Annotated in this window: 41 protein-coding genes (1 of these 41 running past the window's edge); 16 read left to right on the top strand and 25 right to left on the bottom strand. The window is 71.4% G+C overall.

The features are described 5' to 3' along the window. From pglZ to ACFQE5_RS02595, 7 genes are all read right to left on the bottom strand, one after another. A protein-coding gene (gene pglZ / locus ACFQE5_RS02625; protein WP_379582327.1) for a BREX-2 system phosphatase PglZ crosses the window boundary here: on the bottom strand, nt 1-2,264 show its 5' portion. It extends 421 nt beyond the left edge of the window; the window shows 2,264 of its 2,685 coding nt (coding positions 1-2,264); the start codon lies at nt 2,262-2,264; the stop codon falls past the left edge of the window. Between the two features lie 3 nt (nt 2,265-2,267). Beyond that, nucleotides 2,268-6,056, bottom strand: coding sequence for a PglY protein (locus ACFQE5_RS02620; protein WP_379582325.1), 3,789 nt, complete (start codon nt 6,054-6,056; stop codon nt 2,268-2,270). Further along, nucleotides 6,053-9,670 (bottom strand): BREX-2 system adenine-specific DNA-methyltransferase PglX, encoded by a 3,618-nt coding sequence (gene pglX, locus ACFQE5_RS02615; RefSeq protein ID WP_379582323.1) that lies wholly within the window; start codon nt 9,668-9,670, stop codon nt 6,053-6,055. The genes ACFQE5_RS02620 and pglX overlap by 4 nt, the downstream gene beginning before the upstream one ends. A gap of 494 nt (nt 9,671-10,164) precedes the next feature. Further along, entirely contained in the window at nt 10,165-10,560 is a 396-nt protein-coding gene (locus ACFQE5_RS02610; RefSeq protein ID WP_379582321.1) for a type II toxin-antitoxin system VapC family toxin, read from the bottom strand. Then, entirely contained in the window at nt 10,557-10,820 is a 264-nt protein-coding gene (locus ACFQE5_RS02605) for a hypothetical protein (RefSeq protein ID WP_379582319.1), read from the bottom strand. Before ACFQE5_RS02605 ends, ACFQE5_RS02610 begins: the two co-directional genes overlap by 4 nt. 84 nt (nt 10,821-10,904) lie before the next feature. Further along, entirely contained in the window at nt 10,905-15,197 is a 4,293-nt protein-coding gene (pglW, locus tag ACFQE5_RS02600) for a BREX system serine/threonine kinase PglW (protein ID WP_379582317.1), read from the bottom strand. 732 nt (nt 15,198-15,929) lie between these two features. After that, entirely contained in the window at nt 15,930-16,616 is a 687-nt protein-coding gene (locus ACFQE5_RS02595) for a GntR family transcriptional regulator (protein WP_379582315.1), read from the bottom strand. A 291-nt stretch (nt 16,617-16,907) separates the two neighbouring features. Between ACFQE5_RS02595 and ACFQE5_RS02590 the strand changes: the two genes are divergently transcribed. The 7 genes from ACFQE5_RS02590 (at nt 16,908) to ACFQE5_RS02560 (ending at nt 23,912) form a co-directional block, all read left to right on the top strand. Next, a complete protein-coding gene (locus ACFQE5_RS02590; RefSeq protein WP_379582313.1) occupies nt 16,908-18,182 on the top strand; it encodes an MFS transporter in 1,275 nt (424 codons plus the stop codon). Between the two features lie 42 nt (nt 18,183-18,224). Beyond that, nucleotides 18,225-19,442: an aminotransferase class I/II-fold pyridoxal phosphate-dependent enzyme gene (locus tag ACFQE5_RS02585; protein ID WP_379582311.1), complete on the top strand. Its 1,218-nt coding sequence runs from the start codon at nt 18,225-18,227 to the stop codon at nt 19,440-19,442. Nucleotides 19,443-19,506: 64 nt separating this feature from the next. After that, nucleotides 19,507-19,833, top strand: coding sequence for a hypothetical protein (locus tag ACFQE5_RS02580; RefSeq protein ID WP_379582309.1), 327 nt, complete (start codon nt 19,507-19,509; stop codon nt 19,831-19,833). Further along, on the top strand, nt 19,830-21,008 hold the full coding sequence (locus ACFQE5_RS02575; RefSeq protein ID WP_379582307.1) for a M24 family metallopeptidase: 1,179 nt from the start codon (nt 19,830-19,832) through the stop codon (nt 21,006-21,008). Before ACFQE5_RS02580 ends, ACFQE5_RS02575 begins: the two co-directional genes overlap by 4 nt. Further along, on the top strand, nt 21,005-21,958 hold the full coding sequence (locus ACFQE5_RS02570) for a phosphotriesterase family protein (protein ID WP_379582305.1): 954 nt from the start codon (nt 21,005-21,007) through the stop codon (nt 21,956-21,958). The genes ACFQE5_RS02575 and ACFQE5_RS02570 overlap by 4 nt, the downstream gene beginning before the upstream one ends. Continuing rightward, complete coding sequence (locus ACFQE5_RS02565) at nt 21,959-22,408, top strand: RidA family protein (RefSeq protein WP_379582303.1); 450 nt, start codon at nt 21,959-21,961, stop codon at nt 22,406-22,408. A 511-nt stretch (nt 22,409-22,919) separates the two neighbouring features. Next, nucleotides 22,920-23,912 (top strand): anti-sigma factor RsbA family regulatory protein, encoded by a 993-nt coding sequence (locus tag ACFQE5_RS02560; protein WP_379582301.1) that lies wholly within the window; start codon nt 22,920-22,922, stop codon nt 23,910-23,912. A gap of 133 nt (nt 23,913-24,045) precedes the next feature. Here ACFQE5_RS02560 and uvrA read toward each other — a convergent pair whose 3' ends face one another. Beyond that, complete coding sequence (gene uvrA / locus ACFQE5_RS02555; protein WP_379582299.1) at nt 24,046-26,958, bottom strand: excinuclease ABC subunit UvrA; 2,913 nt, start codon at nt 26,956-26,958, stop codon at nt 24,046-24,048. Nucleotides 26,959-27,260: 302 nt separating this feature from the next. On the opposite strand from uvrA, the gene ACFQE5_RS02550 reads away from it, so the two are divergent. Genes ACFQE5_RS02550 through ACFQE5_RS02540 form a run of 3 tightly spaced genes read left to right on the top strand, consistent with a single transcriptional unit; the run spans nt 27,261 to nt 30,618 of the window. Then, on the top strand, nt 27,261-27,935 hold the full coding sequence (locus tag ACFQE5_RS02550; RefSeq protein ID WP_379582297.1) for an MBL fold metallo-hydrolase: 675 nt from the start codon (nt 27,261-27,263) through the stop codon (nt 27,933-27,935). Nucleotides 27,936-27,988: 53 nt separating this feature from the next. Then, a complete protein-coding gene (rnhA, locus tag ACFQE5_RS02545; protein ID WP_379582294.1) occupies nt 27,989-28,495 on the top strand; it encodes a ribonuclease HI in 507 nt (168 codons plus the stop codon). Between the two features lie 5 nt (nt 28,496-28,500). Then, a complete protein-coding gene (locus tag ACFQE5_RS02540) occupies nt 28,501-30,618 on the top strand; it encodes a S9 family peptidase (protein ID WP_379582291.1) in 2,118 nt (705 codons plus the stop codon). Here the strand turns inward: ACFQE5_RS02540 and ACFQE5_RS02535 are convergent. After that, nucleotides 30,609-32,087, bottom strand: a complete 1,479-nt coding sequence (locus ACFQE5_RS02535; RefSeq protein WP_379582289.1) for an MFS transporter — start codon at nt 32,085-32,087, stop codon at nt 30,609-30,611. The two genes, ACFQE5_RS02540 and ACFQE5_RS02535, sit on opposite strands and share 10 nt — an antisense overlap. A 130-nt stretch (nt 32,088-32,217) precedes the next feature. On the opposite strand from ACFQE5_RS02535, the gene ACFQE5_RS02530 reads away from it, so the two are divergent. After that, complete coding sequence (locus tag ACFQE5_RS02530) at nt 32,218-32,592, top strand: FKBP-type peptidyl-prolyl cis-trans isomerase (protein ID WP_379582287.1); 375 nt, start codon at nt 32,218-32,220, stop codon at nt 32,590-32,592. Between the two features lie 132 nt (nt 32,593-32,724). On the opposite strand, the gene ACFQE5_RS02525 is transcribed toward ACFQE5_RS02530, so the two are convergent. Then, complete coding sequence (locus ACFQE5_RS02525) at nt 32,725-33,735, bottom strand: TerC family protein (RefSeq protein WP_379582285.1); 1,011 nt, start codon at nt 33,733-33,735, stop codon at nt 32,725-32,727. Between the two features lie 292 nt (nt 33,736-34,027). On the opposite strand from ACFQE5_RS02525, the gene ACFQE5_RS02520 reads away from it, so the two are divergent. Then, nucleotides 34,028-36,808, top strand: a complete 2,781-nt coding sequence (locus tag ACFQE5_RS02520) for an alpha/beta fold hydrolase (protein WP_379582283.1) — start codon at nt 34,028-34,030, stop codon at nt 36,806-36,808. Next, nucleotides 36,805-37,698 carry an ABC transporter permease gene (locus ACFQE5_RS02515; RefSeq protein ID WP_379582281.1) on the top strand — a complete coding sequence of 298 codons (894 nt, stop codon included), beginning with the start codon at nt 36,805-36,807 and terminating at the stop codon, nt 37,696-37,698. The genes ACFQE5_RS02520 and ACFQE5_RS02515 overlap by 4 nt, the downstream gene beginning before the upstream one ends. Before the next feature lie 286 nt (nt 37,699-37,984). Here the strand turns inward: ACFQE5_RS02515 and ACFQE5_RS02510 are convergent, their stop codons facing one another. From ACFQE5_RS02510 to ACFQE5_RS02485, 6 genes are all read right to left on the bottom strand, one after another. Further along, nucleotides 37,985-39,076, bottom strand: a complete 1,092-nt coding sequence (locus ACFQE5_RS02510) for an acetoin dehydrogenase dihydrolipoyllysine-residue acetyltransferase subunit (protein ID WP_379582279.1) — start codon at nt 39,074-39,076, stop codon at nt 37,985-37,987. Further along, nucleotides 39,066-40,079: an alpha-ketoacid dehydrogenase subunit beta gene (locus ACFQE5_RS02505; RefSeq protein WP_379582277.1), complete on the bottom strand. Its 1,014-nt coding sequence runs from the start codon at nt 40,077-40,079 to the stop codon at nt 39,066-39,068. Before ACFQE5_RS02505 ends, ACFQE5_RS02510 begins: the two co-directional genes overlap by 11 nt. Nucleotides 40,080-40,091: 12 nt before the next feature. Next, nucleotides 40,092-41,087, bottom strand: coding sequence for a thiamine pyrophosphate-dependent dehydrogenase E1 component subunit alpha (locus ACFQE5_RS02500; RefSeq protein ID WP_379582275.1), 996 nt, complete (start codon nt 41,085-41,087; stop codon nt 40,092-40,094). Between the two features lie 265 nt (nt 41,088-41,352). Next, a complete protein-coding gene (locus ACFQE5_RS02495) occupies nt 41,353-42,456 on the bottom strand; it encodes an ATP-NAD kinase family protein (protein WP_379582273.1) in 1,104 nt (367 codons plus the stop codon). Nucleotides 42,457-42,576: 120 nt separating this feature from the next. After that, the gene (locus tag ACFQE5_RS02490; RefSeq protein WP_379582271.1) at nt 42,577-43,824 is read right to left on the bottom strand and encodes a GAF domain-containing protein; all 1,248 of its coding nucleotides are present in this window, start codon (nt 43,822-43,824) and stop codon (nt 42,577-42,579) included. Between the two features lie 30 nt (nt 43,825-43,854). Then, the gene (locus ACFQE5_RS02485) at nt 43,855-44,784 is read right to left on the bottom strand and encodes an EamA family transporter (protein ID WP_379582269.1); all 930 of its coding nucleotides are present in this window, start codon (nt 44,782-44,784) and stop codon (nt 43,855-43,857) included. Between the two features lie 71 nt (nt 44,785-44,855). On the opposite strand from ACFQE5_RS02485, the gene ACFQE5_RS02480 reads away from it, so the two are divergent. Then, a complete protein-coding gene (locus ACFQE5_RS02480; RefSeq protein ID WP_379582267.1) occupies nt 44,856-45,767 on the top strand; it encodes a LysR family transcriptional regulator in 912 nt (303 codons plus the stop codon). Here the strand turns inward: ACFQE5_RS02480 and ACFQE5_RS02475 are convergent. The 4 genes from ACFQE5_RS02475 to ACFQE5_RS02460 all read right to left on the bottom strand — a co-directional run bounded on the left by ACFQE5_RS02475 (nt 45,764) and on the right by ACFQE5_RS02460 (nt 48,958). After that, nucleotides 45,764-46,270, bottom strand: a complete 507-nt coding sequence (locus ACFQE5_RS02475) for a GAF domain-containing protein (RefSeq protein WP_379582265.1) — start codon at nt 46,268-46,270, stop codon at nt 45,764-45,766. The genes ACFQE5_RS02480 and ACFQE5_RS02475 overlap by 4 nt on opposite strands. A gap of 14 nt (nt 46,271-46,284) precedes the next feature. Then, a complete protein-coding gene (locus tag ACFQE5_RS02470) occupies nt 46,285-47,307 on the bottom strand; it encodes a hypothetical protein (protein ID WP_379582262.1) in 1,023 nt (340 codons plus the stop codon). An 8-nt stretch (nt 47,308-47,315) separates the two neighbouring features. Further along, on the bottom strand, nt 47,316-48,149 hold the full coding sequence (locus tag ACFQE5_RS02465) for a DUF4142 domain-containing protein (RefSeq protein WP_379582260.1): 834 nt from the start codon (nt 48,147-48,149) through the stop codon (nt 47,316-47,318). Nucleotides 48,150-48,361: 212 nt separating this feature from the next. Further along, nucleotides 48,362-48,958 (bottom strand): hypothetical protein, encoded by a 597-nt coding sequence (locus ACFQE5_RS02460; protein WP_379582258.1) that lies wholly within the window; start codon nt 48,956-48,958, stop codon nt 48,362-48,364. A gap of 440 nt (nt 48,959-49,398) precedes the next feature. Between ACFQE5_RS02460 and ACFQE5_RS02455 the strand changes: the two genes are divergently transcribed. After that, complete coding sequence (locus tag ACFQE5_RS02455) at nt 49,399-50,736, top strand: ferredoxin reductase family protein (protein WP_379582256.1); 1,338 nt, start codon at nt 49,399-49,401, stop codon at nt 50,734-50,736. Nucleotides 50,737-50,752: 16 nt separating this feature from the next. Here ACFQE5_RS02455 and ACFQE5_RS02450 read toward each other — a convergent pair whose 3' ends face one another. Further along, nucleotides 50,753-51,988, bottom strand: a complete 1,236-nt coding sequence (locus ACFQE5_RS02450) for a glycosyltransferase 87 family protein (protein WP_379582254.1) — start codon at nt 51,986-51,988, stop codon at nt 50,753-50,755. Nucleotides 51,989-52,194: 206 nt separating this feature from the next. Continuing rightward, the gene (gene uvrB, locus ACFQE5_RS02445) at nt 52,195-54,387 is read right to left on the bottom strand and encodes an excinuclease ABC subunit UvrB (RefSeq protein WP_379582252.1); all 2,193 of its coding nucleotides are present in this window, start codon (nt 54,385-54,387) and stop codon (nt 52,195-52,197) included. 78 nt (nt 54,388-54,465) lie between these two features. Here uvrB and ACFQE5_RS02440 point away from each other — a divergent pair, with 78 nt between their 5' ends. Further along, nucleotides 54,466-55,002: a DUF402 domain-containing protein gene (locus ACFQE5_RS02440; RefSeq protein ID WP_379582367.1), complete on the top strand. Its 537-nt coding sequence runs from the start codon at nt 54,466-54,468 to the stop codon at nt 55,000-55,002. Here ACFQE5_RS02440 and ACFQE5_RS02435 read toward each other — a convergent pair. The 3 genes from ACFQE5_RS02435 to coaE all read right to left on the bottom strand — a co-directional run. Beyond that, the gene (locus ACFQE5_RS02435; RefSeq protein WP_379582250.1) at nt 54,985-55,626 is read right to left on the bottom strand and encodes a hypothetical protein; all 642 of its coding nucleotides are present in this window, start codon (nt 55,624-55,626) and stop codon (nt 54,985-54,987) included. The two genes, ACFQE5_RS02440 and ACFQE5_RS02435, sit on opposite strands and share 18 nt — an antisense overlap. Continuing rightward, on the bottom strand, nt 55,619-56,485 hold the full coding sequence (locus ACFQE5_RS02430) for an RNA polymerase sigma factor (protein ID WP_379582248.1): 867 nt from the start codon (nt 56,483-56,485) through the stop codon (nt 55,619-55,621). Before ACFQE5_RS02430 ends, ACFQE5_RS02435 begins: the two co-directional genes overlap by 8 nt. A gap of 130 nt (nt 56,486-56,615) precedes the next feature. Beyond that, nucleotides 56,616-57,671, bottom strand: a 1,056-nt coding sequence (coaE, locus tag ACFQE5_RS02425; protein WP_379582246.1) for a dephospho-CoA kinase, incomplete at its 5' end; no start/stop codon positions are given.

Here is a 57,671-nt window from a genome sequence, read left to right as displayed (position 1 = left end):
CGACCGTTCCACCAGTCCGGTTCGGTCGCCTCGGGGGCCAGGGGTGTCCACCCGAGCGGCAGGTTGTCCGCCGAGGGCAGCAGCGTAAGCACGGGTGCGGTCATCTCCGCCGGCGACGCGCCGCCGTGGTAGCCGGACCGGCGCTTGGTGTAGCGGATGTCGCTGCGCCAGGGCACGACGACGGCCCCGTCGCCGCAGAGCACGCGCGGACCGCGGAGCGCGACCTCCCCCGGCCCGGGCTCTCCGGTGCGCCACCGGGCCGACTCCACACCGTCGGCCGGGGTCGGCGCGTCGGACCCGGCCGAGCGCTCCAGGACGTGGCCGTGGTCGGCCACCAGGACGACCGGCCGCCCGTAGCTGCGCGCCGCGTCGAGCAGCTCCGGCAGGTAGGTGATGTCCTCGGGCCGCCAGCTGGTGCGGTCGCCCTCCCGGCCGTGGTCGAGCGCGTCGTCGACGGTGTTGAGGACGACGCCCACGACGACGTCACCGGCCAGGGCCTCGACGAGGTCGTCGGCGAGCCGACGTCCGGCCGCGCCGGCGATCCGGGCCTTGTGCACGAGCACCGCGCGCCGCCGGTGCCGCTGCCAGAACGCGCGGAAGCCGTCCGCCTCCCCCTTCTGGTCGGCGGTGCACAGCCGCCCGGTGAGCAGGCTCGCCCGGCTGGCCCGGGTGACCGACGGAATGGTGGCGACGGCCGCCGCGCGGCGCCCGGGTTCGCGCGACACCTCGACCCAGGGCCTGCCGACGAGCTGCTGGCCCAGCTCGACGGCGACCGCGGCGCTCATCCCGTCGACGACCACCACCAGTGGGGGGCCGACCGCCAGCAGCGGCACGGCGATCTCGTCGAGGACCTGCTCGATCAGCAGTGCACCCCCCGGCGCCGCGGCGGTCGCGTGGGCGGCCCAGCTCGCGAGGACCGCCGCGAACTCCTCGTCCTCACGCTGCCGCCGGGCCTGCGCGGCGTCGTACACCTCGGCGTAGCCGCGGGCGACGACGGTGTCGACCTCCGGCTCCCCGGCCCACACCGCGGTCAGGGCACGCTCCACCCATCCGCCGGTGCGCAGGTGCTCGTCCACCCCGCCGGCGACCGAGGTGATCGGCGCGGCCGGGGTCGCGAGCCAGCGCAGCAACCGGACCGCCATCTCGGCGGCCGCGCAGTGCTGCGGATACAGCCGGGCCAGCCGGTGATCGCGCAGCCGCGTCAGCGCGCCGGCCGCGGTGACGATCGCGGTCTCGTCGGGCTCGGCCGACAGGATGGCCGCGACCGCGCGGAGCCGCGCGCGCAGCGACGAGGGCAGGAAGCGGTTGTCCGCCAGCTGCTCGGTCAGCCCCGCGCCGCTCGCCAGGGCATCCGCCCGCTCGACCACGTCGAGCAGCCGTAGCCGAGCCGCGTCGCCGGCCGCGCCGCCGTTCTCGGCGGCCGCGGCCCAGCGTTCGAGCGTTCCCTCGATGGCGGCGACGAAGTCCCGGCGCTGGTCGGGCCGCACCGCGAGGTTCCCGAGCAGACCCCCGACGGCGAGGGCTGCCTCCGCCGGCAGCTGCGGCTGGTCGAGCACCGAGGCGACGAGTCCGACCGCCATCGCCTCCTCCGCCCGGCCCCGCGCGACCAGTGCGAGCAGCACGGCGGCGACCCCGCCGACGGTCTCCTCCAGCCAGCTCCGCAGGCCGTCCTGCTGGTCGGCGGGCAGCTCGGTGAACCGCGCCGGCCCGGTGCGGGTCTGCGACCAGTCCAGCAGCGAGCCGGCGTCCAACGCGTCGCTGTCGATCCCGACGCGTTCGGCCAGCACCGCCCGCACCGCGGCGTCGCGGGTGAGCACGACGCCGGAGCGCGGCCATCCGCCGGCGGGTTCCGCAGCGAGGAGGGCGTCGAGGAGCCAGGGCCGGCGCACCCGTGGATCGAGCTCTCGGGCGCCGAACCGGTGCTTGACGATCTCGTCCGGCTCGACGGTGAGGGTGCGCCGCCCGATCGCGTGGCCCAGCAGGTCCCAGCCCAGCGCGCCGTCCGGTGCGCCGGTGGTGACGACGAGGATGCCGTCGCCGTCCTGGTGCCGATGGGCGTGCCAGGCGTCGACGATGCCGAGCACCGACTGCTCGTCCCGCACCTCGACCGAGCGAGAGACGTCGTCGACCTGGATGGAGAACCTCGCCGGCGCCCACGGGGCGTAGCGGGCGTGCACGAGCGCGAGCCGGCGACCGCGGGCCCGGGGCAGCTCCATGGCCAGGATGTCCTTGACGACGCGGTGGTCGATCTCGGGCGGCGGCACGCCTTAGCGTCCCTCAGCGTCGAGGGTCGGCTCCGCACGCTCCGCCTCCTGCTCGTCGAGCCGACGCCAGACGAGCTCGTAGCGGGCCCGGGGACCGGCGGCGTCCAGCTCGGTCTGCAGCTCCTGCACCACGGCGCGCAGCTCGGCGGCGGTGCCGGTCCGCCGCTGGGACACGGTGGCCGGACGCCAATCCTCGGGGGTCGGCGCCGAAGACGGCTCGGGCCGGGCATCCGGCGGCGTCACCGTGGGCGTCGGCGCGACCGGCCCGGCGACGGCGGCGAGCCGGGCGAGCTCGCTGGTCAGCGCCACGGCGACCGGCCGGATCTCGCCGAGCGCCTCGACGAGGTCCCGCTCCAGCTGGGTCGCCCGCGCCGCGTGGGCCACCCGCTCGGCCAGGCGGGCCGCGCGTTCACCCAGGACCTCGTGGCCGACCAGCCCGCGCACCGACGCCAACAGCGCCCAGTCCACGTCGTCGAGCGCCGCCAGCACATCCGGCGCGGAGGCGATGGCGTTGCCGACCACCGCGTCGGAGGGTTCGGCGGGGGCGGCCACCAGCGCACGGACCAGCGCCGTGGGTTCGCGGGACGCGCCCAGCCGGGCCAGCAGGTCGGCTGCGTGCCGGGCCGCGGTGGAGCGCGGGGTCGGCAGCTCGACGCCGAGGTCGGCGGCGTGCTTGTCCAGCGCCCGCCACACCGCGTTCACGGCCGGCTCGGCGCGGGTCACCGCCGCGCCGACCTCCTCGGCGAGGGCCCGCACGTTCCGGGTGACGAGGATGTCGCGCGCCCTGATGCCGAACAGGTCGGCGACCCGCGCCCGCGCCGTCGCGAACTCCTCGGCGCTCGGCAGCTCTTGGGCCCGCAGCGCGTACCCGACGCCGATCCGATCCAGGTCCGGCGGTTCGACGACGGCGCCGTGGTGCACCCAGGCGCGGTCGGCCAGCAGCGCGTAGGTGGCGATGACGAGGTTGGCGACGGCCCGATCCAGGCCGGTGATGCCCATCTCGGCGATCCAGCCGCGGATGTCGTCCGCGGTGAGATCGCCGGTGATCCCCTGGGCGGCAGCGTGCTGCTCGATCCGCAGCCGCCACTCCGCGTGCAGGTGCAGCGGGCCGTCGCTGACCTCGCCGAGCTGCAGCCCGTGCACGACGCGGCGCACCAGCTGGATCTGCTTGCGGTCGGTGATCTCGACCCGCCGCTCCCCGCCGTCCATCGCCCGGGTGATCCAGCCGAGGACGGTGCGCAGGTCAGCGAGGGTGAGCGCCTTGCCGGTGCGGCCGGGGTCGAAGTCCGGGTGGTTCGGGTGCAGCGTCGCGAACAGGCCGTCGACGAGCTGCTGGGCGTTGTGCTCGAACGTCGCGCCCCCCGCCGGGCGCGGGGTGAACCCGGGCAGCAGGGACAGGACGTTGGTGTCCCCCTCGAGCTCGGCGGTGACCACGCCGGGGTCGCGTCGGGCGATCCCGTAGGCCTGCGCCAAGGCGGCGACGAGCTGGCTGGTCAGGTTGTCCCGCTGCGCCATCAGCTGGTGGCGCACCTTGATCCGGTTGTCGGTGGACAGGTCCGCGGCGTAGTCGTCGAGCCGGTCCCGTTCGAGCAGGTAGGAGATCTTGAGCAGGCGTCCCAGCTGGGCCATCTTCTGCTCGGACAGGAAGTGCGGGACCCAGACGACGGTCGGCGCCTGTAGACCGCGCCGCCGCAGGGCCTCGACCCGGCTGACGTCGTCGGAGGGGAAGTGGCCGGGGACGTCGAACGGGTAATCCAGGACCACCCGCACCCGGCCGTCCACGCTCGGTTCGAAGTGGGCCTCCGGCATGTCGGAGGTGTCCCGGACGTTGGCGAAGACGAACTCGGCCGTGCGGCGGGTGCCGCGCCAGACGAACTCCCGCTCGCACACGAACTCGTCGGAGTCCTGGACGCCGAACGCCTCCCACAGCCGGTCGCGCACCCAGCGCCGGCGGGCGCCGAGGGAGTCCTTCTCCCCCACCGCGTCGAGCAGCGGCTCGACGTCCAGATCGGACAGGTGCAGGGAAAACACCGGGTCCTGGTCGCCCTCGGAGCGCAGCTCGCCGAACTCGGCCTGCAGATCCCGCAACCGGGCGACGACCATTGAGCCCGGCTCAACCGTCCGGGAGCGGATGGAGCCGAGGTTCAACGCGGCGATCCGCGGCCCGGTGAGCCGGGTCAGCGCCGGCAGGTGCGGGGCCAGGAAGGCCAGCAGCAGCGTCTTGACGAACCGGTCGTCGGCGACGAACCGCGCGTCGTTCTCGCTGCCGTACTTCGTCAGCAGGTGCGCGCGCATGCGGGCGTAGAAGCGCTGCGCGGCGGCGGCGTCGCGGCGTAACCGGTCGGTGAACGCCTCGCCGGTACCGTCGGCGAGCACGTCCCACAGGTCGCCCAGCGGGATGAGCTGGCCGAGCGTCATGTCCGCGCGGCGGCGGTGGAGCATCTCCTGCAGCAGCTTCAGCCCGGTGCGCTCGCGCTGCAGGGCGCCGGCGAGCGCGACGAGGACGTTGAGCAGGGCCGGCGAGAGCGGGTAGACGCGCCGGAAGTCGTCCCAGGTGGCCTCCGTGACTCCGGTGGCGTCGAGCAGGACGTCCCGGTCGGTGGCCCGGCTGGACTCGATCGCGGCGAACGCCTCGTCAAGCAGCGCCTCCTTGCCGGGCTTCGGCTTGAGCACGCGCTCCCGCACGATCGCGGGCAGGTTCCCGTCGGCGAGGTTGACCACGTCGAACCGGCCGGCGAGGTACTCGACCTGCGCCTCGAGGTTCTTGACGTCCGCGCCGGTGACGTCCTCGCCGACCAGCTTGGACAGGTCGCGCTGGCGGGAGATGAACGACACGATCGGCACCGCGCGCTCGGCCACCCCGGACTCGATGAGCTTGACGAGCTTGCTGACCTGCGTGTTGACGAACTCCTGGTTGCTCATGTGCGCCTGCAACCACAGGATCAGCTCGTCGAGGAAGAGGATCAGGCCGTCATAGCCGAGGTCGCGGGTGTGCGCGGCGATGACGGACAGCCCATTCTCCAGGGGCAGGAAGGCCTCGGCGTCCCCGGTCGCGCCGCGGACCCGTCCGCGGTACGGGCCGGACAGCAGCGCCGACTCCAGCGCGCGGCGCCGCGGGTCGCCCGGCGGGGCGGCGAGGGCGGTGTCGAGTTCCGCCGTGGTCCAACCGTCCGTCGGCGCGCCGTCGATGAGGTCGAGATCGTCCAGGTCGTCGGGGTCGGCGGCGCGCGGGCCGGCGGCGCCGAGCCAGCGGGCGAACTCGGCGTCGTCGCCGAAGAACGCGCGCTGCGCCCGCGCGTCGTCGAGCATCGCGTCCGAGCGGTAGACCGGGGGCACCGGTGCGTCCGGGTGCAGGCTGCGGACGGTGGCGACGTAGCGGCCGAGGAGGGCGGCGTCGAGGTCGGTCGCGCCGATGAGGTGGTAGGGCACCATCAGGAACTTCTTGCCGCGCAACCAGTCGTCGTGCTCGGCGATCACCGGCTGCAGGCCGCGCTTGCCGCGCGCGGTGGGCTCGTTGTTGAGCACGGCGTGCAGCACGGTCAGGAAGTGGCTCTTGCCGGAGCCGAAGGAGCCGTGCAGGTAGGCGGCGTGAGATCCCTTGTCCCGCAACGCGGAGCGCACGATCGTCAGCGCCTCGCGGAACGCCTGCTGCAGCTGCTCGGTGACGACGTACTCGGCGACCCGTCGCTCGGTGGCCTCCTTGGTGAAGCCGCCGGTCAGCTCGACCTTGTAGTCCCCGGCGTGCACCGCCTCCGGGAGGTCCAGGACGTCGCGCAGATAGATCTCACTCACGCCTCGGTGCCCTTTGCTCGGCGCCCGCGGGGCGCGGGGGCGGGCCGCCAGGCGCGCAGCGCCTCCTCGGTGAGCGCGTGCGTGGCGCGCTGCTCGTCGAGGTAGGCCTGGAACTCCTCGGCCGGGTTGCCGCCCCACTCGTCGTCATACTCGCCGTGCCACTGGTGCACCCAGGGCAGGACCTCGGCGAGCCCGGCCAGCAGCGGTGTGACTCGACCCGTGTCCCACGCGGCCTGCGTGGTGCGATCGTTGACGATGTTGACCAGCGCCTGCGCCTGGTCCTTGTGGTCCCAGCCGGCCCAGCCGAGCAGCAGCGTCGGGTCGGCGTCCGGACTCGCCCCGGGATAGGAGATGAACCGCTCCTTGGGGACGTCGAGCTTGCCGCGCCGCGACCAGTAGCTGGGCCGGCGGAAGTCCCCCGGCTTGTACTTGGGTGGCACCGCGATGCCGAGGTTCGTGCCGGTGCGGTCCTCCTCGCGCTGCAGCTCCCAGGTGCGCTCCCACTCGGCGCGCTTGACCAGCCCGGAGTCCTTGTAGCGCAGGGCGGCGAGGTAGGGGACGTGCTCGTCGGCGATCACCTGCTCGAGGACCTTGACCAGCGGCAGGTCGCGCTTGCCGAGGTGGTCGGCAGCGTAGAGCTGCGCGACGGCGTGGACGTCGGCGTCGAGGCGGTCGGCGAGCTGGCTGACGGTCAGCGTGCGCGGCTGGCGGAACCCGTCACGCAGCCCGAACCACAGGTCCGGGTCCTCGCAGCGGTCGAGCAGCCAGCCGCGCAGCGCCCGCTCCTGCTGACGCTCCCACGGCTCGACCGACCACCGCCGCTTGCACTCCGGGCGCTCGATCAACGCGAGATCGCGGCGGCGCTCGATCAACGCGATCCGCGCCTCGACCCTGCGGCGGTAGCCCTCCGGCCAGTGCGCGGGAAGCTCGGTGATCGGGGTGGAGCCGTGCCGGGCGAACCACTGCGTGTCGGTCCGGCCCGCCGCGACCCTGCGGGCCAGGACGATCTCGAACGCCCGCTCGCCGAGGCTCAGCGGCTCGGCGCAAGCGTCGCCGAGCACCTCCGCCGCCTCGGTGTCGGAGAGCAGTCCGTAGCGGCGGTACACCTCCCAGTCCAACTCCTCCTGCGCCGAGATCATCTCCGCGCGCAGGCGGTCCCACTGGGTGCGGGCGGCATCAAGACGGGCGCGGGACGGGATGGCGGACTCGGCGATCGCGTCGGGGGTGGTGGCGGCGAGCTGCTGAGCCAGGGAGTCCAGCCGGCGGGCGCGGTCGAGGGGGAGGTCGGTGGGGAGCGGGAACTGCTCCAGCTTGGTGCCGGTGAACTCGTAGCGGTCGGACCAAGGTTCTGCGCTAACGCGGGCTCCGTCGGCGCCCATGGGATCACCCCCCTTGGGGTAGCAGACCTGCTTCAGCCAGAAGCACGCCGTCGACGAGTTCAGCACCCCGAGCAGCGCCAGATGATCGTCCTCGCGCGCCCCCGCCGGCAGCTTGATCACCGGCGCGGACCGGTTGAACACCTTCCCACCCCGGTCCAGCACGAAGTGGTTGTGCGTCGCTACGAACGCGAACGCAATCGACAGCGGCGTGGCAAGCTTTTCGCGGTAAAGCTCACCGTACTCGTGCCACTGGAGCCCGGGGATGTTCTCGATGAGCGTCCCGAAGCGCTTGCGTCGTTGCAAGACCCGCCGATGAGGCCAGAGGTGACGCGCCAGGTTGGGAATCGAATCCAGCGGGATCGCTGTAAGTGTGACGTCGTAGGGCCACGCCGTCACGACTTCCGCTGCAGTTGAGTAGTCTCGGACGACGTCACCGGTGACCATTAGGCGATGGTCCTCCCACCGCAGCCGAACAGCGGTCGCGACGTCAGCCACGAAGAATGCGTCGTCCTCCGCCGTGATGGCTACGAACCCAGAATGACTGGTCCGCGCGAGAAGCCGAGCGTTCGCGGCGGCCTCAATCGCCGCCATCGTCTCACCGGCGCCACCGCCGCTGACTGACCAAGGAAAAGAGGAATAGGTGGCGCGATCAGCGTCCTCAACGGTGATCCACTCCGACTCGCTGCCCGGCTTGTCGAACTGCTCGACGATCGCGGCCCACACAACGCCGTTGGCAGGGTCGAGTGGCTGGCCAGGTTCCCCACGGACGCCGAGTACTGCTCGAATAGGATCGTCAAGCCGTCCGATGTGGTTCCGGCCGATAAGGATGACCGTCGGTGTCCCGTGTCCCGGGATGTAGGCACCAGACGTGTCGATCACATGCGTGAGATGAACATTCTGGGCGAAGAATTCGATGAGCTTCCTGCCGAACTCACGCTTCATGAACGAATTGGCCGTGATCTGCCCAACGAACCCCGCCGCCCGATCCGACCCGCCGGTCCGCACCGCGAGCTGGAACAGCCGCTCCGCAAAGGGCACCGACAGCGCATACTTGCCCGAGCACGCGGAGTAGCGGTCGCGGTAGGCCTGGTTCTCCAGCTTGTCCTTCACCGTGATGTACGGCGGGTTTCCGACCACCACGTGGTACGTAGCTCGTCCGAGCAGGTCGCAGGAGCGGACGAAGTCGTTGACGTCCTCGGTGGCGTAGGTGTGCGGCTCCTCGGCCTCGAACAGCTCGTTCTGCTTCCCCGTCACGCCGCGGCCGTGCAGCAGCGAGTCCCCGACCGCCACGTTGATCGGGAACTCCGGTGCCCGGTTCAGCCACTGCTCCCCGCCCGCCCGCAACGCCGCGATCAGCAGCCGGAAGCGGGCGATCGACGTCGCAAACGGGTTCTTGTCGCAGCCATGCACCGACTCCAGCGTGCGGCGAATCAGCACCCAGTCGTCCGTTCCCGGCTCCACCTTGCGCCACTTGGCGAGGATCCGGTGGAACAGCCCCAGCAGGAAGTGCCCCGAGCCCGAGGCCGGGTCGATGGTGCGCAGACCCTCCAGCCCGAACTCCTCGACCGCCGGCTCCAGGGTGAGGTCGAGGATGAACTCCTCGACGAACTCCGGGGTCTGCAGCAGCGCGTAGGTCTTGCGGGCGGTCTCGGAGAGGTCCTGGTAGAGGTCGCCGAGGAAGCGGGTGTCCCAACCGCGGAAGTCGTAGCGGATCGCGCCGGAGTCGTCGCGCCGCCGCCAGAACGCGATCAGCGCCTTGGCCGCCTCGAACGAGGGCGTGATGTCCCACAGCGGGTTGTGCTTCTCGTCGAACAGCCCGGCGGCCGTCGGGTGCGCGTCCGAGAGGTGCCCGATGGCGGCGAGGATCCAGTCCCGGTCGTTGAGCGTCGGGTGCGCGGAGAAGAACTGCTCGTGGCGTTCCTCGGCGTAGGCGAGCCGGTCGCCGGGGCCGGCGAGGAAGGGCCATTCGATCAGCTCGTTGTCCTCGCAGTACCGGACGAACACGGTGCTGAGCACCCACGCCGCCGCGGCCTGGGTGACCCGGCCCTCGCGCCACTCGGTGAAGCCCATCGCGGTGCGCTCGGCCTCGCGGGCCGTGTCGTACTCGGCGCGCAGCCGCTCAGCGGTCTCCTCGACGCCCTCGGCACGCTCCCGCAGGTCCTTCTCCAGCAGCGTCACCTGGGCTCGCAGGTCCTTGACCAGCCGCTGCCGAACCTCCGCGTCCACCACCGTCATGCCACCCAACTTCCGCGTGCCGTCGAGCCCCGACCCGAACCCGCGCCGTCCCGCCCAGGAAGCACGCCGACCCGGAGAGTCGATGTTGCCATGTGGGGCTGCTGTTGCGGGCGTTGCCCCGACCCCAACCTGGTCACGCCTGCCGTGACCGTCTCCACCCGGTCACGGCTCACGTCAGGGAAGTTGACTGCGGGGAGACGGACTCGGCCACGGCAATCGCTGATACGCACTCAACAGACCTCCATCACCCGGGTCCTTGAGTTGCACCGTCGGCTGTCCCTCGAAACCGGCTGTCTGTCGGTGTGGAGATGGTGAAGGGCCACTGGTAGTCGACCGAACTCGAATACTCCCACTCGTTGCCACCTGCCTTGAGGTCTGATCGGCTTTGGTGGTTCCCCGCCCCGGAGGCATGCCGCAGCAGAGGCCTTCCGGGGTCTTCGTACCGAGGTCTCCTGGTGGGGCAGGGGATACCCACCGCGAGCAGTACGAGCTGATCATTCGCGCGGTCGGCCGAGAGTCCTCACATTCCGGTCCTGGGCAGCTCGCAGGAGCCGGTCATCAAAGCTGGCGATCTGCGCGCCTGCGTCTTCGGCCGCAAGCAGTACGCAGCAGTCGGGCATCTTCAGCCTGGTCTGGGCGCGCAGCTGGGCGAGCCTGACAGCTGCGTTCGCGGGAAACAGCAGCTCGCGCACCTCGAGGTCGCGAAACGCCTTGCGGACAACATCAAGACGGCCGTCCCGGGCGGGCGCGACGAGGACCTCGGCCAAGGTGAGCGTGTTCACGGTGAGCTCGTCGTCGATCGCATCAGCGAGCAGCTCCTCGGCTGCCAGATGGTGACTATCAGTGGCGTCGAGGAAAGCGATGAGGACGCTGGCATCCAGGAGGATCACGCTGGCCACTCGTCACGTAGCCGATCCAGGTAATCGGGCCCGTATGCGCCGGAGAGCAGCCCGCTGTATTGATGAATGGCGGCTAGTCGGCGGCGGCGCCGCTCGTCCCGCTCGCGCTGGGCTGCGTGATGACCTTCCAGTGCCAGGCGCACCAGCAGTTGCGGGCGGCTCAGGCCAGGCCAACGGGACGCAGCCGCATCCAGGGCCTGTGCGAGCTCATCAGTCTCGGTCACGAAATGGCGGGGGCGAGTCGTGGGCACGACGAAAGTGTCGCACTCCACCTGCCGGTGCTACACCTCAGACGGGAAGCTGGCAGGCGTATGCCCGGCGGCCGCGGCCGCCTGCTATGCCGCGTCGCTCTCCTCGCCGCGGAGGCTGTCCAGGAAGTCCCCGTCGAGTCTGATCCGCTCGGGCTGTTCCACGACCTCGACCAGCAGCCCGTCGAGATGGGGGCTTCCGCCCGCCGTCTCCCCCGGGCACAGCAGCCACAGGCCGTGGGGCATCCGCTCAGGGCCGCGCGCGGCGGCCTGCAGGGCGACGAGGAGGTCCCGGCCGCCGGCGTCCGCGTAGCGGGCCATCAGCCCGGCGTCGTGCAGGAGCAGCACGCCGCCGTCGGCCGCCTGTTCGTCCAGGCGCGCCCGCACCCGCCGGTAACTCTCCTTCACATACGAGGCGAGGCCGGGGGCGAGCCGACCCGACTCGCCGAACCGGGCGTCGAGGGTGAGCACCTTGCTCCAGTCCTGGCCACGCTCCGCCACCAGTCCGCGGAACTCCGCAAGGAACACCGCACCGATGTCGACGGCGGACACGGCGAAGGCGCGCGCGAGCGCCTCCGCGGCGCCGGGCAAGTTGCGTCCACGCAGGGTGAGAGCCGCGAAGCCGCCCTTCTCGACGGCGCTGGTGAGCTGCCCGCGGGTGACCTCGTGTCGGTCCTGCCCACTCACAAACGGGCGCACCAGGGTCGTGCTGCTCGCCGTCGTCGAGCGCCGGCCGCCGTTCCGGGCGATCGGGCGGAACCGCTGATCCTGCACGTCGAACTCGAGCGGGAAACCGGCCGCCTCGAGCAGCTCGGTTATCCGGACGTGGGTGAGCCCCGGCGGCACGACCACCTCCGGGAAACGGGAACGGACGCGGGTCAGCAGGTCGTCCACGGTCACCCCGACGGCCCGGACGCCCGCCGCCGCCTGCGCGGCGCGCAACGCGGTGACCAGGTCCAGGCCACGCGGGTACAGCTCGAACCGGGGAGACACCAGCGCATCCCGCGACGCGGCCGCGGCGAGCGCGACCAGCCGGGTGTCCGCCAGCGGCGTGAGCCCCGCGGGTGGCGCGATCCGCCGCAGCTCCCGCACGACCGCGCCGCGCGCCGGCATCGGGTCGGCGCTTGCCAGCTCGTCGGCCCGCCGACCGAGGTCCTGGGCGAAGTCGGCCAACTCCGCGGCACTCGGGTCGTCCGTGCCCGGCAACGACTCCAGCGCGAGGAGCACCTGCTCGTTGCGGCGCAGCACTGTCAGCCGCGGACCACGCTCGATGATCTCCGGGGCCTCCGCGTAGTACCCGGCCCAGATCTCCGCCTCCACCGCAGCACGGACGACGGCGGCCGCGCGGGCGGCGGTGATCTCCGGGCCGTCCTCGCCGGCGCCGTGCGCGGCACGCAGGGCGGCAGCCAGCTCGTCGGCCTCCATGATCCGGCCGGCCGACTCGATCTGCGCGACCAGCTCGTCGCGGACCGGCTCGAGCCAGGACATCTCGGCCCACGCCTGCGCCGCCCTCTGCAGGTGCCGGGAGACGGAGGCCTGCGTAATGCCGAGGCCGCGGGCGATCTCGCTCTGCGTCGCCCACGAACCCTGCCGACCGTCGCCCTGCAGGCCGAGCACCATGCGGACGACGTCCGCCTTCTTCGAGCCCTTCCGCGTCGGGGCCGGCAGCAGGAGCTGCGCCATCTCGTCGACGGTGAGCACCGCGTCGGTGCGCACCTCGACCCCGGCCGAACCCAGGCGTGCCGTCCACTGCTTGTGCCGCCGGTTGAGCTCCTTGCGGATCACTGCGCCGGCACCGCGGGCCTTTGCGATCTCGTGCAGGCGGACCTGGAGCAGCTCGCCGACCGTCGTCGCATCGAACGACTGCGCCACCGAGACCGCGCGCGGCGACAGGCCGGCCGCCTCCAGGGGTGTGGCCAGCGTGGCGGCCTGCGCGATCGCCTCCCGCTGCTCCTCGAGCGTCTGCTTGTCCAGCCCGACTGTCTCGGGTGTCGTGGCCGGCGTCGCTGCGTCCGCGGCGGCGAACACGGCCCGCCACGTCTCCTCCATCTCGCGCACCGACTCGAACCGCCGGTCGGTGTCCCGATGCAGGGCGCGCTGGAAGAACGCCGTCAGCTCGTCGCGCAGCGCCGGCTCGAACAGCTCGGCGGCGAGCTCCGGGGTCTCGTCGGTGGTCGTCCGGGGGTCCGTGGTGCCGTCGCCCCAGACCGGGCGTGCGGTCGACGCCATCTCGTGCAGGGTCACCGCGGCTGCGTACCGCTCGGCGTGGTCGTCGAAGACGGGACGCCGCGGCGTCCCGAGGAACGGGTCGAGATACCCGCGGGTGCCGGCGGTGATGTCTCGCTCGGAGGCCGCGGCGAGCGAGAAGTCCAGCAGCATGAGCTGCTTGGAGCGGTCCGCCCGCTGATAGACCGCGAAGTTGTCGGGCTTGAGGTCGCGGTGCGGGATCCCGCGGGCGGCCAGCTGGTCGAGCGCCCGGAACAGGTCCGCGCCGAAGCGCTCGAGCTGGTGGTAGGTCAGCCGGCCGTCGGCGCGGAGCAGGGCGCCGAGCGTGCCGCCGTCGAGGTCCTGGCCGCCGGCGTACTCCAGCTCGAGCACGGTGCGCCCGCCCAGCTGCCGCGGGCCGCCCAGCATGCGGACGATCACGCCGCCACCGACCTCGGCGAGCACGCGCGCCTCCGCGAGCAGGCTCGCCGCCTTGTCCTCGTCGAGCGCGACCTTGAAGACCCGGGCCTCGTGAACGGTGTTGCCGTCGTCGTCCTCGACGAGCCGTTCGACGAGCAGGGCGCGGGCCGTCGCACCGGTGCCGAGCACCCGCCGGACCTGCCAATCGCCGTCGAGCGTCTGGCCGACCGTCGCGACGAGCGGGTCGACTCCGGGCTGCGCCGGCTCCGGCGCCACGACCTCGCGTTCGGTGGTGTCCAGGGCGCGGAGGAACGCGTCCGCGGAGTCCAGGCGGTCGGCCGTGTCGGCGCGCGTGGCGTCGTAGACGAGCTGGTCGAGCATGTCGGCGACGGTGTCGTCGACCGCATAGGGGTGCAGGCCCCCCTCGGTGCGCAACCGCTCGATGAGCGCGCTGCGCGTGGTCGCCGGTGGCAGGCCCGTCAAGATCAGGTACGCGACCGCACCCAGCCCGAAGACATCGAGATCGACTGGGTCGGGGTAGGCGCCGTCGAACTCGGGGGCGAGGTAGAGCTCTGCGGTGTCCGCCACCAGTTCGCCGTTCAGCGAGCTCGCCCGCAGCGACGTGCTGACCGTCGTGTCGAAGTCCCTGGCCGCGGACTGCCAGTCGATCACCCTCAGCACCGGAGGCGTCCTGTCGTTGCCAGGCGTGACGTACACCGAACGCGCCGCCAGGGAACGGTGATAGAGGGAACGGCTGTGGGCGTAGCGGACGGCCTCCGCCAGCTGACGCACCAGGTCCAACCGCAGCTCGGGCGTCAACACGTCCTTGTGCGCCGCGAGGTAGGAGTCCAGCCGCAGGTCCGCCGGGCCGTGCCGGAACAGGATCGCCGGCCCACCCTGGTGCTCGCGGATCTGCACAGCCTGCGCGATTCCGCGGTGGGTGATGCCCTGGAGCACCTGGTACTCGCGCCGGGCGGCCCGCTCGACGGACTGCCGCCGCTCGGGCGTGGCCTGCCGCTCGGTGAGGTAGATGCGGACGCGGCCGGTCTCGTGGACGATGCCGCGGCGCTCGGCGAAGCGGTCCTCCCAGGTCGGGCCGGTGTCCACCGGCCGTGGCGCGAGCTTCCAGTCGTCGCCGAAGCGCAGGTGGGCGGTGGAGGACCGCACACCGATCTTCTTGAGCAGCGCCGGAAGCACCTTCGTGGAGAAGTGGGCATCGATACGCTGGGCGGCCCGCTGCGGCGGACGGGCCAGCAGGTCACGCCAGATCCACGGCAGGCCCTCGGCCGCGTCGTCGCGACCATAAATCCTGACCGCCTGGACGTCGTCGAGCGTGGAGCGCAGCCCCGGGGCGGAAAGGAAGACGACGGGCTCGACGCGGGGCAGTCGCTCCCCGATGCGTAGCACGCGTGCCGCCCACTCCAGCTGGGACTTCAGCTCCTTCGACTTCAGGTCGGTGAGGTGCAACGGGTTGCGCAGCGGGCGCGAACGCGAGGACCCCTGCTCGGTGAACGTCCAGGTATCGCCGTGGTTGGCGACGAGCCCCGGATGGGCCTTCAGCTCGACCAGGTAGAGCCCACCGGGCACGGCGATCAGCAGGTCGCACTCGTTGATCCGCCCGGAGGAGGCCGTGAAGGAGAAAAGTGCCCACGCGCGGAACGGCTCCGCGTCCGGCATGAGCCGCTTGACGTGGTCGAGTCCGTCCTGCTCCCAGGGGTACTCCGACGGTCGCTCCTGGAACCAGCGCTGTGCCACGTCCAGTACTCCCTGTCCCGAGTCGTGCCAGCCGCGGGCAGCGCGACGCCTCCAACACCGTGTCGATCAGGCTACTGAGCCTTTCCCAGTAGCGGCCGGGTGGCCGTGGGCGACACGCCGCTGACGCTGGGATGGTGCGTACGAGGACGAGCCCTCGGTAGAAGCGTCGGTCCGCCTCAAGATCGACTTGAACACCGAGGTCCCGTACGTCTGATCCTGCCACCGACACCGCCGTGGCCCCGATCCGGTCAGGCACGGTGGCGCTTCTGTCGGGCCTTCTCGCCGGTGAACGCGCTCGCCGAGGTACCCTGGAAGCCCGGCGTGCGCTCCGATTGCCACGACCAGGCCGTGCTGAAGCAGCCCTGGTTCACCGACGGCACCCGAGTTGCTCAACTCGCGTTCGACAAACGCAGTCGGGAGTCCACGGTCTACCAGTACCTGCACGAGGCGATCGACGTGCTCACCGAGCGCGCCCCCGGCCTGCACAGTGCCCTGCTCACCGCCCGCGCCGCCAGGCACACCCACGTCCACCTCGCCAGCACCCTGATCCGTACCGATAGCTTCCGCGCGGTCGGCCCGACCGCGGGAGGGTCGATCCGTAGTCGGGTAGGCACGCCATCACGGCGACGCCGTGCAGGTGATCACCGCCCCGGCTGGCTGGCCGCTGGCAGACCTCGCCGGTGCACCCGAGCCGCGAGCACGACACCACCTGCGCCCAGCTGGAGTAGTAGCTCATTCGCTGAGCAGCGGATGGCAGAAGTCGATCGTCCACTGCAGAATGGACCGGATAGCGTGCTCTGCTCGTGCCCCGTCTCGATTCACCGCGGCCGAGAACAAGTCCTTCTGCAGGTCCACATCGGTGGCGAAACCTTGGCACTCGGACCGTAGTGCGAGGCGGACGTACCGTTCCGCCCGTCGGCGATAGACCCTGATGAGGTCAAGGAGCTCCTGTCGACCACTGGCGGCGAAAAGCTCGTCGTGCAGTTGGTACTCGGCGCTCAGAAACGCGTCGACGTGCGTGCCGGTGGAGAGCTTGCGGCTCTTAGACTCGATCCGCTTGAGCACCCGTGCCATTCGCTCCACGATCTCATCGTCGATCTGTGAGACGCCAAGGCGTGCCGCGTAGCCCTCAAGTCCCGAGCGCACTGCCTGGATCTCCTCCAGGTCATTGCGCGTCGCGACGGCGACCGTGCTGCCTCGCCTTGGGGACTGGATGACGAGCCGCTCTGCCTTGAGCCTCGCGAGCGCCGCCCGCACCGGCATGGTGCTGACGCCGAGCTCGTCAGCGATGGGGGCGAGTGCCAGGACCGTTCCCGGCTCCAGCCCCCGGACGATCCTGTCCCTGATGGTCTCGTAGACGACCGTCTCCACGGTGGCGATCTCATCGCCGAGACGCCACGGCCTGTCTGTCGTGGTCACCGCACCTCCTATGGTCGCGTTGCGGGCTGGGGCTGACCGAAGGAGTATCAATCTAACAGCCGCCCGTTCCCCGATGACAGATGACAGATCTGTGATCACAGATTCTTGACGGTGCCATCCTTACCGGTTACGGTCCTGGCACCGAGGCAACCGGACGTCGCTTTCGCGGGTACCCCCGCGCTGCCGCGCGCCACATCGCTGGCGAGTCACTCAGATCCCCGGCGGGGGTCCTCCTGGAGAGAGAAGGTCCATACGTTGTCCAGCCAGTCCGTCGGAGCTCAGCACATAGAGGTGACCAGGCGCGATCGCCGCAAGCTGACGACCGCCGCATCCCTCGGCAACTTCGTTGAGTGGTACGACTACGGAATCTACGGGTACTTTGCGGCAGTCCTCGCCGTGCTCTTCTTCCCGGACTCCGATACTGCACTGCTCAACACCTTCGCCATCTTCGGGGTCGCCTTCCTTTTTCGTCCGCTTGGCGCCCTGGTCGCTGGCTATCTCGGGGACAAGTACGGCCGAAAGCAGATGCTGTACGTGCTGATCCTTTTGATCTCGCTAGCAACAGCCGGCATAGGCACGCTTCCTACTCACACGACGTTGGGTGCCGGGGCCGCCATGCTGCTCGTCGCGCTTCGGATACTTCAAGGGCTGTCAGCAGGAGGGGAGTACAGCGGTGCAGCTTCCTATGTAGCTGAGTTCGCGCCCGATCGGTCTCGCGGATTCTCCTGCTCCTGGGTCGAGATGGGTGGACTCTCCGGGTTCCTCTTCGGGTCGGTTCTCGCGACGACGATGAGTCGGATCCTGACGGAGGAGGTGCTACACGGCTGGGCCTGGAGAATTCCATTCTTCCTAGCGCTGCCGCTGGGCCTGATCGGATACTACATCCGTCGCCGACTCGACGAGTCTCCTCGATACCTGGCACTGGAAGAGAGCGGTCACAAGTCCAGCAGCCCCCTGCGGGACACCGTCCGCGACGCGGGTGCGCGTCGTCAGCTGGGCCGCTTCATGGGCCTCACGGTGGTGCAGTTCACGTCGTACTACGTCTTCCTTACCTACACGCCGAACTACATGATTGCACACCTGGACATCGCACCCACCACGGCGTACACCGCAAGCACGATCGCTTTGGCGATCGCGATTATCCTCCAACCCGTAATGGGAACGCTGTCCGACCGTGTCGGGCGCAAGCCGGTAATGATGGGTTCATGCGTCGCGATCTTCCTGTTCGTTCTGCCCGCGTACATGCTCATGGGCCAGGCCGGCATCATCTCGGCAATTGCCGCTCAGTGCATCCTGATGATCTGTTTGTCGGGCTACCTTGGAGCGCAAAGTGCGACCTTGGCGGAAGTATTTCCCACCCGCCTGCGAGTCACAGGGTTCGCGATCGGCTACTCACTGTCGGCGGCGATCTTCGGCGGATCCGCTTCCTACGTTGCTGAGCTGCTCGTGACCAAGACCGATAATCCCCTCTCGCCCGCGCTCTACGTCATGACGGCAGCCGCGACGTCGTTTTTCTTCTTCGTCAAGTTGCCCGAGACGGCTGGGATTTCCCTGAAGGACGCATGATCTCAGACTATGCAATCAGTCAATAGAACATCAACGAGGAGGATGTCTCTCTTGTATGAGCCGAGGCGTCTGCAGTACCTGGCTATGCCCGACCTGGCGTATGCGGGCAACCGCTCCCTGCGTGATCTCGAAAGGGAACTGGGGCGAATCCAGACTCCCAAACAATCCTGGGACCTCACTGGTGCGGATACCCACGTGTTCCCTCCGCCGGAGTATGCGATCAAGGAGATGACCAGGGCCGCCACGGGCGGTGGGGTGACCTATACGCCCTACCGTGGAGACCCCGGCGTCCGGGAAGCGGTGGCCGCCAACATCACGGCCCATCTGGGAATGGACCTGGACCCGGCCACGGAGCTCATCCTCACACCCGGTACCCAGTCTGGTCTGTTCGCTGCGTTGTCGGCGCTCGTGGATGAGCACGTCACGGTCGTCCTCCCGGACCCGGACTATCTGCTGACCGAGCGCATGGTGCGGTACCTGCGCGCTGATGTTGTCCGCGTTTCGATGGATTTCTCCAACTCGGTCGCTCCCACGCTCGACCTCGATGCCGTCGAGGCTGCGCTCCACGACGGGGCTCGCGTGTTCGTGTTCTCGAATCCGAACAATCCCAGCGGCGGGGTGTATGAGCCGCAGATGCTCGTCGGGCTCGCCCGTCTGCTGGTGCAGTACGACGCCTACGCCATCGCTGACCAGCTGTATTGCCGCCTGCTCTATGACGACACGCGGTATGCGCATCTGCGGGAGATGCCAGGGATGGCCGAGCGGACTATCACCCTTTTGGGTCCGTCCAAGACTGAGTCGCTCAGTGGCTATCGGCTAGGTGTCGCCGTTGCACCGCCGGCGCTCATCGATGCCATGGAGGAGGTCCTCTGTATCAGCGCCATGCGCGCTCCCGCGTATGCCCAGCATGTGCTGACGCGCTGGATGGACCTGGACATCGAGCTGATCAACAAGCGTGTCGGCGAGTATCAGTCGCTGCGCGATCTGGCGGTCGAGAAGCTGCGCTCAAGCTCGGCCTTCGAGGTGTACGTGCCGCAGGGCACGTCCTACGTATTTCCGAAGATCATCGATCCGGAACTGACAGACCAGCAGGTGGCTGCCGCGCTGCGCCGTGCCGGGGTGGTGATCAACCCCGGTTACCAGTTCGGCGCCTGCGGCCGCGGGCATATTCGGATCTGCATCGCGCAAGGCCGTCAGGCTCTCTCCGATGCCCACGACACGATCATCGATGTGGTAGAAGGGTTGAGTAGCCGATCCTGAGGACGCCTGTCCATGTCGGCACTCCGATACGTTTCTCTGTCGGAAATCACCTGAAAGGCCTGATATGATCATTCGTCTTGCCCGCTGGAACGTCCTACCCGAGTACGAGCGTGAAGCCGTGGAGCGTTGGAACCTGGACCTGCTGCCACGCACCTACGCGCGGTGTAATGACCTGATTTCCGCGCACTTTCTCGGTGACCCGCACGGTCCTGAGCGGATCGCGGCGACCGTCTGGCGGTCTGCCGATGCCTATGCGGCTGCGCTCGGGCAAGGCGGTGTTCTGACTCAGATTGCTGACGAGTTCCGTGCCATGTATGTCGAGGGCCAGCGGCCGATCGCCAGCACGTACACCCACCTGGCCGGCCGTCGCTACGCCGAGGATTGCCGATGACGCGCGATCTGAACAGGCAGCGTCGGGCGCGGGCTCAGGCCAAGCTGCAGGACGCCGACTTCGACGCGTTCGTCTCGTCCTCGGCGTCAACCGTGCGCTATCTGACCGACTTCCGCAGTATGGCGGCCGAGTTGTACGAGGACATCTCTGCCGTTGTCGTCGCGGCGGCCGATCGCGTTCGCCTCGTCATCCCGTTCAGCCAGGCCGCTGCGGCACTCGATGTCGGGGTCCCGGAAGAAGAGATCGTCTCCTACGGGGAGTTCTACTTCGACTCCATGCCGCCCAGCCAGCAGCTGCGGAAGCAGCTGCAGCACCACGACGACCAGATTTCGGCGCTGCAGGCGGCGCTGTGCGAATGCGCGGGCACCGGACGGCGGATCGGTGTCGAACTCGTCGGCATGCACCCGGAGCTCACTCGATGGCTCCTCGACGGAGGGCATGGGCTCGAGCTGTGCGACGCCAGCACCTGGTCGACCGGCGTGCGAGCCAGCAAGCTGCCCGGCGAGATAGAGCTGCTCGAACGCTCTGCCCGGATCACCGAGCAGGCCATCCAGGACGCCCTAGCCCAGGCCCGCGCAGGATGGCGGGAAAAGGACATCGCTCGGGTCATGGCGGAGTCGATGCTCGCCCACGGCGCGGAGCCCGAGTTCTTCAGCGTGCAGACCGGGGCGCACAGCGCCCTCGGCGACGCCTTCCCCGGTGACCGTCCCTGGCAACCCGGGGAGGTGCTGAAGATGGACCTGGGCTGCCGCGTAGACGGCTACTGGTCAGATCTGGGGCGCACCGCTGTCCTGGGAGCACCCGATGCCGAGATGGTGAAGACCTACAACGCGCTCCGCGAAGGGCAGCGGGTTGAGCTTGAGATGATCAAACCTGGGATCACCACCAACGAGCTGTTCGACGCCGCGGTCGACGCGGTGCGGGAGGCTGGGCTGCCCAGCTATGCGCGGCAGCACTGCGGTCACGGCATCGGGCTCGCCATCTATGATCCGCCGCTCGTTCGCGCCAAGGCCGGGGTAATGATCGAGGAAGGAATGGTGTTTTGCCTGGAGACCCCGTACTACCGCAGCGGCTGGGGCGGCATGATCGTCGAAGACACCGTGGTAGTGACCTCAACTGGCTGTCGCGAGCTGTCCATCTCCTCCCGTGAACTACTCGTTGTGGAGACCACATGACCAATCAGGGAACCGTCAACACCGTCACAGGCGTCCTCGGCGGTGATCAACTGGGAGTCACGCTGCCCCATGAGCACCTGATCTGCGACTTCACCCGGGAGTACCGCGGGGAAGGGATCTTTCACGACTTTCCCACGATGGCGGCCGAGCTGGACGCCGCGTCGCAGGCCGGGGTGCACACGGTCGTCGACCTGACGAACGAGAGCCTGGGACGGGAACCACGTGCCTTGCGAGATCTCAGCGAACGGACCGGCGTCCAGATCGTCGTCGGCAGTTCGTTCTACCGACATCAGTACGCCGCGGCGCGCTTGTATCGGATGCCGACCAAGGACCTCGCCGACCTGATCGTCCAGGAGATCACCGAAGGCATCGGGGACACCGGCATCCGGGCCGGCATCATCGGGGAGATCGGCAGCGACCAGCACATCGAGCCGGTCGAGGAACGGATCTTCCGGGCGTCGGCGCGAGCGCAGCACCGGACCGGGGTGGCGCTCAACGTCCACGCCGCCCGCTGGCCCATCGCGCACGGGCAACTGGACCTGCTGGAGGAGGAAGGCTGCGACCTTCGCCGCGTCGTCGTCAGTCACTGTGACACCGTCGGCTCGATCGACTGGCGGGAGCCCGACGATGTGCTCAAGTACCAACTCTCACTCGCCGAGCGGGGAGCGTACGTCGAATTCGACACCCTACGCACCGCAAGCCGGCTCTCAGACCCCGAGATGGACCGTCGCATCCGGTACATCCGGAACCTGATCGACAACGGATTCATCGACCATGTCCTGCTCTCGCACGACATCTTCTTCACCAGCCACCTTCTCAGCAACGGCGGCGGGGGCCTGACCGTGGCGACGACGTACTTCGCCGATCGAATGCGGGACGCCGGCATCCCCCAGGGCCAGATCGACCGAATCTTCATCGACAACCCCCGCCGGATGCTGACAGGAAGTTAAATGGATCAATATTCCCTTGCCCCGGTCGGCCAATACACGCTGGCCCATCTGCACGGCAATCTCGTCTTCTCGGCGGGGATGACACCCAGAGATGAAGCCGGTCTTCTCGCTCGCGGTCGGGTCGGCGAGGATCTCACCGTCACACAGGCCAAGGACCTGGCCTTCCATGCGGCGAAACGAGCGTTACAGGCGGCCACCCTAGCAGCCGAAAACAGGGCGCAAACGGTGGAATCCGTCGTGTCGCTGACCGTATACATCGCCGCAGGACCGGACTTCGTCGAGCACAGCGCAGTGGCAGACGGCGCCAGTGCAGCAATCGCCAGACTGGAATCCAGCCAGCCGCTGCCCACTCGAGCCGCGGTGGGAGTCTCCAGCCTCCCCGGCGGCAGCCCCATCGAGGTGCAATTGATAGCAACAACCGGCCACCGCACCAGACCCCCCGAGACGTAGATCGACATTTGACGTCTGTGCGTCGACTCACATCGCCCTCAGCGCTGTGCTGCGCAGCCTTGAACCGAACGTTCGCCTCTCGCTGCTGCCCCTGGTCATCAGCGGCGGGTCGGCGTTGTCGACCGAGCTACGGCCGCAGATGTGCGTCAGCTGCAACCGGCGGTCCGGAACCGCGCGCAACACTACCTTGCACTCCGTCGTCTGCGGACTCTGCTGGTTCGCCGTGGGCGGGGACACCGCTGCATCCGAGCTGGTCGCTCGCCCCGAGCTCCCGACATCGGTGCCGCCGCGCACGGCGCGCGACTGGGTGCGCGCCTCGGGCTGGTTTCGTGGTCGACGCACCGACAGTGCGCGCCGCCTGTAGGTCCTGACCGTGACCCTGGCTCGGCACCCGGATTGGGAGGAGCACACCACGGCCGACCTGGGACCGCCGGACTTGTGCTCATCGAGCCGGAACGCTCCGCCTGGGCTAGCCTCGCCACGAGAATCAGGCCTCGGCGGGACGGCGGCGATGAGCAGGACGGCGGACGAGCGGGCCGACAAGCCGTTCGCGCGGCAATCGACGCTCACGCACCCGGTTGCGTTCGCCGATCCGGGCCCGTTCAGCCATCCCGCCCTGTTCTACCGCGGCGAGGCGGACTATCTCGCCGGGACCGTCCCGTTCGTTCTCGACGGGCTCGCGGTCGGCGATCCCGTGGCGGTGGCCGTGCCCCGGCGCAACCTCGAACTGCTGCGATCCGCGCTCGGCTCCGCGGCCGAGCGGGTGCGACTGTTCGACATGACCGTGGTGGGACGCAACCCCGGGCGGATCCTGGCCGAGGTGCTGCATGCGGCGGCCGATCCGCACCCCGAACGGCATGTGCGCATCATCGGCGAACCGGTGTGGCCCGGCCGGACCGAGCTGGAACGACCGGCCTGCACCCACCACGAGGCACTGATCAACCTGTCCTTCCGGGGCCGCCGGGTCACCATCCTGTGCCCGTACGACGCCGCCGCCCTCCCCCCGGCGGACCTGGCGGACGCCGCGCAGACCCACCCCACGCTGATCGAGGCCGGCGACCGGCGCATCAGCAGCCGTTTCGCACCCGCCCGCGCCATCGCACGGACGAACCGGCCGCTGCCCGAGCCCGCCACGCCGGAGGTCTTCGCGTTCGACCTGCCGCGGCTGCACCTCGCGCGGCGCTTCGCCGCGGCCGCGGCCCGGCGCGCCGGGCTGAACGACGCCGGGGTCGACGACTTCACACTCGCCATCGGTGAGCTGGCCGCCAACAGCATCCGCCACGGCGGTGGCAGCGGGACGTTACGAGTCTGGACGGAGCGTGGCCTGGTCGTCGGGGAGGTCCGGGACACCGGACGGCTGACCGACCCGCTCGCCGGCCGCCGCCCCGTCGGTTCCCGGCAGCTCGGCGGGCGGGGGCTGCTGATGGTCCACCACGTGGCCGACCTCGTCCGCACCCACCTCGGCCCGAGCGGCACGACGACGCGGGTGTACCTGCGGCTCTGAGCAGCCCGGCCGGTTCACCGCGACGGATGGCACGTCCTCTCGCTCGGCGAGCCGGCCGCCGCACGGTAGCCGTGCGGGTGAAGCGGGCCGTCACGGCGGGGAGAGGCTGCGACGGCCCGCCCGGTCGGCCGCGTCAACTCGCCGCGGCGGGAGCCTGCGGGGTGACCAGTTCGCGCAGGAACCGCCCGGTGTAGCTCGTCGGATGCCCCGCCACCTGTTCCGGGGTTCCCTCCACGACGACGGTGCCGCCCCCCGAACCGCCCTCCGGTCCCATGTCGATGACCCAGTCGGAAGTCTTGATCACGTCGAGGTTGTGCTCGATGACGACCACCGTGTTGCCCTTGTCGACCAGCCCGTTGATCACCACGAGCAGCTTGCGGATGTCCTCGAAATGCAGGCCGGTGGTCGGCTCGTCGAGGATGTAGATCGTCCGACCGTTGGACCGCTTCTGCAGCTCGCTGGCCAACTTGACGCGCTGCGCCTCGCCGCCGGACAGGGTCGGTGCGGGCTGCCCGAGCCGCACGTAGCCGAGCCCGACGTCGACCAGCGTGCGCAGGTACCGGCTGATCGAGTTGATCGGTCCGAAGAACTCCGCCGCCTCCTCGATCGGCAGGTCCAGGACGTCGGCGACCGTCTTGCCCTTGTAGTGCACCTCGAGGGTCTCCCTGTTGTACCGGGCGCCCCGGCACACCTCGCAGGGAACGTAGACGTCGGGCAGGAAGTTCATCTCGATCTTGATCGTGCCATCGCCCGAGCACGCCTCGCAGCGCCCGCCCTTGACGTTGAACGAGAACCGACCCGGCTGGTAGCCGCGCACCTTCGCCTCGCTGGTCGCCGCGAAGAGCTTGCGGACGTGGTCCCACACCCCGGTGTAGGTGGCCGGGTTGGAGCGCGGGGTGCGGCCGATCGGGGACTGGTCCACCCGCACCAGCTTGTCCAGGTTGTCGACCCCGTTGACCCGGGTGTGCCGGCCCGGGACCTGTCGCGCGCCGTTGAGCCGGTTGGCCAGCACCGTGGCGAGGATGTCGTTGACCAGCGTGGACTTGCCCGATCCCGACACACCGGTCACCGAGACCAGCAGGCCCAGCGGGATGTCGACGTCGATGGCACGCAGGTTGTGCTCGCGCGCGCCGACCACCGAGAGCCGGCGTTTCGGGTCGACGGGACGGCGCTGAGCGGGCACCGGGATCGAGCGCCGCCCGGACAGGTAGGCCCCGGTGAGCGAGGTCTCGTTCGCCTCGAGCCCCGCGACCGGGCCGCTGTGCACGATCCGCCCGCCGTGTTCCCCGGCGCCGGGGCCGATGTCGACCGCCCAGTCGGCGGAGCGGATGGTGTCCTCGTCGTGCTCGACGACGATCAGCGTGTTGCCCAGGTCCCGCAGCCGGGTCAGGGTGTCGACCAGCCGCCGGTTGTCCCGCTGGTGCAGCCCGATCGAGGGCTCGTCGAGCACGTAGAGCACGCCGACCAGGCCGGATCCGATCTGGGTCGCGAGCCGGATCCGCTGCGCCTCACCCCCCGACAGCGTGCCCGCCGCCCGGTCGAGCGAGAGATAGTCGAGCCCGACGTCGAGCAGGAAGCCCAGCCGGGCCTGCACCTCCTTGAGCACCCGTCCGGCGATCATCGCCTGCCGCGGGTCGAGCACCATGCCGTCGAGGAACGCCGAACACTCGGCCACCGACATCGCCGCAACCTCGGCGATCGATCGCGCGCCGTGCTCGCGGTGCTCCAGCGTCACGGCCAGCACCTCGGGTTTGAGCCGGGCCCCCTTGCAGGCGGGGCACGGCACGTCGCGCATGTAGCCCTCGTAGCGCTCGCGCTGCGCCTCCGACTCGGTCTGGTCGAGTCGGCGTTCCAGGAACGGGATGACCCCCTCGAAGTTGGCGTAGTAGGCGCGTTCGCGCCCGTAGCGGTTGCGATAGCGGACATGGACCTGCTCGTCGGTCCCGTGCAGCACCGCCTTCTGGACCGCGGCGCCGAGCTTGCGCCACGGGGTGTCCATCCGGAACCCGATCCCCCCGGCCAGCCCGGACAGCAGCCGTCCGAAGTACTCCGCGGTGTGCCCGGTGGACCACGGAGCGATGGCGCCGTCGGCCAGGCTCAGGTCGGGATCGGGGACGACGAGCTCCGGGTCGACCTCCTTCTTGATCCCGATGCCGTGGCACTCCGGGCAGGCCCCGTAGGGCGAGTTGAACGAGAAGGTGCGCGGCTCGAGCTCGTCGAGGCTGAGCGGATGACCGTTGGGGCAGGCCATCCGCTCCGAGAAGCGCCGCTCGCGATGCGGGTCGTCGTCGGGGAGATCGACGAAGTCGAGCACGACGAGCCCGTCGGCCAGCCGCAACGCGGTCTCCACCGAGTCGGTGAGCCGCTGGCGGGCCGACTCCTTGACCGCGAGCCGGTCGACTACGACGGCGATGTCGTGCTTCTCCTGTTTGCGCAGCTTCGGGGGCGCGGTGAGCGGATGCACCGAGCCGTCGACCAGCACTCGCGAGTAGCCCTGCGCCTGCAGGGTGGCGAACAGGTCGACGAACTCGCCCTTGCGGGTGCGCACAACCGGCGCCAGCACCTGGAACCGGCTGCCCTGGGCCATCGCCAGCACCTGGTCGACGATCTGCTGCGGCGTCTGCTTGGAGATCACGTGCCCGCACACCGGGCAGTGCGGGACGCCGGCGCGCGCATACAGCAGCCGCAGGTAGTCGTAGACCTCGGTGATGGTGCCGACGGTCGAGCGGGGGTTGCGGTTGGTGGACTTCTGGTCGATCGAGACGGCGGGCGAGAGCCCCTCGATGAAATCGACGTCGGGCTTGTCCATCTGCCCGAGGAACTGCCGGGCGTAGGCGGACAGCGACTCGACGTACCGCCGCTGGCCCTCGGCGAAGATCGTGTCGAACGCCAGGCTGGACTTGCCGGAGCCGGACAGCCCGGTGAACACGATCAGGCTGTCGCGCGGCAGATCCAGATCAACCCCTCGCAGGTTGTGCTCCCGGGCGCCCCGCACGACGAGGCGGGAAGCGCCTGCGGAACTACCGTTGGCGCGGCGGTCGGCCACGATGTGCGCCTCCTGGTTCCGGCATCCGGCCGGCGAGTGTCGCCACTCATCCCGCCGATCTCTGGTCGCCGATCTCTGGTCCCAGCCATGCTAGGCGGCGGCCCCGACGGGCACCGCGCCCCGAAGCGTCGGCCCCCCAATCGTCGCACACATGTTCGAGAACGCCGTCGCCGCATCGGCGTGGCCGCCGGCTCGTGCCTGCCCGGCCGGTCGACAGCGGCCGACCAGCGGATCGGGTGGAACCCGCTCGGCGGCGCCCGCGCGACCGGACCTCCGTGCTGTGGTTGGCCTAGGCTGTGCCCGTGGACGTCCTGGACGAGTACACCGGTCACACCGACCCCGGCGGCGCAGCGACCCGCCGCGATCTGGACGCATTGACGATCACGAAGGTGTCCGTCGGCCCGATGGACAACAACGCCTACCTGTTGGTGTGCAAGGCGAGCAACGAGGCGTTGCTCGTCGACGCGGCGAACGAGCCCGACCGGATCGCCGACATGGTCGGTTCCGGCGACGAGCGCCCCGAGCTGCGGCACATCGTGACCACGCACCGCCACTACGACCACTGGCAGGCGCTCGGCGCCGTCGCGGGCATGTTCCAGACCCGCCAGCTCGCGCACCCGATCGACGCCCCGGAGCTGCCGATCCCGACCGATGTGCTGGTCGAGCACGGCGACACGGTGCGATTCGGCGAGATCGAGCTCGAGGTCATCCACCTGCGCGGACACACTCCCGGCTCGATCGCGCTGCTCTACCGAGGCGCCGACCGGCCGCATCTGTTCACCGGCGACTCGCTGTTCCCCGGCGGAGTCGGCAAGACCGACGGCTCCCAGCAGTTCACGCAGCTGATCGACGACGTCGAGCAGCGCGTCTTCGACCGGCTGCCGGACGAGACGTGGTTCTACCCCGGCCACGGCGACGACTCGACGCTGGGTGCGCAGCGCCCGCACGTCGGCGAGTGGCGCGAGCGCGGCTGGTAGCGGGCGCGGGTCCCGCCCCGCCGCTCCCCGGTGCCATGGTGAATCGTGAGCCCGTGGACCACGAACCGGAGCCGATCGTGCAGATCTACACCGATGGCGCCTGCAGCGGGAACCCGGGGCCGGGTGGGTGGGCGGCCGTCCTGCGCTACGGCCGCCACGAGAAGGAACTGTACGGCGGCGAACCGGACATGACGACCAACAACAGGATGGAGCTGACCGCCCCCATCCGAGCGTTGGAGAGCCTGACCCGGCCCTCGGCGGTGCATCTGTTCACCGACAGCACCTACGTTCGGAACGGGATCACCGAGTGGCTACCCCGGTGGCAGGGCAACGGCTGGCAGACCAGAGCCAAGCAGCCGGTGAAGAACGCCGATCTCTGGCGACGCCTGGACGCCGCCATGGCGCCACACCGGGTGCACTGGCACTGGGTCAAGGGGCATGCGGGCCATCCCGAGAACGAGCGCGCGGATCGCCTGGCCGTCCGAGGCCTCCAGGAGGCGCGGGCCGCCGGGCGGGCGGCCCCTGCACCACGCCGGGGAGCCGGGCACGCGGCAGACTGATCACCGTGACCGACAGTTTCCCCCGCCGACAGGCTCGCACCCGGCGGTTCACCCTTGGCGCACCGCGCAGCGCGACGCTCTCCCCCGACGGGCGACGCGTCGTGTTCCTGCGCAGCCGCAGCGGCACCGACCCGGTCACCTGCCTGTGGACGCTCGACCTGGAGACCGGCGAGGAGCGGCTCGTCGCCGATCCGCGTGACCTGGAGTCCGGCGACGAGGAGAACCTGCCCGCCGCCGAACGCGCCCGCCGGGAACGCACCCGCGAGCAGGCCGGCGGAATCGTCGGATACGCCACCGACCGGGCGGTCACCATGGCCGCGTTCACCCTGTCCGGTCAGCTCTACGTCGCGGACTTCGTCGCCGGGCTGAGCCCGCGCCAGATCGAGACGGCCGGCGGCGTGATCGACCCGCGGCCCGACCCGTTCGGCCAGCGCGTCGCCTTCGTCGCCGGCGGCGCGCTGCAGGTGCACGAGCTCACCCCCCGGCTCACCACGAGCCTCGTCGAACCCGACGGCGACGGCGTGACCTGGGGCCTCGCCGACTTCATCGCGGCCGAGGAGATGGGCCGCATGCGGGGCTACTGGTGGTCCCCCGACGGCGACCGGCTCCTCGTCGCCAGGGTCGACGAAACCCCGGTGCGGCGCTGGCACATCGCCGACCCGGCCAACCCCGAACGCGAGCCCACCCCCGTCGCCTATCCGGCGGCCGGGACCGCGAACGCCGAGGTGACGCTGCACCTCGTCGGCCTCGACCGCACCCGCACCCCCGTCACCTGGGACACCGCGGCCAACGAGTACCTCGTCGGCGTCACCTGGGACGCCATCGGCCTGCTCGTGACCGTGCAGCCCCGCGACCAGCGGGCGCTGCGGGTGCTGCGGGTCGATACCCCCACCGGAGCCACCACCGAGGTCGTCACCAGCACCGACGACCGGTGGGTCGACATCGTGCCCGGGGTCCCCGCGCATCTGCGCGACGGCGAGCTCGTCTGGACGGCCGCCGACGCGGACACGCACCGGCTCCTGGTCGACGGCGAGCCGGTCACGCCGCCGACGCTGCAGGTCCGGGAGCTGCTGGACATCGACGCGGACACCCTGCTGTTCAGCGCCTCCCGGGATCCGATCTCGATCGGCCTGTGGACCTGGTCGCGCGCGGCGGGCCTGACCGAGCTGACCCCCGACCCCGGAGTGCACGGCGGCCGGCTGGCCGGCGGCACGCTGCTGGTCACCCGCTCCGATCTGGACACCGACGGCACCGTCACCCGCGTGCGGCGCGCCGACGGTACCGAGTTCACGATCGCGTCGCGGTGCGAGCCCGCCGGACTCACGCCGCGGCTGGAGATCTGCAGCGCCGGTGAACGCGACCTGCGCACCGCGGTCCTGCTGCCCTCGTGGCACCGGCCCGGTCACCGGCTGCCCGTCCTCATGGATCCCTACGGCGGCCCCCACGCCCAGCGGGTGCTCGCCGCCCGCAACGCGCACCTGACCAGCCAGTGGTTCGCCGACCAGGGCTTCGCGGTGGTCGTGGTCGACGGGCGCGGGACCCCGGGACGAGGCCCGGCGTTCGAGCGGGCGGTGCAGGGCGACCTCGCCACGCCGGTGCTCGACGACCAGATCGACGCGCTGCACGCCGTCGCCGCCCGCAACCCGGACCTGGACCTGGACCGGGTCGGAATCCGCGGCTGGTCCTTCGGCGGCTATCTGGCCGCGCTCGCGGTGCTGCGCCGTCCCGACGTGTTCCACGCGGCCGTCGCGGGCGCGCCGGTCACCGACTGGCGCCTCTACGACACCCACTACACCGAGCGCTACCTCGGCCACCCCGACACCGCCCCACAGGCCTACGAGCGCTCGTCGCTGTTCGCGGACGCGGCCGCGGCCCGAACCCCGCACCGGCCGCTGCTGCTCGTCCACGGTCTCGCCGACGACAACGTCGTCGCCGCGCACACGCTGCGCCTGTCGTCGGCGTTGCTGGCCGCGGGCCGGCCGCACAGCGTGCTGCCGCTGTCCGGGGTGACCCATATGACCCCGCAGGAGGTCGTCGCGGAGAACCTGCTGGCGTTGCAGGTCGAGTTCCTGCGCTCCGCGCTGGGTGTGTCCGGGCCGGACCGACCGGCTGCTCAGGGGTAGGTGTCCGCCGCGGTCGACTCGGGCCCCTCGCCCGCGGCGGGGCGCCCGGAGCCCACCCGCCATTCCCGGATCGCGATGGCGAGCGCGATGAGCATCATCGCGACCGCCACGCCGAGCGTGATGCCCACCGCCCGCTGGTAGTGGTGCTCGGTGGTGTTGAGGACGGTGTAGAAGATCCCGGCGAGCGCGGCCGTGCCGATCGCCGCGCCGATGCGTTGCGCGGTCTGCAGCGCGCCACCCGCCGACCCGGCCATCCGCACCGGGACGCAGCGCAGCGTCATCGTCACGTTCGGGGAGATCACCAGTCCCCCGCCGATCCCGGCCAGCAGGATCGGCGCGATCATCGCGAGCCCGGCGACCGACGGCGGGACCAGCGCGAGCAGGACGGCGGTCGTGCCGAGCCCGGCGATCACCCCTACCAGACCGAGCACGGTGAGCTGCCGGCCGAACCGTTCGACCAGCCGCCCGCCCAGCGTCGAGGACACCGCCGAACCGAGGGCGAAGGGCGTCACGACCAGGCCGGACTGCAGCGGGGAGTAGCCGAGTCCGATTTGGAAGAAGAGCGCGAACACCAGCCAGATGCCGCTGAACCCGACGAAGTAGGTCATCCCGAGCGCGACCCCCGAGAGGTAGCCGGGTGTGTCGGTGAGCAGCCGCAGATCCAGCAGCGGTGCCCGGCCGCGCCGGGCCACCCGACGTTCCCAGGCCAGGAATGCCGCCGCGAGCGCCGCGCCCACCGGAAACAGCCACCACAGCCTGGCCAGGCCTCCGGCGTAGGCCTCCACCAGCGGCAGCATCACGGCGAACACGGCGCCGCCCAGCAGACCGGCGCCCACGACGTCGAGGCTTCCCCGCCGGGCACGCACGGGTGGGCCGGGTAGCCACCGCGCGGCGAGCACCAGGGCGAGCACCCCGATCGGGACGTTGATGAAGAAGATCCACCGCCACCCGTCCGGTTCCCCCGCGACGGCGAGGATGAGCCCGCCCGCGACCGGACCCACCGCCGTGGACACCCCGACCGTCCCGCCGAACAGGCCGAAGGCGCGGCCGCGCTCACCGCCGCGGAACAGGTCCTGGATCAGCCCGGAGTTCTGGGGCGCGAGTGCACCCGCAGCCAGCCCCTGGGCGAGCCGCGCGACGATGAGCAACACCGCGTTCGGGGCGGCGCCGGCGAGCGCGCTGCACAGCACGAACCCGCCGAGCGCGAGCTGGAACATCCGGCGCCGGCCCACCGCGTCGCCCAGCCGTCCGGCGGGAACGAGGGTCAGGCCGAAGGCCAGCGCATAACCCGAGATCACCCACTGCGCCTCGGCCGGGCTCACCCCCAGACTGCGCTGCATCGAGGGAAGCGCGACCGACACGATGCTCACGTCGAGCAGCGTCATGAACCCCGCGACGAGCGTGACGCTCAGCGCCCGCCAGCGCCGCGGATCCGCGACGTAGGGCGGGGACGCCACCGGATGGGCCATGGACTCACCCGCGGTCGGCGGTGTCGAGCGGCGATCGGGGCACCGCCCCAGTCTGGGTTGCCCCGGCCGGCACCGCGACCCCCGGTGGCCTCTGGCACCCTGTGAGGCCCGAGATGTGAGGAGCACACCCGTGGCACTGCAGCGACCCGTCGTCGACCCGGTGGACGGCCCCGCCCCCGCCGACCTCGTCACCGAGGACATCCAGCTCGGCGACGGCGCCGAAGCGACGGCAGGCTCGACGGTGAGCGTGCACTACGTCGGCGTCGCGCATTCCACCGGCGAGGAGTTCGACGCGTCCTGGAACCGCGGCCAGCCGCTGCAGTTCCCGCTCGGCGCCGGACGGGTGATCGCGGGCTGGGACCGCGGGGTGGCCGGGATGCGGGTCGGCGGACGGCGCCGGCTGGTGATCCCGCCGCACCTGGGGTACGGCGACCGCGGCGCCGGTGGTGTGATCAAGGGCGGCGAGACCCTGATCTTCGTCGTGGACCTGCTCGAGGTGCAGTGATCCGGAGCGCCTGCCGCTACCGGTAGCCGGCGCCCGCCCGGATGACCACCCGGCCGTCGGCGGGCAGCCGTGCGACCACTCGCCGCTGCTCGCCGATGACGAGACGTCCGGTCGTACCCGCCGGGTACCGACTCACCGGTCGCTGCGGGCTTCCGGTCCGCTGTACGCCGCCACCTCCGGACGGCGCCGGGCCTTGATCAAGCTGGCGACGGTGGTGATGATCAACACGCCGACGATCACGCTCAGCGACACCACGATGCCGATCTCGGGCACCGGCACCGGCTCGCCGCCGTTGATGAAGGGCAGCGAGTTCTCGTGCAGTGCGTGCAGCACCAGCTTGACCCCGATGAAGCCGAGGATGACCGCCAGCCCGTAGGACAGGTAGATCAGCCGCTCCAGCAGCCCGCCCAGCAGGAAGTACAGCTGTCGCAGCCCCATCAGCGCGAACGCGTTCGCGGTGAAGACCAGGTAGGCCTCCTGGGTGAGGCCGAAGATCGCCGGGATGGAGTCGAGCGCGAACAGCAGGTCGGTCGAACCGATCGCGAGCATCACGATGATCATCGGGGTGGCCCAGCGCTTGCCGTCGATCTTCACGAACGACTTCGCGCCGTGGTAGTCCTCGGTCACCGGCAGCATCCGCCGCAGCAGCCGCAGCACCCGGTTCTCGGTGTACTCCTCGTCGTGCTCCGTGCCCTGCCGCACCAGGCTGACGGCGGTGTAGATCAGCACGGCGGCGAACAGGTAGAAGACCCAGCTGAACCGGGCGATCGCCGCGGCCCCGATCGCGATGAAGATGCCGCGCATGATCAACGCGATCACGATGCCGACCAGCAGCACCCGGTGCTGATGGATGGCCGGCACCTTGAACGTCCCCATGATGATGACGAAGACGAACAGGTTGTCGACCGACAACGAGTACTCGGTGATGTAGCCGGCGAAGAACTCCCCGGCGTAGGTGCCGCCCGCGAACAGCCACACCCCCGCCCCGAACACCAGCGCGAGCGCGACGTAGAACAGCACCCACCGGGCGGCCTCCCGGACCGTGACCGCATGCGGCTTGTGGTCGACGAGGAACAGGTCGGCCAGGATGATCGCGACCAGGCCGCCGATCGTCGCGAACCAGAGCCAGGCGGGCACTGTCATGGGATGGACCTCCGGGGTCTCGGGCAGCATGAAGCAGCCCGAGGTCTCTCCCGTCGAACCACTCCGTACGAGCGGCGCGACCGGTGGCACCGGGCGCCCGGACCGTGGCCGGCCGGACGCCGTGCTGACGATGCCACCGCGGGCGGGATACTCCCCTGCGGTGCAATCCCCAAGTCTGCCCCCCGGTCCCGGCGGCGCGCCAATCGGGGTGACCGATCTCCCCCGGCGAGGGTCACGCTGAGAACTCACTGAGGGTGGCGCGGCCGGACCGCGAACCGACTCGCCTAACGTCATGGGAGTGCCCCGACTGCCCCGGTTGACGCGTACGCGCGTCCTTGTCGCCGTGCTCGTGCTCGCGCTGCTCGCCGCCGGGGGCGCGGCGCTGGCCGGGCCGCTCGGCGAGCGCGACACCGCGGCCGCCGCCCGCACCAGCGAGCAGCGGATCGAGGTCCGCGGCGGACCGGGGGTGCCGGAACCGGTCAGCCTCGACACGACGCTCTACCTGCCCGAGACCACACCCGCCCCGGCCGTGCTGGTCGCGCACGGTTTCGGGGCGGACAAGACGTCCGTCGACGCCGAGGCCCGCGACCTGGCCGCCCGCGGCTTCGTCGTGCTGGCCTGGTCAGCCCGCGGGTTCGGGACCAGCACCGGCCAGATCGCGCTGGACTCCCCGGACTACGAGGTCGCCGACGCCCAGCAGCTCGTCGACTGGCTGGCCACTCGACCAGAGGTGGTGCAGGACGGGCCGGACGACCCGCGCGTCGGCGTCACCGGTGGCTCGTACGGCGGGGCGCTGGCGCTGCTGCTGGCCGGCTACGACCGGCGCATCGACGCGCTCGCCCCGGTCATCACCTGGAACGACCTGGGTCAGGCGCTGTTCCCCGAGGCCGCCGCCGCGACCGCCCCACCGCCGGACACGCCCGCCCGCGGGACCTTCGGCCCGGACGGGGTGTTCAAACGCGGCTGGGCGGGCTACCTCTTCGCCGCGGGCGCCACCGGCTCGCCCGCGGGCCGCAGCGGCACCGAGGCCACCCCGCTGACCTGCGGGCGGTTCACGGCCACGGTCTGCGCGGCCTACACCGAGGCGGCCACCACCGGCCGCCTCTCGCCGGCCACCGCGGAGTTGCTGCGCCGCTCGTCGCCCGCCTCGGTGACCGATCGGATCACGGCCCCGACGCTCATCGTCCAGGGTGAGCGGGACACCCTCTTCGGGCTCGACCAGGCCGATGCCAACGCGCGGCAGATCGCGGCCGCGGGCGGCACGGTCCGGATCCTGTGGTACTCGGGCGGCCACGACGGCGGGGCACCCGGCGACGCCGTCCGCACCGAGATCGCCGACTGGTTCGACCATCATCTGGCGGGCCGGGGCGATGCCCCGGGCGCCGGCTTCGCCTACACCATCCGCAGCGAGCTGCGCACGAACAGCGACACCCCGACCGAGCGAACGGTCGTCGCCGACGCGTATCCCGGGCTGCCCGGCGAGCCCCCGGTGCAGACCGAGCAGATCGCGCTGGCCGGTCCGCCGCAGCCGGTGACACACCCAGCAGGCGGCAGTCCCGCCGCGATCACCGCGCTGCCCGGGGTGGGCGCGCAGCTGGGCACCATCGGCGGCAGGGTGGCGGCGGCAACCTCCGAGATCCCCGGACAGTCGGCCCAGTTCCGCAGCGATCCGCTGGCCGCGCCGGTCACGATCGCGGGCGCACCGCGCGTCGAGCTGACCGTCTCCCGGGTTCCCGGCCAACCCACCGCGGGTGCGGCCGTGCTGTTCGGCAAGCTCTACACGCTCTCCGCCGACGGCAGGCGCACGCTGCTGGGTGGCGCGGTCGCGCCGATGCGGATCCCGGTGCCCGCAGACGGATCGGCCGCCCGGGTCACCGTCACCCTGCCCGGGGTCGTCGCCCCGGTGCAGGCGGGCGACCGGATCATCGTCTCCATCGGCACGACCGACCAGGGCTACGCGTCCCCGGCCGCTCCGGCGGTCTGGCGGATCGGGGTCGACGGCGCAGTGCAGGTTCCCGTGGTGCCCGGTCACGCCGTCACGCCGAACACCGTCCCGATCGGCTACGCCATCGGCATCGGCGTCCTGCTGGGGATCGCGCTGGCCGCAGGCCTCGTCGGCTGGCTTCGCGGGCGCCGCCGTCCCGCGCGCGCCACCGGCGACCCGGACCTGCCGCTGGAGATCACCGGGCTCGCCAAGACCTACCGCGGCGGGGTCACCGCGGTGTCGGACGTGTCGTTCACCGTCGAGCGGGGCATGGTGCTGGGCCTGCTGGGCCCCAACGGCGCCGGCAAGACCACGGTGCTGCGGATGCTGATGGGACTGGTCCGCCCGTCGGCGGGCACCATCCGGGCGTTCGGCGAGCCGGTCGGGCCCGGGGCCTCGGTACTGGCCCGGATCGGGGCGTTCGTGGAAGGACCGGGCTTCCTGCCGCATCTGTCCGGCTACGAGAACCTCCGGCTGTACTGGGCCGCGACCGGTAGACCCGCCGCCGAGGCGCGGCTGGCCGACACGCTGGAGATCGCCGGGCTCGGCGATTCGGTGCACCGGCGGGTCAGCACGTACAGCCAGGGCATGCGGCAGCGGCTGGCGCTCGCGCAGGCAATGCTCGGGCTGCCGGAACTGCTGGTGCTCGACGAACCGACCAACGGGCTCGACCCGCCCCAGATCCACGCGATGCGCGAGGTCCTGCGCCGCTATGCCGCGGCTGGGCGGACCGTCCTGATCTCCAGTCATCTGCTGGCCGAGGTCGAGCAGACGTGCACGCACGTCGTCGTCATGCATCACGGCAGGGTGGCGGCCGCCGGGACGGTCGAGGACATCATCGCCGGGGCCGGTGCGGCCAGCTTCACCGTCGACGCCCCGGAGCGGGCGGCCGCGATCATCGCCGCGCTGGACGGGGTGCGCGACGTCGCCGTCGAGGGACCGCTCGTGCACGCCGAGCTCAACGGCAACCCGCGCGCGTCGGTGGTGCGGGCCCTGGTCGATGCCGGGATCGGCGTGCAGTCGGTGGGTCCGCGGCGTCGGCTGGAGGACGCCTTCCTGCAACTGGTCGGAGAGGACACCGCACCGTGAGCGACCTGCCTCCCACCCATCGCGGACAGGTCGGCGCCTTCGCCGCCGACTCGGCCGCAACGAGCCCGTCCTACCGCCCGCACCGGACCCTGCCGGTGCGCGTCGAACTGATCCGCCAGCTGCGTCGCCGCCGGACCGTGGTGACGTTCGCCCTGCTGGCGCTGCTGCCGGTGATCCTCTGGATCGCCTTCAGCCTGGCCTCCGAGGGGCCGCCCGGGGGGTCGTTCAACCTCGTCGACCTGGCCAAGCAGAGCGGGCCGAACTTCGCGGTGTTCGCCCTGTTCGCGTCGGCGGGTTTCCTGCTCGTGGTGGTGGTCGCGCTGTTCTTCGGCGACACGGTCGCCGCGGAGGCGTCGTGGTCGAGTCTGCGGTATCTGCTCGCGGCGCCGATCCCACGGGCCCGGCTGCTGCGGCAGAAGGCGATCGTGGCGGGGCTGCTGGCGCTGGCCGCGGTCGTCCTGCTTCCGGTGGTGTCGCTGATCGTCGGGAGCCTGGCCTACGGAACGGGCGACCTGGTCAGTCCGGCCGGGGAGTCACTCGGCTTCCTCACCGCCGGCGGCCGGGTGCTGCTGGGCGCGCTGTACATCGCCGTGCAGCTCAGCTGGGTCGCCGCGCTCGCGTTGCTGCTGTCGGTGAGTACGGACGCCCCGCTGGGCGCGGTCGGCGGGGCGGTGACGGTGTCGATCGTGTCGCAGATCCTCGATCAGATCACCGCCCTGGGCGAGCTGCGCAACTGGCTGCCGACGCACGACGCCACCGCCTGGTCGGCGCTGCTGGCCCAGCAGGTCGACTGGAGCGAGATGACCCGGGGCGTGTTCTCCGCCCTCACCTACACCCTGGTCTTCGCCGCCCTCGCGACCTACCGCTTCCTCCACAAGGACACCCTGTGAGTGCGTAACAGTGTTCTAACACTGTTACGCACTCACAGGCCTGGCTGAGCTGCGGTGTCGACGCGAGCAGCGATCGCGCCGGACCGGGCGCCTCGGTCCTGTCCGCCGCGGATCTGCGGCGCGCGACGGAGCACCCGGGCACCCGCTGACGCCCCACGGCACGGACGGCGCCGCGGTGACACATGCCGAGCGGGCGTGACCACCGGCCCGGGGTGAGCTGCGCATCCATCGGTGCAGGTCATCCCGGGCCGTGAGTGCCCAACAGTGCTAGGGCACCGTTTCGCACTCACAGGGGTAGGAGGCGGAGGATCTCGTTCGCGGCTTCCATGTGGAGCATGTGGCCCGCGTCGACCTGCTCGATCGCGCCCTCCGGCAGGGGCAGGACCTTGTCCTCCCGGCCCCAGACGAGGGTCACCGGTACCCCTACCCCGGCGAGCAGACCCGGGGTGTCGATGGCCTGCTCATCGGAGTCGGTGAGCAACGTACCCAGCAGCAACTGCAGAGCCTCCGGGACGCCGTCGAGCCGCTTGTAGCGCAGCAGGTCGTCGACGAGCTGGCGGGTGACCAGCCCCGGATCGGCGAACAGGTCACCCAGCAGCGGTTTCAGCTCCCGCCGCGACGTCGCGGCGGCGAACCCGCGCAGGTAGCCCGCGTTCGGGTGGCCGCCGAAGCCGGCCGGGGCCAGCAGCGTCAGCGACGCCACCTTCTCCGGCGCGGCCTTCGCGGCCGCGGCGACCACGGCCCCGCCGAGCGAATGCCCGACCAGGTGCGCCCGCCCGATGCCCAGCGCGTCGAGGAAACCGATGACCGTATCGGCCAGCACCGACAGCGACCCGTCGCCGACGTCCTTGCTCGACGCGCCGTGCCCCGGCAGGTCCAGCGCGTGCACCGGCCGGTGCTCGGCCAGCGGCTGCTGCATGAACAGCCATGAGTTCTTGTCCCCGCCGTAGCCGTGCACCAGCACGACGGGCTCGCCCTGGGTGTCGGGCCCGAGCGTGAGGTAGGAGATCGTCCGCCCGGCCACGTCAACCGACTGCGGCTGCGGCCCGGCCTCGGCCTCCAACGCACCCGACTCGACCTCGGCCATCGCCTCGGCGACGACGGCGTCGATCTCGGAGTCCGGGACCTCGGCCGGGGCCACCACCGCCAGGGTGGCCCCGATCGGCAGCTCGGAGTCGGCGGGCGCGACGATGCGGCGCAGCAGCCCGTCGACCGTCGACTCGAGCGTTCCGGCGATCTTTTCGGTGTCGATGTCGGCGAGGTCGTCGCCCGTGCTGACGGTGGCGCCCTCCTCCACGAACCACTCGATGATCTTGCCGGTCTTCATCGAGAGGCCCCATTTGGGCATCGTGATGCGCTGGATCCGCTCATCCGCCATAGTCGACCGCCCTCTTCACCGCACCCGCGATCTTCGCCGGGTCCGGGATGAACAGGTCCTCCAGCGAGTCGGAGAACGGCACCGGCGTGTGCGGGCCGGTCACCATCTGGATCGGGGCACGCAGCGACCCGAACGCCTCCTGCGCGATCGTCGCCCCGATGTCGGACGCGAGCGAACAGCGCGGGTTCGACTCGTCGACGACGACCAGCCGCCCGGTGGTCTCGACGCTCTCCAGGATGGTGTCCAGGTCCAGCGGGCTGGTCGTGCGCGGGTCGATGATCTCCGCCCGGATCCCGGAGCCGGCGAGCTCGTCGGCGGCCTGTGCCGCCATGCCCACCATCCGTCCGATCGCCACGATCGTGACGTCGGAGCCCTCGCGCACGATGTTGGCCTCGCCGAACGGGATCGTGTAGCTCTCCTGCGGCACCTCGGCCACGGTGTCGTACAACATCTTGTGCTCGGCGAAGATCACCGGATCGTCGTCGCGGATCGAGGCGATCATCAGGCCCTTGGCGTCGTAGGCGTTCGACGGGGCCGCGACCTTGAGCCCGGGGACATGGGTGAACACCGGCAGCAGCGACTGCGAGTGCTGCGCGGCCGCCCGCAGGCCCGCACCCCACATCGTGCGGATGACGACCGGGGTCACCGCCTTGCCGCCGAACATGTACCGGAACTTGGCGGCCTGGTTGAAGATCTGGTCGAAGCAGACGCCCATGAAGTCGATGAACATCAGCTCGGCGACGGGTCGCAGGCCGCCGGTGGCCGCGCCGATGGCGGCGCCGATGAACGCCGACTCCGAGATCGGGGTGTCCATGACCCGGCCGGGGAACTTCCCGTAGAGGCCCTTGGTCACCCCGAGGACCCCGCCCCAGGCGTCCATCTCGCCGGGCGAACCCTCACCACCCGCGTTGTCCTCCCCCATGACGATGACGCGCGGGTCGCGCTCCATCTCCTGCGCGAGCGCCTCGTTGATCGCCTCGCGATAGGTGATGCTGCGTGCCACTGCGGATCCCTCCTAGTACGAGACGTAGACGTCGGTGAGCAGCTGGTCCGGTCCGGGTTTGGGGGCGGCCTTGGCCTCGGCCACGGACTGGTCGATGAGCGTGGCGACCTCGGCGTCGACCGCGTCGAGCTGCTCGCTCGTCAACTGGCCGCCCTCCGTCACCCGGGCGCGGAACCGTTTGAGGCAGTCCAGCTGTTCCCGGGCATGCGCCACCTCGTCACCCCGGTAGAGCTGCTGGTCGCCCTCGAAGTGACCGAAGTAGCGGGTGAACTTGACCTCGATGAGGGTCGGGCCGCCGCCCTCACGGGCCCGAGCGACCGCCTCGCCGGCGGCCTCGTGGACGGCGAAGAAGTCGAACCCGTCGACGATCACCCCGGGCATCCCGAACGCGGCGGCGCGGTCGGCGATGTCGTCGGTGGCCACCGACCAGTTCGACGACGTCGTCTCGGCGTAGCCGTTGTTCTCCGCCACGAAGATCGCCGGCAGGCTCCAGATCGAGGCCAGGTTGAGCGACTCCAGCGTCGTGCCCTGGTTCGACGCGCCGTCGCCGAAGAACGCCACCGCCACGCCACCGGTGCCCAACTGCTTGGCCGCCAGCGCGCGCCCGCAGATCAGCGGCGGGCCGCCACCGACGATGCCGTTCGCGCCGAGCATCCCCTTGGCCAGGTCGGCGATGTGCATCGAACCGCCCTTGCCCTTGCACGACCCCGTGGCCTTGCCGTAGATCTCGGCCATCATCGCGCCGACATCGACGCCCTTGGCGATGCAGTGCCCGTGGCCGCGGTGGGTGGAGGCGATGGCGTCGCGTTCGTCGAGGTGCAGACACACCCCGGCCGCCGAGGCCTCCTCGCCGGCGTAGAGGTGCACGAAGCCGGGGATGTCACCCCCGGCGAACTCCTTGTGCACCCGCTCCTCGAACTCCCGGATGGTGCGCATCGTGCGGTAGGCCTGAAGCAAGGCCTCGGGGCCGAGCTCCTGGGTCACGGTGGTCGGGAGAGTGCCCGTCATGACATCACGATCCCTCCATCGATCATGACCGACTGTTCGGTCATGGCATCCGAATCCGGTCCCGCCCGGTACGGCACGCGGCCCGCGACGTCCGCGGACGGCTGTCCCGGCCCAGCGCGATGAGTCGGGAGAACCTCGCCAATGCCGCGTCGTCCGCGGTGCCGAGGCAGGCATCGAGCGGCTCGCCGATCAGGTCCCACACGCCCGATCGGGCCCGCACCGAACACGGCCGCGCGGCCGCCGCGGCCGGGAGACCGGGCTTTCGTCATCGAACCTCCTGCGCGACCTCACGGTGTTCCCGGACGAGCAGCCGTCGCCTCGCGGCGGCCGCGAGAACGGCCCGCACGTCGAGCACCCTGGGCCCGTCGTGCGCGAGGGTCACGGTGACGGGCGTGGCTGGGCCGAACTCGATCTCGCGCTCGCCGTCGACGGCGACGGTGCCGCGATCGAGGCCGACCGGCTGCGGAACCCCGGGCGGAAGGGCGCGCGCGTCGTGGATCCCGATCGGTGCGACGATCCCCGGCGCGATCGGTGCCAGCACCGTCCGCGCGGCATGGGTGGCCGCGGTCATCCGGACCGCGACGCCATGCGGATCGGCGCGGCCGCTGGGCGCCAGCAGCCCGGCGATGCTCGACAGGCCGATGGCGTGCGGCTCGGCGAACGCGCAGTACAGCTCGCGGAGGGTCTCGGGCCGCCACAGTGCCCTGGAGCCGACGTGCGCCACCGTCGAGACGCAGACGTCGACCAGCGCGACCTCGCGGGCCGCTCCCGCCGCGACGTGCAGCGCCTTGGCGCGCCGCGTCACCTCGTCGGCGTCGACCCGGCCGGTTGCGAACAGCCCGACCGCGGCGCCGGCGACCGTGGCCTCCCACATCTCGGGGAACGCGTTGTTGGTCCCGGTCGACAGCGGCAGCAGCGGGACGTCGCCGCTGTGCTCCGACGCCGCGCGCACGGTGCCGTCGCCGCCGAGCAGCACGATCGCCGAGGCCCCGCGCTCGCGCATGAGCCGGACCAGTGCGCGGGTGTCCTCGGCCGTGCCACTGATCGAGCCGAGCTCGACGAACGTCAGGTCCGGCCAGCGGCTCGCGGTGGCGCGGCGCTTGTCCCGCGCCCGCAGCACCCCACCCGCGACGCCCATCGCGTCGGTCGACACGAGGACGCGGTCGACCCCGGTGCCCCCCATGGCGGCGACCAGCCGCAACACCATGTTGGTCTTCTCGGCGTTCGGGAAGACCGACGCCTGGGCGACCAGCCTGCGGATGTCCCGGCCCGACATGGGGTTGGCCACGATGCCGACGGTCGAGCCGGGGACAACCGGCAGCGTCGCGGCGGCGGGGCCACCCTGCCCGTTCGGTCCGGCCTGCTGCACCCGGGACTCCCCTACCGGTACACGTGATCGTCGTCAGAGGGGCGGCGCCCCGTGACCCACCTCACCCGAATCGGGTGCGTGGGGCAACGGTTGCAGCAGGGTTGCGAGCAGGGCCGGATCTCAGCCGTCGACGAGGCGGCGAATCCCGGGCGCGGTCGAGGCCCGCAACGTCCGGGATCCGGCGAGATCCGGCACGGCCACCTCCACCTCGGGTGCGATGCGGTAGGGCCGGGCCAGGAGCAGCCCGCCCAGCGACCGGCGCAGCCGCGACAGCTCCGCCCGAACCGTCACCAGATGGTCCCGGTCGCCGTACAGCGCCACCGAGAGCTCCGCGGCGTCCATCCCGGCCCGGCCCGCCTCGGCGAGCAGCACCAGCACCTCGACGTGACGGGTGGACAGCGGGTGAATCCACCGCGCCGACCCCTCCACCACCGCCCGCGCCGGCCGGTGGGTCAGGTCGAGGGTCAGCCGGATCCGCCGGGACCCGCTGAGCCGCAGCAGCCAGCCGCCCGGGACCGGCTCGGGCAGGCACACCCCCACCCCGTGGATCTCCACCGGCCGATCCGCGCGCGGTGCCGCGACCCGGTCCACCGGACGCATGCCGGCGACCGCGGCGACCCAGCCGTGCTCGTCGACGGCGAGACCGGGCCCGGACAGCCCGGCGAGCATCGGCGCGGCGACGGCGCGCAGGGCATCGAGCCTGCTCTCGTGCCGACGCCACAGGCTCGCCTCGGCGAGCTTCACCGCGGTGCCGACGAGTGCGACGGTCGTGGGGTGCACGGTCTCCGCCGGCCCGCTGACGTCGACGACGCCGAGCAGCTCACCGGTGCGCGGGTCGTGGACCGGACAGGCGGTGCAGGTCCAGGAGTGGTGGGTACGCACGAAATGTTCGGCGGAGAAGATCTGGACCGGTGTGTCCTCGGCCAGGGCGGTCCCGATCGCGTTGGTGCCGACGGCGGACTCCGACCAGACGGCGCCCTCGGTGAAGCCCAGCCCATCGGCGCGGTGGCGCACCCGCGAGGAGCCCTCCCGCCACAGCAGCACACCGTCGGCGTCGGTGACCACCATGACGTGCCGGGCGTCCTCGGCCACCGAGGTCAGCGCGACGCGCAGCTCGGGAAGCACCGCCCGCAGCGGCGACTGCGCCCGCCGCCGCTCGACCTCCGCGGCGGCGACCGGGTCCGGCGGCGCGCCGAGGTCGGGGTCGACACCCTGGGCGCGCACCCGCTGCCAGGATCGGGCGACCAGCCGACGGGGGTGGGCCGGTGGACGGTCCCCGGACAGCAGCGCGTCGTGCACGCGCGCGAGCAACCGCGCGTGTCGCCCCACGTCGATCCCCGGCCGGATCGCGCAGACGCCCTCGTCCACTCCCGCCCTCCCGCATCTCCCCCGGCCAGCCTAGGGCGACCGCTGTGGCAGACGCCACGATTCCGATCCGCCGGGCGGTGGTTCGCTCGGTGTGGCGAGGGGCCGCGGGGTGCCGAGCAGAACCCCGCCGATGATCACGACCGCGGAGACCAGTTCGACGGCGGTCGGCCGTTCCCCCAGCATCGCGGCGGCCGCGCCGATCCCGACCACCGGCACCAGGAGCGAGTACGGCGCGACGACACCGGCCGGATAGCGCCGCAGCAACGCGGTCCAGATGCCGGACGCAAGCACGGTCGCCAGCAGCACCAGGTAGGCCAGCGCGAGCAGCCCACCCACCCCGGAGGGGGTCACCGCCGCGCGCAGCGCGGCCCAGTCGGCCGCCGGTCCCTCCAGCGCCAGTGACAACCCGAGCAGCGGCACCGGCGGGACCACCGTCATCCACAGCGTCAGATGCAGCGGGTTCGGCGGGGCGGCGAGCCTGCTGCAGAGGTTCCCGGCCGCCCATCCCAGCGCCGCGATCACGGTCAGCAGCACCGGCAGCAACGCGGCGGTCTCGGCGCGGCTGACCGCGATGGCGGCCAGCCCGGCCACCGCCAGGCCGATCCCGGTGCCCTGGCGGGCGGTCAGCCGCTCACCCAGCAGCAGCGCTCCCAGCAGCACCGTGAACGGCGCCGAGGCCTGCAGCACCAGCGACGCCAGACCGGCCGGCATCCCGCTGTCCATCGCGACGAACAGGAAGATGAACTGCACGGTGCCAAAGCCCAGCCCGTAGCCGACCAGCCAGCGCAGCGGCACCCGAGGCCGGGGCACCAGCACGACGGTGGGCACCGCGATCACACCGAACCGCAGCGCCGCGAGCAGCAGCGGCGGGAAATGCTGCAGGCCGACATGGATCGCGACGAAGTTGACCCCCCACAACACGGCGACGAGGGCGGCGAGCGATCGGTCGCGGACGGTCATGACCTCACGGTTCGCGACGACAACAAGCACGTCGAGCGAAAAGTAATGACATGACTCTGTAGCATCTCTACATGGACGTCCAGCGCCTGCGGGTGCTGCGCGAACTGGCCGACCTCGGCTCGGTGACCGCGGTGGCGCGAGCGCTGTCGTTCACCCCGTCGGCGATCTCCCAGCAGCTCAAGGCGTTGGCCGCCGAGGTCGGGATGCCGCTGACCGAGCCCGCCGGGCGGGGACTACGGCTCACCGCCGCGGGGCGGACGCTGGTGGCCGAGGCGGAGCAGGTGCTGGCCGCGCTCGCCCACGCCGAGGCCGCGCTCGACCGGCTGCGATCCGCCCCCCAGGGCACCGTGCGGGTGGCGCTGTTCCCCTCCGGTGCCCGGATGTTGCTTCCCGGCCTGCTCACGAGGGTCGAGGCGGTCGGCGGGATCGACCTGTGCTGCCGCGACGTCGACATGACCCCGGCCGATGTGGCGGCGCTCGCCGCAGACGTCGACATCGTCGTCACACACCGCGACGAGGCCACCCCCGCCCCGGAGGCGGGCCGGTGGGCGGTTGTCGAACTGCTGCGTGAGCCCCTCGATGTGGTGCTCCCGCCGAGGCACCGGCTCGCCCGTCGCCGGACGGTGCGTCTGACCGACCTCACCGACGAAGGATGGATCAGCGTCGGCGTGGGCTGGCCGGTCGACGAGGTGCTGCGCTCGCTGGCCACCGTGACGGGTGCGCAGCCGCGGATCGTCCAGCGCATCAACGATTTCTCCGTGACCGAGGAGCTCGTGGCCGCCGGGCACGGCATCGCCCTGCTCCCCCGCTACTGCACCGACGACCGCGGCGGGCGGCGGCTGGTGCGCCGACCGCTGGCCGGGGTCAGGGCTGCGCGGCTCATCGAGGCCGTCGCCCGGCGCAGCACCGCGGCGCGGCCCGCCGTGCGTGTCGTGCTCGATGCCCTGCGGGACGAGGCCGCGGCCGTGGTGGCCCGGGGTTAGCGGGCGCCGCGCTCCGGCCGGGTGAGCAGGGTCCACAGCGCCGCGTCGGCGACCCGCTGTGCACCGGCGAGGTCCTCGGGCCGCAGCATTCCGGGCTCGTCGCGGTAGAGCGCGAGGATCCCGACCACCGTCGCACCGACGTGCAGCGGGACCACATGTACCCCGCGCACACCGGTCCGGATCGCGGTGCCGGCGAACACCGGCCAGCGGTGCGGCGGTACGTCGGCCAGATCGGGGACGTGCACCGGGTCGGGCCCGGCGAACGCGTCGACGCACGGCCCCTCGCCGAGGCGGAACTGCAGGCCGTCGAGATCGCGGGCGGCATCGTCGCCCGCCCAGACCGGCTCCCGTCGGCCATCCCCGGTCAGCACCGTGATCGCCGCCCGGTCCACCGCGAGCGTGGCCAGGCACGCCTCGCCGATCCGCCGGACCGCATCGTCGCCGCCCTCGGCGAGAACGGTCGCCAGCGTCGCGGCGATCGGCTGGTCATCGGTGGTTGTCATCGCTGCTCCGCTCGTCATTTGACGCTGATGCGCACCGAGTCGAACGCGGGGGTCTGGTTGGCGCGCTCCATCATCGGGATCCGGTGCGACCCATCGCCGGCCCACGAGGAGCACTGCGCCGTTCCCGCCGTCGGCAGACCGGGGACGTCGATCGTGACGGAGTCGGGTGCGGCACCGCCGCCGTTGTCCTGGGTGGCGACGAAGAACTCGGGCGCCGGCGACGCGTCGGGGGCGACGTCCGTGCCCGGCAGCATCCGGCACGCGGTGTGGAAGTGGCCGCGCTGGAGGCCGTTCCCGTCGAGGAACGAGCTCTCGAGGTAGTAGCCGCCCGCCGCCGCGGACAGGAAGCGGTCGCGGACCAGGTTGCGCGTGCTCACCTTGAGCTGAAACGGCTGGCCGGCGGCCACTTCGGTGGGCGCCTGGGTGATCAGCAACGAGGGGCTCTTCGCCGCCGAGGCGACCTCACCGAAGCTCGTGCTGACGCACCGTGGGGCGACCTGGAAACCGTCGTGGGGCGAAAGCGCGCTGGTGGTGCAGTCGCGACCGAGAACGTCGAGCCCGTTGTCGGCGGCGGGCGGAGGCGCCGCCTGGGGTGGCGCCTCGCCGGCTCCGGCGTTCCCGCCCTGCTGGGGCGGCTGGCCCGCGTTGCCGCCGCGCTCCTTGGCGTTGTTGGCGCGGTCCCCGGCGTTGCCGCCGCGTTCCCCGGCATTGGTGGCGCGGTCCCCGGCGTTGGTGGCGCGGTCCCCGGCGTTGGTGGCGCGGTCCCCGGCGTTGGTGGCGCGGTCGCTCCCGTTGCGGTTACCCGCTTGGCCGTCGCGGTTCTCCCCATTTCCGGCGCGGTCCCCGGCGTTTCCGGAGCGGCTACCGGTCTGGCCGCCATTGTCGCCGGCGCCGGCGCCGGCGTCCGCGGCCGCGGACGGGTTCGGGGCGGCCTCCGCATAGCCGCAGGCGGCCGGGCCCAGGATCACCGCCAGGGCCGCGACCGAGGTGGCGAGCACGGCGCGGAGCCGGGTGCGGGGTGCAGATCGGGTGGTCATCGGATCGTTCATCCTCCGTTCGTGTTGCGGGGTGGCGTTGCGGCCGCCGCGGTGACGACATCCGTGGCGCTCTCGCGGATCGCGTGTCGTGGCCCTGGGCCGGATCTGGGGGTGGGCGCCGCCGGGATCGCGATCGTCGGGGGGTTGCGGCGCTGCGTGCGGGCCGGTTTGGTGGCGGACCTGCCACGTCGGCGAAGAGCGAGGGCGACGCCGACCGCGGTTAGCAGCGCGGCCACCACCACCAGACCGGGTACCAGCAGGTCCAGCGGTCCGGTCGCACCCGCGAGCAGCCCCGGGGAGGGCGCCTCGGGAAGCTGGGAGTAGACGACGAGGCCGGTGCTCTCCAGGTGGCCGATATGCCGACTGACGAATTCCTCGGCCGTGTCGGCGAACGAGCGGACCAGGTCGTTGCGGGTGCTGGCCCGAACCTCGGCGATGATCGGGAGCACGGTCCCGTGGGCCTGCCGGAGCAGCTGCACGAACAGCCGGTCGTAGTCCGAGCCGGTCGCCGCGGACAGCTGGGACATCCAGCCCAGCTGCTGGCTACTGGGCTGATTCGGCAGCAGGACACCCAGCTGGCCGGCGACGTCGCGGACCCGCTGGTCGAGGTCGGCGTGCTCGGCCGCGAGTATCCCGCCGACCTCGCGGACCGAAGCGGCCGAGGCCTTCTGTTGAGCCTCCTGCCCGGTGGGACCCTCCCACAGGCCGGCCTGCCGGACCTTGATCAGAAGATTGCGGTCGGCGGGCCCGAGCGGCCCGAACTGGGTCTGGGTCCAGCCCCCGGTGCCGGGCGCAGCCGAGACCCAGGACTGGATCACCGACATCGATACCGCAGCGACCACCGCGACCACGATGGACCATCGGAGATACGCGGGAATCCGGCGCAGCATGTGGGGGAGCTACCTTTCGTGAACAAGGGTGGGACCGCGTCGAACGGTGTCCGCAGGTGCGGGACGGGAACGCGACGCGGTGGGCCGCACCGCCGGTGCCTCGAGTAGTGGGCTTCACGGCGGGAGCCCGGACCGGCCGCGGCAGCGGGATGAGTGAGCGGGGCTCAGTAGCCGAGACCGCTCGACGACAGGCTCTTCTCGCGGGCCGGCGCAGAGCCGCCGGTGACGGCGGCCGTACCCACCGCGGAACCGGGCTTCACGACCGGCTTGCCGTCCACACCGATGGCGTGCCACGTGCCACCGACGCCCTCGCCCTTCACGTCACCGGGCGCCGTGTCCTTGGCGAAGCGGTACAGCGGCCAGCCGTTGAGGGTCAGCTGCTCGGTACCGTCGGCCCTGGCGACGGTACCGATGGACCTCTGCGTGATCCCCTGCAGGGGTGGGACACCGTCGCCCAGTACTGGTGGCCAGTCGGTCGCGCAGGCATCGGCGCAGGTGGACTTCGGGGGCTGGGCGGAGTCCTTGTCGAACCGGTACAGCGTGAAACCGTCGCTGGTCACGACCGTGCCGAGCGGGGTGACGGCGGTGGCCAGGCCGCCCGCGACCGGCGCGGTGGCGGGGGCGGAGGCGGCACCGACGGGGGTGGCCTGACTCGCCGGGGTACCCGAGGTGTAACCGCAGGCACCGACCGCGAACAGCAGACCGGCCACGGCGAGACCGGAGAGGGTGCGCACCGATCGTCGGGGGACGTGGCTGTTCATCGAGGGGTCCTCTTCTCGCTGGGGAGCGACTCCGGTGCCAGACACCGCACCGAAGGCGGAGCCGACGGTAGGTAGTCGAGGGCCGCCGCGGTTGCGAATCTGAGAGGCCGTCCCGGTGCGCGACGCCTGAGGTGCGATGAGTGGCGCGTTCTTACGCCATTGCGCGCAGCCGCAGCCGCCGAACGCGAGGGGACGGTCTCAGGCGGGCCGCGCGCGTCGCTCGGCGCCGACGAACGCGGACGCCGTCACTGCACAATTCCGACCAACCGCCACGGACGCGGCGGTTCCTGAAAGGTTGCTCGGCGAATGGAGCAACTTTTCGGGCGAACAGAGCAATCCGATGCCACTCGGCGATGGTCTGCGGACCGATCGGCGATGCCGCGTCCGCGCATACTCAGGTTCCCCGATGTCCGCGGGCGGCGTGCCTACGGTCCGGCGGCATGGAACGGAGGAAGCAGGCCCAGACGGGTTGGACAGCGGTCCTGTTCGCCGTGCTCGCCGGACCGGCGTTGATCTGGCTGGTCCGGTCGGAGCCGATGAGCATGTGGCGGCAGCTGTCGATCGTCACCGGCCTCATCGCCCTGTCGGCGATGGCCTGCGCCGCGGTGCTGCCCTCCCGGATCCGAACGGTGTCCAAGGTGTTCGGCATCGAGAACGTGATCGGCGTGCACCGGCAGCTCGGCATGGTGTGCGCGTTGTTCGTCGCGCTGCATCTGGCCTGCGTTGTGGCGGCGGACCCGACCCAGGTCGCGTTGCTCGACGTGACGACGGCACCCGGCCGGGCACGGGCCGCGGTGCTCGCGACGGTGGCCCTGGCGGCGCTGGTGGTGTTCGCGCTCAACCGCCGTTGGCTGGGCCCCCGGTACGAGCTCTGGCGTTGGACGCACCTCCTGCTGGCCGGTGCGGCCCTCGCCGGGTCCGCGATGCACACCCTGCTGGTCGGCAACGTCGTCGCCGACCCGGTCGTGGGCCCGATGCTCCTCGCCCTGGGTCTTCTGCTGCTCGCCGTGCTGGCCCAGCGCTGGGTGTGGCGAACGTGGCTGGACGACAGCACCGAGTTCGTGGTCCGCGAGGTGCGGCCGGAGAACCCGACCGTGAGCACCCTCGTGCTCGAACCGCGGGCGCGGCACGCCCCGTCGGCGGGCCTGCATTTCGCGCCGGGGCAGTTCGCCTGGCTTCGGCTGAACCAGGCCGCCATCGAGGAGCATCCGTTCACCATCGCCTCGGGTGCGCACGACCCGACGCGGCCCGAGTTCACCATTCGGCACACCGGTGGCTTCGCCTCCACGCTCGGCGAACTCCGGCCGGGCACCCCGATCTGGGTCGACGGCCCGTACGGCGCGTTCACCAGCGACGTCGCGTCCTCGAAGGGCGTGGTGATGATCGCCAGCGGGGTCGGGATCACCCCGATGATGAGCATGCTGCGCACCGCGGCACAACGCGGTGACCGGCGACCGTTCCGGCTGATCGTGCTGGCCCGTGACGGCGGCGAACTGCTGTTCCGCGACGAGCTCGCGACGCTGCGCGACTACCTCGATCTCGAGGTCACGGAGGTGCTGCGGCGCCCGCCCCCCGACTGGACCGGTGCCACCGGACCGATCGACGTGGGCCTGCTCGCCGCCGTGCTGGCCGGCCTGGACCACGACGAGCGCAACCGCAACCGCCTCGACTACTTCATCTGCGGCTCGCCGTCGTTGCTCGCCGACGTGCTCGATGCCCTCGGCGCACTCGGCGTCTCCGACGAGCGGATCCACACCGAACAGTTCGACATGGCGTGACCCCACCGCCGCGGGTTCAGCGCGGCACCGGCGCCCGGTCCTCGCGCGCCGCCCATGGCCGGTGCCGCCAGCCGGCCGCGACCAGCAGGGCAACGGCGACGATCACGTAGGTGGCGCCGACCACCTGCTGGAACCCGCTCCAGGCCAGCTCGCGTTCGTTGTCGTGGGGCAGGAACTGGAACGGCGCGAGGTAGAACGCGACGAGCAACACCCCGGTGGCCGCGGTCCAGCCGGGCGAGCGGTGTCGCAGCGCGTGCCCGGCCGTGACGACCAGGGCGGGCGCGATCCACACCCAGTGGTGCGACCAGGAGGTCGGCGAGACGAGCAGTCCGAGACCGGCCACCGTGACCAGCGCCAGCGGCGCGTCCGCGATGCGCCCGACCGGGATCGCCAGGACCAGCAGCACCGCGGCCACCACCAGCCAGCCCGTGGTGAGCGCCGCTCCGGTGAGCCCCATCCGGGCGAGCACCGCCTCGATGGTCTCGTTCGTGTAGAAGACCGAGCCGCTGATCCCCGATGCCGGGCCGCCCAACCAGTAGCGGGCGGAGGCGGCCGGGTCGACCAGGAAGCCGAGTCCGGTGGCGGCCGCCCCCGTAACGACGGCCACGACGGCCGAACGCAGGTCGCGGCGCAGGAGGAAGTACAGGACGAACACCGCGGGCGTCAGCTTGATCGCGGCCGCGATGCCGACCAACAGGCCCCGGGGCCAGCGTGGTCGGGCGACCAGGCAGTCGAGCGCCACCAGCGCCATCAGCACCAGGTTGATCTGGCCGAACTCGAACGTCTGACGCACCGGTTCGAGCAGCAGCGCGGCCGGCAATGCGGCGCCGGTGACGGCCAGTGCCCCGGCCCGTCCGCCCGCGGGCCAGCTTCGCGCCGCGACGACGTAGAGCGTCACCGCCAGGCTGGCCAGGGACAGCACGAACAGCGCGATCCACGACGGCGTCCAGGGCAGCAGCACCAGCGGAGTGAGCACCATCGCGGCGAACGGCGGGTAGATGAACGGCAGCGCCAGCCCGCTGATCGTCGGGGGCAGGCTGCCGTACATGTCCCCCCCGGCCAGCCAGGTCTGCACGCCGAGCCGGTAGACCTCGAGGTCGATGTGGTAGCCGTGCATGCGCACCAGCAACCAGGTGAGCACGAGGGCCAGCACCGGCAGTGCGACGACGAGGACCGAGCGGGGGGTGGTGAGCCTGGCGCGCAGTCGTCGGGTGAGCACGGCGGCAGACGTCGAGGTGCTCGAGACGAACAAGCGGTCCTCCGGCCGATCTTGCGGTCCTGGTCCGGGGATACGGTAGCCCGCCGCGCCCGGGCCGGTCGCAGCGGGCGCGCCGGAACCCCCTGATCGGCGTCCGGGAGCCGGCCGCCGGGGGAACCGCGGCCCCCCGGCCCGCACACCGGTCCGGTCGGGGGTCGGTCGATCGGGCCGGCCGACGGGCCCCGCCATGGACCGGGCGGTCAGCGTATTCCCGCCGCGTCCATTCCGCGCAGTTCCTTCTTCAGATCCGCGATCTCGTCGCGCAGCCGGGCCGCGAGCTCGAACTGCAGATCGCGGGCCGCGGCCAGCATCTGGTCGGACAACTGCTGGATCAGGTCGGCCAGCTCGGCACGCGGCATGTTCGTCGTATCGCGCCGGGCCACGACGCCGGAGCTGGTGCCGCCCCGGCCCGGTTCGCCGGCCGCGCGCTTGCCCCGGGACTGGTTGCGACCCGATCCGCCGACCGGCACCTCGGTGTCGTCGGCTTCCCGGTACACCTGGTCGAGAATGTCGGCGATCTTCTTCCGCAGCGGCTGCGGATCGATCCCCTTCTCCGTGTTGTAGGCGATCTGCTTGGCTCGGCGCCGGTCGGTCTCCTCGATCGCATGCCGCATCGACTCGGTGACCGTGTCGGCGTACATGTGCACCTCGCCCGAGACATGTCGCGCGGCCCGGCCGATGGTCTGGATCAGCGATGTCCCCGAACGGAGAAAGCCCTCCTTGTCGGCGTCGAGGATCGCCACGAGCGACACCTCCGGCAGGTCGAGGCCCTCACGCAGCAGGTTGATGCCGACGAGCACGTCGAACTCGCCGAGCCGAAGCTGGCGCAGCAACTCGACCCGGCGCAGGGTGTCGACCTCCGAATGCAGGTAGCGGACCCGGATGCCCAGCTCCAGCAGGTAGTCGGTGAGGTCCTCGGCCATCTTCTTGGTCAGCGTCGTGACCAGCACCCGCTCGTCGCGCTCGGTCCGCGTGCGGATCTCGTGCACCAGGTCGTCGATCTGGCCCTTGGTCGGCTTCACCACCACCTGCGGATCGACCAGACCGGTCGGGCGGATGACCTGCTCGACGAACTCCCCGCCGGTGCGCGAGAGTTCGTACGGGCCCGGGGTGGCCGAGAGGTAGACGGTCTGACCAATCCGGTCGGCGAACTCCTCCCAGGTCAGCGGCCGGTTGTCGACCGCGGAGGGCAGGCGGAAGCCGAACTCCACCAGGGAGCGTTTGCGGGACACGTCGCCCTCGTACATGCTGCCGATCTGCGGGACGGTCTGATGTGACTCGTCGATGACCAACAGGAAGTCGTCGGGGAAGTAGTCCAGCAGGGTCGCCGGGGCCGAGCCGGGGCCGCGCCCGTCGATATGCCGCGAGTAGTTCTCGATGCCCGAGCAGAAGCCGACCTGGCGGATCATCTCGAGGTCGTACTGCGTGCGCATCCGCAACCGCTGGGCCTCGAGCAGCTTGCCCTGACGTTCCAGCTCGGCCAGTCGCTGCGCCAGCTCGGCCTCGATGTCGCGGACGGCCCGCTCCATCCGCTCCGGGCCCGCGACGTAATGCGTAGCCGGGAAGATCCGCAGTTCGTCGACCCGCTTGAGCTCCTCACCGGTGAGCGGATGCAGGTAATGGAGCGCCTCGATCTCGTCGCCGAAGAACTCGATCCGGATCGCGAGCTCCTCGTAGGCGGGGATGATCTCCACCGTGTCGCCGCGCACCCGGAACGTCCCGCGGTTGAACGCCAGGTCGTTGCGGGTGTACTGGACATCCACGAGCGCCCGGAGCAACGTATCGCGCTCCACCTCGTCCCCCACGGCCAGCTGGACCGAACGGTCCAGATAGGACTGCGGGGTGCCCAGGCCGTAGATGCACGAGACCGAGGCGACCACGACCACGTCGCGCCGCGACAGCAGGCTCTGGGTGGCCGAGTGCCGCAGCCGTTCGACGTCCGAGTTGATCGAGGAGTCCTTCTCGATATAGGTGTCGGTCTGCGCGATATAGGCCTCGGGCTGGTAGTAGTCGTAGTACGAGACGAAGTACTCGACGGCGTTGTTCGGCAGCATCTCGCGCAGCTCGTTGGCCAGCTGCGCGGCGAGCGTCTTGTTGTGCGCCATCACCAGTGTGGGCCGCTGCAGCCGCTCGATCAGCCACGCGGTGGTGGCCGACTTGCCGGTGCCCGTGGCACCGAGCAGCACGACGTCCTGTTCGCCCGCCCGGATCCGGCGTTCCAGCTCGTCGATGGCGGCGGGTTGGTCACCGGCGGGCTCGTACGGGCTGACGACCTCGAACCGCCCCTCGGCACGGGAGATCTCGCCGACCGGCCGGTACGCCGAATGGGCCAGCGGCGTATCCGGTTCGCCGCCGCGCGCGGCGCTTCCGGGAACCTCTGTCGCGAATGCCACGCATCCAGGGTACGAGCCCGTACCGACAGGAGCGGGGCGTGGAACCGGGCGCGGCGCCCGTCGGCGGCGTCTGCCAGGATCGGCCCGGTGCATCCGCCGAAGATCCAGACCTTCGACGTCACGGCCAAGATCAACATCGACAACAAGGGGATCGTCCGGACGGTCGAGGAGTACCGGGTCGAGTCCTTTGGCCTCTACATGAGCCGGGCGATGGTGAACCGGGTGAGCGCCCACTGGGTGGAGTCCTGGTTGCTCCCCGACCTGGGAGTCTGTGTGACCGACTGGTGGTGGAACCCCGGTCACGAGCGCGACCAGGACTTCTATCTCGACGTCGCGGCCATCGAGCGCGGCCGCGATCGATGGCGGCTCACCGACCTGTACCTCGACATCGTGGTCCGCACCGGACGCAGCGCGCAGGTGGTCGATGTCGACGAGTTCGTCGAGGCGGTCGCGGGCGGGCTGCTGGAACCCGCGCTCGCCGAGTACGCGATGCACCGGACCCACGACACGGTGGCCGCGCTGGCGGCGCACGGCCACGATCTGGATCGCTGGCTCGCCACCGAGGGCATCGCGCTGAGCTGGCGGAGTCGCCCCCGGTCAGGCCACCGGAAGTAGCCCGTCGGGCGACGGCTGCGTCGCGCTCGTGGGTGGGTTGCTGGGCGCGGTGGTGCCGGTGGTCGTCGGCGGCGTCGTCGAGGAGCTGGCCTGCGGGGGCGTGGTCGGGTCCGGGGTGCCCTCCGCGTGGGTCGTCGTCGGGGCGGTCGAGGTGGGGGTCGGGGTCTGGGTCGGGGTCCTGGGCGGCCGCGTCGTCGTGGGCGGCTCCTCGGGCCGCGTGGTCGTCGGTTCGGCGGACGGCGGAGCCGCCGGGGTCGGGACGACCGTGGTGGGGGACGGGCGGACCTGGGTGCGCCGGGGCTGACGGTCGGCGGGCGAGGCGGCCGGGGCGAACGATTCCGCGACGGGTGGCGGAGTCGTCGTGGCCGGCACGCTGGTCGTCACCGGTGCGCCGGACACCCCGATGGGTGGGGTGGGCGCGGCTCCGGGCCGCACGCCCCCCTGGGCGACGGCGGTGAACCCGCCCAGCACGCCGACGGCCAGGACCGCGGCGGCGGAGCTCGTCCGGTTGAACGAGCTCATGCGCCGGATGACATCGTCGACCGCGGGGAGGGTGACCCCGGCCGACAACTCGTCGTCCAGTCTGCGGAACTCCGCGGTCAGCTGAGCCAGCGCGTCAGTCACGGTTGTCCTCGTCGTCGTAGGGCGTGAACTCGAACGGCAGCACCTCCGCCAGGCCCTCGGCGGCAACGAGCCGAGCCCTGGAGAGCCTGGCCTGCACGGTGCCCGGCGACACCCGCTCCAGAGCGGCGATCTCGGTCATCGGGACGCCGACCATGTGGAACAGCACCAGGCTGCGCCGCTCCGCCGGGGACAGCCGGCGCAGCGCACCCAGCAGCGCGGCCGTGCGCGGGTCGGCGGCCCCGGTGTCGGCGGCCCGCACGCGACCGATCCCGATCCGGGCGAGGATCGACCGCCAGTTGCGCATCGTCGAGCGCACCGCGACACGGCGAACCCAGGCCGTCGGATCGGCGGACCGCCCGACCTGCTCCCAGCTCCGCCAGGCCTGCGAGTACGCGTCCTGGACCGCCTCGTGTGCCCCGCCGGAGTCCAGCGTGATCGCGTAGAGCTGGGCGACCAGGCGCTGGTAGTTGGCCTCGAGGTGGGCGCCGAAGTCGGCACGCAGCGCAACCTCGGCCGCGGTCGGGTCACCCTGGCCGGGCGGCACCGGGCCGTCGGGATCGGCCTCGGCCTCGGTACCCGACCCGGTGGGATCGCTCTCGCGGGGGTTCGCCGCCGCGTCGGGCTCCGGCCGGGCCGTCCCGGACTTCTCGGCCTCCGACCGGGCATCCGCGGCCTCGGCGGCGGGTTCGGCCGAGCCGGGGTCCACGGTCTCGGCGGCGGGTTCGGCCGAGCCGGCATCCGCGGCCTCGGCGGCGGGTTCGGCCGAGCCGGGGTCCACGGTCTCGGCGGCACCCGCTTCGTCCACACCCGTGCGTTCCTGATCGCCGGACTCGGCGCGGTGCTGGGCCAGCGCGCTCAACCCTCGTCCCTCCGGTCATCTGATGGGCGCGGCGGAGCAGACTGCGGTCACACCTCGTGCAGCCGGTGCGCATCCCCCGACCCTCAGTCGGTTAACGATCGATCGACGTTACAGGTGCGCCACCGTCGGGTCAGCGGGCCGGATACCAGCCCGAGCCGGACGCCCACCGTTCGGCTCGTGGCACCGCGCCGTCGAACCAGGGTTCCTTGGCCGCGGCGTAGCGGGCGGCGTCGGCGTCCCCGCCGAACTCGGCGGCGGCCCGGCGCTTGAGCGCGAGGTACTCGTCGCGGGCATCGGTGTCCGCGCGCAGCCAGTCCCGCATCAGCAGCGCGTAGCGCCATCCGGGTGACCCGAGCTCCCGGACGTGGAGGTGGACGAGCCGGCCCGGGTCCGCGCTCGCGTGATAGCGCGTGCACCAACGGCGTGGGTCCGGGTCGGTCGGCTGCGGACCGTCCCTGAGGAGCTCCGGCCGGCGGGGGAACCCGGCGGCGGCGAGCGAGTCGGCGACCGCGTCCGCGTCGGCCAGCTCCTCGACCGCGAGCTGCAGGTCGATGACGTCCTGGGCGGGCAGTCCCGGGACCGCGGTCGAGCCGATGTGCTCGATTCCGCGCCCACGGCTCCCGGCGGCGAACGCGATCCGTGCGGCGAGCCGGGCGGCGTGGGCGGGCCAGCCCGGATCGGGCTCGACGAGCCGTGGCGGGCCGCCGTGGGCCGGGCGGCGCCAGCACATGTTCTCGGCGAACGGGACGAGCCGGTCCGTCCACAGCGCGTCGACGGCCGCCTCGAGTTCGGCGGGCGAGCGACTGTTGTCCAGCAGGACGTCGGCGGCGGCCCGGCGCGCGTCGTCGTCGACCTGGGCGGCGATCCGGGAGCGGGCGTCGGCCTCGGCCATGCCCCGGCTGCGCACCAGCCGGCGAACCCGTACCTGCGGGTCCGCGTGGACGACGACGACCAGCGGGAAGGTGGGCGCCATCCCGCCCTCGACGAGCAACGGGACATCCTGCACGATGATCGAGCCCGCGGGCGCTGAGGCGACCAGCTCCGCGGAGCGCCGCCGCACCCGCGGATGCACGATCGCATTCAGCCGGTCACGTGCCGCCGGGTCGGCGAAGACCAATGACGCCATCGCCGGCCGGTCGAGCTCGCCGTCGGGTCCGACCATCCCGGGACCGAATGCCTCGACGAT

It is taken from the genome of Pseudonocardia hispaniensis (assembly GCF_042658695.1).
In the GTDB taxonomy this organism is placed as follows: domain Bacteria; phylum Actinomycetota; class Actinomycetes; order Mycobacteriales; family Pseudonocardiaceae; genus Pseudonocardia; species Pseudonocardia hispaniensis.
This window is presented reverse-complemented; position numbering and strand designations above follow the sequence as displayed.

What these genes read in the sequence shown, in the direction of transcription:
- pglX (WP_379582323.1), bottom strand. Translation starts at nt 9,670, where the DNA reads ATGACGGTGGTGGACGCGGAGGTTCGGCAGCGGCTGGTCAAGGACCTG.
- ACFQE5_RS02585 (WP_379582311.1), top strand. Translation starts at nt 18,225, where the DNA reads ATGTCTCTCTTGTATGAGCCGAGGCGTCTGCAGTACCTGGCTATGCCC.
- ACFQE5_RS02580 (WP_379582309.1), top strand. Translation starts at nt 19,507, where the DNA reads ATGATCATTCGTCTTGCCCGCTGGAACGTCCTACCCGAGTACGAGCGT.
- ACFQE5_RS02575 (WP_379582307.1), top strand. Translation starts at nt 19,830, where the DNA reads ATGACGCGCGATCTGAACAGGCAGCGTCGGGCGCGGGCTCAGGCCAAG.
- ACFQE5_RS02570 (WP_379582305.1), top strand. Translation starts at nt 21,005, where the DNA reads ATGACCAATCAGGGAACCGTCAACACCGTCACAGGCGTCCTCGGCGGT.
- ACFQE5_RS02565 (WP_379582303.1), top strand. Translation starts at nt 21,959, where the DNA reads ATGGATCAATATTCCCTTGCCCCGGTCGGCCAATACACGCTGGCCCAT.
- ACFQE5_RS02560 (WP_379582301.1), top strand. Translation starts at nt 22,920, where the DNA reads ATGAGCAGGACGGCGGACGAGCGGGCCGACAAGCCGTTCGCGCGGCAA.
- ACFQE5_RS02535 (WP_379582289.1), bottom strand. Translation starts at nt 32,087, where the DNA reads ATGGCCCATCCGGTGGCGTCCCCGCCCTACGTCGCGGATCCGCGGCGC.
- ACFQE5_RS02525 (WP_379582285.1), bottom strand. Translation starts at nt 33,735, where the DNA reads ATGACAGTGCCCGCCTGGCTCTGGTTCGCGACGATCGGCGGCCTGGTC.
- ACFQE5_RS02520 (WP_379582283.1), top strand. Translation starts at nt 34,028, where the DNA reads ATGGGAGTGCCCCGACTGCCCCGGTTGACGCGTACGCGCGTCCTTGTC.
- ACFQE5_RS02510 (WP_379582279.1), bottom strand. Translation starts at nt 39,076, where the DNA reads ATGGCGGATGAGCGGATCCAGCGCATCACGATGCCCAAATGGGGCCTC.
- ACFQE5_RS02500 (WP_379582275.1), bottom strand. Translation starts at nt 41,087, where the DNA reads ATGACGGGCACTCTCCCGACCACCGTGACCCAGGAGCTCGGCCCCGAG.
- ACFQE5_RS02485 (WP_379582269.1), bottom strand. Translation starts at nt 44,784, where the DNA reads ATGACCGTCCGCGACCGATCGCTCGCCGCCCTCGTCGCCGTGTTGTGG.
- ACFQE5_RS02480 (WP_379582267.1), top strand. Translation starts at nt 44,856, where the DNA reads ATGGACGTCCAGCGCCTGCGGGTGCTGCGCGAACTGGCCGACCTCGGC.
- ACFQE5_RS02475 (WP_379582265.1), bottom strand. Translation starts at nt 46,270, where the DNA reads ATGACAACCACCGATGACCAGCCGATCGCCGCGACGCTGGCGACCGTT.
- ACFQE5_RS02470 (WP_379582262.1), bottom strand. Translation starts at nt 47,307, where the DNA reads ATGACCACCCGATCTGCACCCCGCACCCGGCTCCGCGCCGTGCTCGCC.
- ACFQE5_RS02460 (WP_379582258.1), bottom strand. Translation starts at nt 48,958, where the DNA reads ATGAACAGCCACGTCCCCCGACGATCGGTGCGCACCCTCTCCGGTCTC.
- ACFQE5_RS02455 (WP_379582256.1), top strand. Translation starts at nt 49,399, where the DNA reads ATGGAACGGAGGAAGCAGGCCCAGACGGGTTGGACAGCGGTCCTGTTC.